The organism is Bacillota bacterium, from assembly GCA_024653485.1.
Taxonomy (GTDB): domain Bacteria; phylum Bacillota; class SHA-98; order UBA4971; family UBA4971; genus UBA6256.
This window is the reverse complement of record JANLFY010000007.1, coordinates 1-57,671: the sequence shown is the minus strand read 5'-3', so window position 1 is coordinate 57,671 and position 57,671 is coordinate 1. Positions and strand designations below refer to the sequence as shown.

Sequence of the window (57,671 nt, the reverse complement as noted above, 5' to 3'; positions counted from 1 at the left end):
AGCTTGAGGGCCAGGGCTGTCGCGCCGCGGCCCTCTCGCTCGAGCTTTGCAGCGCCCGCCTCAAGGTCCGCGGGACCGACTCCGTACATCGTGAGCTCCTTGAGGGCGCCTGCGAGACATTCTGCCAATCCGTACCGGCGAGCCCCTGCCGCAAGAATGGAGAGCTCGTTCGATCTCTCCAGCACGAGCGAACGCAGAACCATCAGCTTGCCGAGCTCGCCGATCTCACGGCGCGCCCCGCCGCCGAGCTCTTGGAGCAGCCTCCCGGCAAGTCTCTTGAAGCTCAGTACGTGGACTCTCATGAAACCCGGGAGGTCGGGGGTGTTCACGAGGGCGCGCTCAACTTGGAAAGTAGCCTGTTCCGGGACGAGGAGAATCATGGGAGGGCCGCACGGCGCCTCGCGAAGGGCCGCGCGGACTTCATCCAAGCACAACGCGGTCTTCCCCGTCCCCGCCCGCCCGATGACGAACCTGAGGCTCACAACGCCGCACCTCTCTCCACCCTCGTAATCCCGACCGGCTGGCTATGCACTCGCGAACCCCGCGTTGCTGCATTTCGTCTCGCCATTCGGTCAAGTAACCAAGCCGTTGCGCTCGACCCCGCGCCGAATCCGCACGGCCCCAAGATGTTTCCTGGCAGAGTCGCCTGAGATTGGCGTCTTAGATTATGTTTTCCTTGTGGCTCCACAAAATCCTTCACCTTGGGATATCGCGGTCTCGTGAGGCGATGGCGGAGGACGAGGGCGATTTGCCCTTGACTCGCGGCGCCAATTGCGTCATTCTGATCCAGAAAGGAGGGAGTCGGTTGGCTGGAAGACTCCGCCGATTTTCCAGGGCGCCCGGGATGTTCCACATAACGATTGACCCGGAGGGGCCGGGCGTGATCCGCCTCCATCTCAGGCGCGCGGGCGGGCCGGTGGTGCCGGCCTTCGCAAGACGACCCAGAAACCTCTTGTGGATAAACGGCAGCCAGCTCCTGCTCCTGGACGAGAGCAACGCCGACATAGTGCAAGCTCTGATGGAGGTCGCGCAGGAGGGCACCAGACCGGGAGCGGAGGTGTCCAGGCAAGCCTGGGACGAGGTCAAACGCGAGACGGCTGGGCGAGTTCGCACGTTGTATCCGAGGGTGCCCCTTGCCGAGGTGGAAGAGGACATCGATTACTTATACGGGCTGATCGTCGAGCTTGCGCGAGGCGCGTGTCCGAAAGACCGCGGCGTTCCCGGTCGCGTGATGACGGAGATGGAGTGGCGGGCGCCCGCGCGCATGGATCTGATGATCTCGTCCATGGGCGTCTCAGGATGCCAGAACGCGTGCGCCTGGTGCTACGCTGCAGACATGCCGGCAGTTCGAGAACTCGATGCTGAGTCGTGGAAGCGCGTGCTCGATAGGTTGTGGAACGCTGGGGTCCCCATGGTGAACTTCACCGGGGGCGAGCCCACGATGAGGCCCGACCTTGTGGAGCTCGTGCGCTACGCCGAGAAGTTCGTGACGGGCCTCATCACCAACGGCAGGGCGCTGGCCAGGCTCGCATCGAAGCTCAAAGCGGCCAGCTTGGATTACGTGCAGGTCAGCATAGAATCCGCCGATCCCGCGGTGCACGAGTCCATCGTCGGCTCGCAAGGCGCATGGAAGGAAACGGTAGCAGGTATCGAGGCGGCCCTGGGCGAGGGCATGTACGTCTCAACCAACACGACGCTGACGAGATCCAACGCCGAGGGGTTTCCCGATCTCCTCAGATTCCTTGCGTCCAGAGGCGTGAGGTACGTCGGGTGCAACACGCTCATCCCTGCCGGACGTGGCGTAGGACATCCCGAAGCCCTGAAGACGCGCGACCTTGCGTCGGTGCTTGCAAACGCCGCAGCGATCGCGGAAGGGCTCGGTCTGGAGTTCAATTGGTTCACACCGACGTGCTACAATGACCTCAACCCCGTAGCGATGGGCCTCGGAGCGAAATCGTGCTCGGCGTGCCACACTAACATGGCCGTGAGGCCCGACGGGGTCGTCGTGCCATGCCAGTCGTGGCTCCACGACGAAGGTCTCGGGAACATTCTCACCATGCCGTGGAAGCGCATATTCGACCACCCGCTCGCCCGAAGGATCAGAGCGCACGGCTTCGCCCCGTCCGAGTGCAAGCAATGCCAGCACTTCTCGGTGTGCGGCGGCGGGTGTCCCTTGGAAAGGCTCGGCGCGAACAAGTCGCCGCAAAGGCCAGCCGCAGTGGCGCGCATCATCCCTGAAGGTCGCTCGAACGAGGGCCGCTCCGGGGATACAAGCACAAGTGACGCCACGCGAGACCCCGCCAGAGGCGGCGCAAGGAACGGCGCAAAGAGCTGCGCGCGACGCGGCGCACGGCGCACAGAGGAAGCCGGAGACGGGAGGCGGTCGAGATGACGAAGACGCCACTCTGGGCGATCGCTGTGATGGTGCTGGTGTGCGTCGCCGGCGCCGCGGCCGGTCCCGGCGGTCTTCCAGGCGCCGTGGCGAGTCGTGCGTTCGCGGCCGAGGATACCGGCACATACCGGATACTCAACTACATCGTGACCATATCCCCGCAACCGGACGGAAGCTGGATAGCCGACTACTCCCAGGAATGGCGGGTGACCGGTGGCCGTATTCCGTGGGTCACCGTAGGACTTCCAGGTCACGGTTACACGATCCTTTCAGGGGAAGGAGCAGCAGCACGAGTATCTCGAGCGGACTTCGGCTCTTGGAGTGGGGTAAGGGTTGATCTAGACCGCGAGTACTCGGCGGGCGAGACCTTCAGGTTCACCTTCCGGGTGCGACAGGAGGGGATGGGCTACCGCAAGGGCGACGCCGTCACTTTCGTGTTCATTCCTGGCTGGTATGACCGCGCCGTGACGGAGCGACTGGAAGTGCGTCTCGACAACCCTGGCGATGATGCGGATCTCCTCTATGCCTCGCCGGAGCCCTCTCAGAAGACCGGTGGCGAAGTGGTCTGGACCGCTCGGCTTCAACCGGGCGAACGTCTCAAGCTGACTTTCGCTTTCTCTTCCGACCTCTTTCCAGACATGCAAGCAAGGCGCGGTCCACACGCAGGGGGAGCAGGGACGGCAGATGAGAGAGCCGATCGGGCAGCATCCGCTGCGTCGGCCGCGGTATTCGTCTTGATCGTCATCGCTGTGGTCCTGGTCCTCACCATGATCATCCTTGGCGCGGCCTCTCGCGGAGGATATACAGGTAGACGTGGGATATACTACGGCACCTACCTACCCATTCCTCCTGTGGGCCGGTCAGCGTGGGGGTCGAGGTCGGGATCCTCGCCGACGAGTGGAAGGCAGGCCTCCTCGGGACCTCGCAAGTCCGGCGGCGGTGGCGGGTTCGGGGGGCGCTCCATCGGATGTGCGTGCGTGTCATGCGCGTGCGCGTGCGTCTCTTGCGCGTGTGCGTGCGCGTGCGCGGGTGGAGGAGGGGCCGGCTGCGCCCGCAAGTTCGACGGCGCAGCCCCTTCGTCGCGGGGGGCGGCGGAACGCCTCCGGGGCGTGTCGGAGCCCTCGAGCTCGGGCGAGATCCCACGGACGGACGGCCTTTGCGCGAGCGGCGGAAGGGTGCGGATCCTGCAGTTCAGCTCCATGGTGCGCGTGCTCCTGACGGCCGCCATGTGCGTCTGGCTCCTTTCAGCCGCAGCGGGATGCCGCGGCGGGGGCTTGAGCACGGGTCCGGATGCGCGCGCGACCGTGGGCTCTGGTGCGGGCGCGAGGTCTCCAGCTGCGTCCTCAGGCGCGAGGCCGTACGATGAAAACGTCGACGTTCCTGCGGGCGATCCACCGTTTCCGGCCCTGGACCGATACTGGGTGGTCGACCCCGATGGCCTCGTGGGGCAGGAGGCGGTCAAGGCCGCTGACCAAACGCTTGAATCCCTGAGATCCGACGGCCTCGCGGAAACCGTGATAGTCGTGCAGCGCGGCGTGAGGCACCCCGCGGAATGGTCCACTCATTACGGGCGCTGGCTCATGCTGGGAGCACGTGAAGGTCCCCGACAAAACAACGGCCTCGTGTTTCTGATCATACCTGACGCCCGTCCCGAGGGGGGACGGGTTTGGTACAGCGTTGGGCGAGGACTGCCGCGCCTCACGTCTTCCGACCTCGGGCCGGTCGTGGAGGAAGCAGCCTCCTACGCGAACGCCGACGACATCGACGGGGCCGTGGTGTCCATCGCAAGAAACATCGACGACATAGTTCGGAAGGTCTACGGGGAGGGAGAGCATTGAGAAGAGGATGCCTTTTCGGGATCGCGGGCTTGGTCGCCATCGGCTTTGTGGTGATTGCGGGATTCTCTTGGATCATGAAGACTCAGCGCGGCTTGGTCGGGTTACAGCAGGGCGTGTTGGCGCAGGAAGGACGATACGGCGCCGCACTCGAGACGTTGAGCGAGAAGATCAAAGGACTGTGGGCGATAGAGAAGGACTTCCTGGAACATGAGAAAGACACGCTCACTGACGTCATAAGGGCGCGCGCCGAGGCAGTGGATAGAGCTGCCCAAGAGTTCGCAGCGGCGACGACAGAGGGGGACCCTCAGAAGACGGTGCAGGCGGCGACGCAGTTCCGCGAAGCTGCGGAGGGCCTCGCTCTCTCGGTCAACGTGAACGCCCTGCGCGAGGCGTACCCTCAGCTTTTCTCGCCGCCCATAGTGCAGCAAACCATGAGAGGTCTGGAGGAAGCCGTCAACGAGATACGCACTGCCCTCGACGATTGGCAGGTAGCCATAAGGAACTACAACACCTTCAGGTCTCAGTGGCCGCAAAGCTTCGTGGGCGGGATGCTGGGCTTCCCTGCCTCGTACGACTACTACGAGGCGGAGAAGGCGAGGCTTGACATGGATTCCCTCGCGCCCGAAGACTGACCAGGCGACGCGAGGGCGAGCCCCGCTCCCACATCGTTCAGAATGCACCGAGCCACGCCGCGCCGATGGCGCCGGCAAGCACGATCCCCAGGAGGATCAACCCTGCCACCGCCACCACCGGAATCATTGCGCCAAACACGCACACGCCGACGGCGGCGCCGGTCGACAACCCGTGGGTCTCCCGCAAAGAGACTACACACAGAGCCGCCACCCAGATAGCGATCCCGATGAACCCCACGGTCGACAGGCCCGCCGCCACCGGCCCGTCGACGCGCGCGAGCGCCATGAAAGGCAGCCACAGCAAAGAGGGAAACTGGGCGAATCCCATGGCAGAGAGAAGCCCTGGGAAGCTCCCTCGACCCCCGAAGAGGCGAGCGACGAGATGGAGAAGCCCGACGATGACGAAACAGCCCGCGACTGAAAGGATGACGGCGACGGTAAGCTCGATGCGCGCTAACTCGTCGAACGTCGCCCCCGTCAATGCGGCGAAGTTGGTCTGGGAGACCCCCGCCGCGGCTAGGAGCGTCGCGGTCCCGACGATGACCGCGAGCGCCCAGCCGACGGGTTTTCTCGCTGCCACCGCTCGAAGCGCCTCCGACGGTTCCGCGAGGACCCCGTACAGCCAGTCGAAGACTCCGTCAGACATGTCCATCCTCCCCTCGCTCCCACCTAGTAACGCAGTTCCGGCAAGGGATCATCTCGCAGCCGCAAGAGGAGGCGTTCCTCCGGGCTCATGATGAGACTGTCCATGAGAGCGCCCACATCGCCGAGCAAGCTCCAGAGATCTACGACGAAGATGGGCGGAGGGACCTCGTACACCGTCGGAGACTTCACGCCCGCCAGCTCCGCAGCCGCAGCCACCGCGTCGTCAAGATCGCCCACAGCGTCCACTAGCCCGAGCTCCACCGCCCTGCTCCCCAAGAACAGCTCGCCCGTGGCAAGCTCCCGGACTCTCTCCACCGTCAGGCCGCGATGAACGGCAACGTAGGTCACGAACTGCTCGTACGCGTCGTCCAGCAGACCCTGAATGAGATCACGTTCCTCCGGTGTGAGTGTACGCTGGTACATGTCCTTGTGACGGCCGGACTTGATTATCTGGTCCTTTATGCCCAGCTTCTCGTACAGTCCGTGGAGATCCATCACGCTCGTTATCACGCCGATGGATCCGGTCATGGTGCCGGGCATGGCGAAGATGCGGTCCGCCGGAGCAGATATGTAGTAACCGCCCGAGGCAGCGATATCCCCCATGGACACGACGATCGGTTTGGAGAACTCCTCGATCATTCCGGCTATCGCCTGGGACGCGGCCACGGAGCCGCCCGGGCTGTCTATTCTGATCACGGCCGCCCTCACCGAAGGGTCTGCTTCGAGCTTCTCAAGGTACCTAGCCACAAGCCTCGGCGTTACCGTACCGGTGGTGGACATGTAGGAGCGCCCTTCGGCGATGGGCCCCTGCAGGTAAGCGATGGCGATCCTGTTGCCGGTAGCTCCTTGGCGGACGCTCGCGGCGTCGCCCTCTCCGGACGGCGGCCCCATGCGAAGGAGCACTGCCAGGGAGATGACGGCCAGCCCGACGACGCCGAGGACCACGACCTTCTTTCGCACCGCGTCCCCACCCCCTTGGCGTCAGCCCAACCCTGGGGCGATTGCCCGACTCTGCGGCTTGCTTCCCCGGCCTACCCGCCTTTCGCTCCCCAACCGAAGCCGCAGGCCGGCTGCACACCGTGCGCCCCTTCTCACGATATTCTCAAGACCTCAGCGCTATGTTTCGACGGCGCCACACGCGCTCCTTCAGGCTCGGCACGCGAAACGGCCCTCGGCGCGGGGCGGCGCCATCCCCGGCCTCCTCGATGGGCCTCCAGCTACACCCTGGGCCCAGCGGCCCTCACAGCTTCGGGGATGTCCGAAAACCGCGAGAAATGCTCCGCGAACATCTTGGCAAGTGCCGCGGCCGCTGCCCCGGTGCCGTCCACACGCCCTCAAGCCACCAGCCGCGCGACCAGCTCTTTGAGGAACCACTCCACGTCGCTCACTATTCCCACGGCCTGAAGACTCCCCCTATCTGCCAGCTTGGTGACGGTGGCGGGGTTTATGTCCACGCACACGGTCTTGACCCGGCTCGGGAGCAGGTTCCCGGTGGCGATGGAATGGAGCATGGTGGCCAGCATGAGCGCCAGCTCGACGTCTTTCAGCCTGAGGCGCATCTCGTCCTGGGCCTTCACAGTATCGGTGATCACATCTGGGAGCGGCCCGTCATCCCGGATAGAGCCCGCGAGCACGTAGTCCACCCCATGAGTGATGCACGAGTGCATGACGCCCTTCTTGAGCACCCCGGCCTCCACTGCAGCGCGAAGCCCGCCCAACCTGCGTATGGTATTGATCGTGCGGAGGTGATGGGCGTGACCTTCCGCGGCCGCCGCGCCGTTCTCGAGGTACACGCCGAGGGAAGTGCCGTGGAGCGCGGATTCGACGTCGTGGACCGCTACGGCGTTTCCCGCGAAAAGCACGTTCACGTAGCCGGCCTGGATCAAGGCGGAAAGATGTTTGCCTGCGCCCGTGTGAATGACCGCGGGGCCCGCAACGGCGAGAACCTTCTTGCCGCGAGTCCTGACGTCTTTCATGGCCCTGGCGATCTCCTCGACGACCAGGGCCTTCGGCCGTTCACTCGACACGGCGCTCCCCATGAAGCTGAATATCTCGCGATGCCTCGCCCTCTCGAGCGGCACGACCTTTACGCCCCTGGATCCCACGACAAAGAGGTCGCCAGCTCTGGCACGGTGGAGCGGCACGCAGCGCGCTACCGGCGGCGCGCAGGTGGCGTCGACCACAATACCGCAGTCCATCTCGATGTCGCGTACTGGCACCCACGACCCCGCCACCCTCACGAAAGTGTCGAGATTCGTCGTGGAATAGAAACCTTCCGGGAATACTCCGTCCTTCGTCGCCGCCTCCAAGACCACTTCCTCCTGGTCCGCGACGGTCGCGCCGAGGCTCTGCACCTTTTCGACGATGTCCTCCAGAGCCTGAGGCGTCGACGCCTTGATCTCGATTCTCGCGTAGCTCGTGTCCTGCTTCGTTCGACCGACCCTGATCTCCTCGATGTGGAAGTCTCCGCCCATGTCCATGATTGCGTCCATCACCCTCGGGAGGATCCGAGAGTCGATGATGTGGCCCGAGAGTTCGATCGTTGCGCTGACCATCGCCGATGCCCCCAATGTGGTTTGCAACCAGATTACCGTGGGGGAAAGCGGATGTCAATAGCACCCTCGCCCCGCGAGACGCGAGCCTCAATGAGGCCACACGTCCCTCCCCTGATTCCGGGGGTCGGCGAGTCGCAGGAGTCGTCAAGATCGCTGGTGGCCACCACGTTGGCGCCCGTTCCCATGACATCGCGGACAAGGACATCGCCGGCCTTCACCGGCGGGCTGACGCATTCGTCTGCGAGCTGCCTCGCGACCCTCAAGAGGAGGTGTCCGGGAATCGGTCGGTCCGTTTTCCTGCGCAATCGGCCTACCTGGCTAGCCGGCCAACAACAGGACGACCGTTTCAACGTGGGAAGTCTGCGGAAACATGTCCACCGGCTGCACGCTTGCCACCTCGTAACCACTGTCTGCCAGAATCCTCAAGTCGCGGGCGAGGGTCTCCGGATCGCACGACACGTACACTATACGACCGGGGCCGAGCAGGGACAGCGCATGAAGGGCCCTGGGGTCGCATCCCGCGCGCGGGGGATCCAGCACCACCGTGTGCACGTGGCGTGGAAGAATCTTCGCCGTGAGCACGTCCTCCACCCGTCCCGCCACGAAAGAGCAATTCGTTACGCGATTGTGTGTCGCGTTCACTCTAGCGTCGGCAACCGCCGACGGCGACTCCTCTACGCCGTACACGTGCCTGCATTGGCGCGCGAGAGCAAGGGTAATGGTCCCAACGCCGCAGTATGCGTCGAGGGCCACCTCACCCCCGGAGAGGTCCGCGGCTTGCAACACCTCTTCGTAGAGCACCTCCATGCCTTCCGCGTTGACCTGGAAGAACGAGGCCGCGTTCACGGTGAACTCGAGGCCGAGCACGCGATCACGGAAAAAGCCCACGCCCCTCACCACCCTGGGAGCGTCGTCGCGCAGGGGCCTTGCTCCGGAGCCTTGGACCCCCTCTCCGTCGTCTCTGTGGCCACCGCACGCGCTCTCCTCGTCCCTCCCCCCGCTGCCACGGCCTTTCGCCGGCTCGACCTCCTCAACCACCCCTGCCAGCTTGGGAACGGCAAGCATGAGTTCATCGGCAACTCGCTCGATCCCGCGAAGACGTCCTTCGGCGGTCACCAGCACCGCTATGGCCTGCGCGCCTTCGCGGCCGCACCTAGCCACGAGGTGCTTGATCGCCCCGCCAGCGGCCGCCCTTCCACCCGCTCCAGCGCATTTCGCCGCCCCGCCTTGCCACACGCGTACGCCCCCGCGCGCGATTATGGCGTTCAGCGCCTGGAACACCTCGTTGTTCGTGTCGCTTTGGATCAAGCACTCGTTGAGGTCGACCACGTCGTGGGTCCGACGGCCGTAGAACCCGGACACAAAGTCCGGCACGTCCGCGCCGCCGCCGCGGGAGGAATACGAGAACTTGGCCTTGTTGCGGTAATGGAAGGTCGAAGGCGCGGCGAGACAATCCTTGACGAGAACGCCGTCGAACTTGCCTATACGCCTCAAGGCCTGCTCCACACGGCGCTTCTTGTAGGCCAGCTGCGCGTCGTACGAGATGTGCTGGAGCTGGCATCCGCCGCACTGGAGGTACACGGGACACGGCGGCAGCACCCTGTTGGGGGACTCCCTTTCGAGCGAGAGGAGCTCCGCCCTGGCGAATCCCCGCCGCTCCTCAACTATCCTGACGAGGGCCTCATCGCTAGGCGCCGCGTACGGCACGAAGACCACGCGCCCGTCCTTCCTGCCGACGCCCTCCCCCGAGTGGTTCAGATCCGTGATGCTGATGCGAAGAACCTGGTCTTGCTCCATTGCCTTGCTACGCCTTCCGGACGGATCTGCATGGCTCATGCAAACACGCGTCAATCCTTGTTCCCTTTCCTTTCCAATGACTTCTCCGTGGCCGGCGCTGCACTCGCCCCCTTTGGCCATCCGCTTCGGTAGACCGCGCTCCTCTCACAAGTCACAAGTCCTAAGCGCTCCCGCACTGTAGCGCTCCCGCACTGTGACTCGGGGCCTTGGTGCTCGCTTGCTACGCCACTCGCCGATCGCTCTCGACTCGTCCATCTCGAAGGAGCACAAGCCTCTTTGCATGGGTCGCAACGCCTTCGTCATGCGTCACCATCACTATCGTGACGCCCCGTGAATTGAGGTCATCGAATATGGCAAGGATCTCCCTGCCTTGCTGAGTAGCGAGGTTCCCTGTGGGCTCATCCGCCAGGATGACATCGGGGTCGTTGGCAAGCGCCCTCGCGATGGCAACGCGCTGTTGCTCGCCTCCGGAGAGCTGGCTCGGATAGTGCCGCATCCTCGGGCCCATGCCGAGCGACTCGAGCAATCCCGCCGCTCGCCTTCTCCGTTCAGCGGCGCCAATGTTCGCATACATCATGGGCACCATCACGTTCTCGAGAGCGTTGAACTCGGGGAAGAGGTTGTAGCTCTGGAATACGAACCCGAAGTGGCGACAACGGATTCTGGCGAGCTCCCTGTCTGGCAGTCTCGATATGTCCACTGACTCAAGCAAGTACCTGCCTGAAGTCGGCACGTCAAGCCCTCCTAGTATGTTCAGGAGTGTGGACTTACCCGAGCCGGATGGGCCCATCACCGCCACGTATTCTCCGCGCTCCACATCGAGCGTCACTCTGAACAGAGCGGCTACATCCACCCTGCCCATGGCGTATACCTTGGCAACATCTCGAAGCTGGATGAAAGGCCATTTCCCGGTGTTCTCGCCGTGTCCGCTCACTGCGCCCTTCCCCCCTCAGGCAGCACCTTGATCTCACGCCTGTGTTTGAATTCCTCGTATGAGGACGTGATTACCTTCTCGCCCGCGGAAAGCCCGTCCAAGACCTCTACGGCGTTGTCGTAGGCCTTGCCGAACCGCACGTCCCGCTGATACGCCCGATTGCCTTCTACCACATAGACGAACATCTCCTGCCCGCTAGCCAGGTATGCCCCGCGCGGAAGGTACGACACTCCGCGGCGCTCTCTCACCTGGATCTCGACGTACGCCGCGCTATTGGGCAGCACGTCCTTGGACGGAGAGTCAAGCTCGACAACGACCTCCACTGTGGTACCCTCCCCGCTCTCATCGGCCTTGGGCGCCACGGTATGCACTCGCCCGCCAAGGCTCGCCCCGCCGATGATGACCGTGGCCCGCTGGCCGACGGTGACGTGCTGCACGTCGAACGATCTGACCTTCGCCTTTACCACAAGACGCTTGAGGTCCGCCACCTGAGCGACTACGGTACCTTGGCCTACCATCGCACCTGGCACCACGGGAACGTCAAGCACCGTCCCCTGGATGGGCGACCGCAGCACGAGACCGGCGATGGCGTCCTCTATGCTTTTCAGGCTCGATCGCGCCGCCTCGAGCTGCCGCGCGCAGGTATCGATCTGGAGCGCACCCACCGACTTCGCCGCGGATAACTCCAACTCCCTTGTCTCGACCTGCGACTGCGCCCGGTCCACCTCGGTTTGGGCCTCATCCACCTGCCTTCTCGGGATGGCACCCGCCTCGTAAAGCTGCCGCGCATCCGCGTGCTTCGCCTGCGCCGCGGCGAGCGTCTTCCTTGCCTCAGCGAGCTCGCGCTCGAGGCGCTTCTCGGTCAGGGACGCGTCCAGCCGCGCCTTCGCAAGGCTGTCCTCGGCCGAAAGCACCTGGTGACGAGCGTCCTCTCGCTTCGTGACGAGCTCCGGGGAGTGGAGCTGACAGACGGGAGCGCCCAAGTCTACCCGTTCGCCCGGTGCCACCATGATCTCCTGAACTATGCCTCCGGAACCTGCTCTCACCTCCACAGTGCGGGCAGGCACAACCGTGCCCGGAGCGCCGACCTCGTCATGGAATTCCCCGAGCCTAACCTCGGCATACGTGTAGTTCGCAAGCACATATGGCCTCTCCCGAGGGATGAGGAGATACGCGGGCACCGCCACCACGACGCCGAGCACGACCACGACAAACGCGATGAGCCCGGCGTCCCTCCGAAACCGCCCGCCACGCACCGCCGGCGGCCGTCTCACTATGGGATCGAACCGCTTGGCACTGGCGTCGGTCTGCCGCTCGTCATGTCCCATGGTTCGCCCTCCCACGTCGGTGTTGAGCTTCTTACAACTCCCTCAGGATCTCGGCCGGCTCCACCCTTGCGGCTTGGAGCGCCGGCACGAACCCGAATACCGCTCCGAACACGATAGCAAGACCGAGACCCGCGAGCACCGCCACGGGAGACAGGCCGCCGCCCACTCGGGCGTCTGAAAAGATGCTCATCCTCGTGAACACCGTGGTATCCAGGAAGGGATAAAGCCACAGGGATGCGAGGACGCCCAGGACTCCTCCGGCCAGAGACATCGCAACGGAGTCGAACGTGAACTGCAGGACGATGGACCCGCGCGATGCCCCGAACGCTCGCCGTAGGCCCACCTCCCTCGACCTCTCGACCACGCCGACCATCATTATGCTGAGTATGCCGATGGCGCTTACCACGAGGGCGATGAAGACCGCGCCCCCCAGAAGCAGCGTAAGATCTGACATCGACCGGGTGAGCATCCGCGCCGTCTCCGCGGAGGACTCGAACATGACCGACGCCTCGGAGGCATCGTCGTCTCCGTTGCCGTTGTCGAGCGTCGCCGAGCCCGCCCACGGGTCCCGAGGCCCGCCGCGACCGGACACCATAGCCCTCACGTGCTCTCTCACGGCCGCTCCCCGGCCGGCCTTCGCCCTGATCACCAGAGTCGTGTAGGGGTATGCATTTCCTGGGGATGACACGGCACTGCGAAACGAGATGCCCATTGGGCTCAGCGGATCCACCGTGGCCGGCCACAGGATCTGCGGAGCCTCCCAGTACGACACGAGGAAGGGAGTCCCCGCATGAATGCGGTTCTCTCGGAACACGCCGATCACCCGGTAGGTCGGCATAGCCGCGGAACGCCCACCCCCCGCCTTAGGTGACGCTCCGCGTTGCGCGGAAACAACCTCGATGGTTCTGCCAACGTACGGTGCCGTGCCGAACAGGATCTTCGCTAGGTTCTCCGATATGACGACCACACTCGACCCGCTCTCCACGTCCGATTGGGTGATGAACGCGCCCTCTACCGTCTCGAGCCCGCAGACCCGGGCATAGTCGGGCCCGACCGATGCCCCACCGTTCACGAGGTAACGGGTGTTGGCGGCGTCTACCGTCAACAACGGTCTCGGCGTGAACGGCGATACTCCCTCAACGTCAGGCAAAGAGGCGATCTCGGAGACGTCCTCGTTCGAGAACAGTGCATAGATTTCGCGGGTCCATCCACCGTACTCGTTTCGTCCCTCTCTGCCTCCGGTGGCGACCACCATGTCTTCTCCCTCGCGCATCATGCGGCCTATCCACGCCGAGACGTTCATCCTGTAGCTCAAGACCGACACCACGCACGCGATCCCGACGCCGATCTGCAGAATAGTGAGGACGGCCCGAAGCGGGCGACGCCTGACGTTGTGATACGCGGACGTGAGGGCTATCGAGAGCATGGCCTTAGTCCCCCCGAAGCGCGTCCGCCGCAACCGTCCTGGCGGCGAGGTGAGCCGGATACAGCCCAAACACCACGCTCGCCGCGAGAGACGCTCCGGCCCCCGCAAGGATGCCCCATGGGCCGACAGTCACCGTCAGTCCCCGAGTCACCTTGGAGACGAGCCCCACCGCAACGCACGCAAGTCCAATCCCTGTGACGCCCCCGACGATCCCGAGAGCCAACGACTCGGCGAGGAGTTGCGCGAACACGTCCCGACGGCTCGCGCCGAGCGCGAGGGATAGCCCGATGGCCTTCGTACGCCGGAGAACGCGGGCCATCATCAGGTTGAGGATGTTGATGGAGGCGATCACGATCCCGGCTGAGGCGATGACCAGGACACCTGCTGCGAGACTGCGCATCTGGCGCATGGCGCATCTCATGTCGTCGATTTCCGATCGGATCGTGAGACTCCCGTGATACTCCCGCTCGATGAACCGCCTCAACTCATCAAGGGTGGTCGCTACCGCATCTGCCGATGCTGGCATGACCCGGATCTCCTGCAGTTCCTCATCTTCGCCTCCATAGCCCGGCGCGGAGGTCACTGGGATGAACCCAAACGTGTCGAGTTGGCTGAGGGGCCCCGGCAGGGCCGAACCTCCGCTTCGCTCCCCATCGATCGGCGTCGAAACGGGCTCGAGCATTCCTATCACCGTATACCTAGGTGTGCTCTGCTCACCACCACCGCCCCGCGATCCCGTTATCAGCACCAGCTCTTGCCCGAGCGGAGACGCGTCGCCTGCAAGGTGCCTCGCAAGCCTATCCCCGACGACCATTACCCTAGCCCCTGACGCGACATCTTCGTCAACGAAGAACGAGCCTTCGCGCAACTTCAGGCCATACGCCTGGAAGTACTCGGGAACCGTGGCCACGAGTTCCACGAATCCTCTCCATGGAGGCCGAGCCATCTCTCCCTGCGGGTCCTGCGTGTTCTCCGGAGAGGGAAGCGCGGGCCGCAGCGGCAAGCCGATGTGCTCGCACACGTACACCCATTTCGCGGAAGCCACGGCGTCCCTGAACCGCTCGAGGTCGCGCATGGTGAGGCGGGCAGGCGGCGTGCCTGCAGGACCTACCGGCACGGCAGGTACCCGTCCGGTGCCCCCTTCCCAGAGTGCCGAGTACGCCTCTTCCCGCGGAATTACCGCTATTTCCCAAGCCACAGGGCTTTCGGCGAACATACGGGTCTGCACCCCAACGCTCCCAATCAGGCCGCCGAACGCCGCTACGACGGCGACCCCCAGGGCTATGCCGAGGACTATGAGGAACGACTCTGCAAGCCGCACGTGCGAGTTGCGCAACGCCACGAACAGCAGATCCCGGACTCTCATGGCATCACCCCCCTGGTAGACGCATGAGGTTGGCACGTGGGGTCCCTGGTCACTTTGACTAAGCTCTCGGATGAGGATGCACTCAGGCGGTCTCAGCCTGCGCCCTGGCCGCCTTGTACATCCTTCGCAGGTCCTCCACCACTCCAAGGAGGTTCATGGCAAGGCCCAGGTCTCCGGAGAATGCGATCTTGCCCGACATGGCCGCGCCCATCGGGTCCACCTCGCCGCTGAACACACCATCGAAAGTCTCGCTATCCATGGTTAGCTTGATCTGGGCGGACGTGATGTCCGCACCAGCTTCGCCGCGTATCTCGCCACCCTGGAAGGTGAGAAGGAAGGTCTCGTCCAGGTCCGTGATGGCGAAGCCGACCGTGAGGCTCAGCCCCTGGCTCGCCCCAAGGACTCTTGGGTCTGACCTCATGAGATCCACCATCAGACGGAACACGCTCCGAAACTGTCCCGCAGACTCGTAACCGGCCACCAGTATCACCGCCTATCTAGTCGTTCTACTGGGCTCGTCCCACTGGGCATCGGGTCGCCCGGCTCTCTGTGTCGCTGCGCTCCTCAAACCACGCGCAACAAAGGTCGCAACGCTTTCTCGCCAGGAATTCCGCTCGTGCCTTCCGCTCTGGGCGTTGGGCCTTGCCCGCCCCTGGAACGGAATTCGTCGACCCTTCGGAAGCCAATTCTTCGGAACATTCCGGTATCATTATACCACGCATGGATGAACATACCATCACGACGATAACGAGACCAATGCGAGCCTAGCCCAGCTTCGGGCGTTCTCACGCCCGCGTCAAACGAATCTCGGGATGGAGGCCGGACTGCAGGCGCAGAACGACGGCCGCAGCCCGGTGTACCCTCGGCGGGACAAACGTTGACACTCGCGAACCTGAAAACTAAGATGTAATCGAGCGCACAGCCGTCCGTGGATCGGAAAACTCTCAGCCCTTACGAACGCGCCCGTGGAAAAGGTGGACGCGGAACCAGTGCGCGAGATCACGGGTTTCTCAATTGGCGGCGTTCCTCCCGTCGGACTCAAGTCGGCCCTGGAGATCTTCCTAGACCGCGATCTGCTCCGGTATGACAAGATATGGGCAGCGGCAGGCACGCCCAAAAGCCTGTTTTCGATCGCTCCCACGAATCTGGTCCGCATAACCGGTGCCGTCGTTGCGGATGTCGCGGAGGCGCCGCGCGGGCAAGTATGATTGACATGACTCCACGCGGGGACACCGCCCGGCCGGGCTGCCCTGACGTCCGTCACAGCGCGACGGACGGGAGATCTCATGACGGGGGATCTCATGAGGAGGCCTCCAACTTCCAATAGGTGACGGGACAACGGTCGGGGTCCCAATCATCTGAATCCGAGGTGAAAGGGTTGGTCTTGCGAAACCCAGCGCTTCTCGCACCGCTTCTGGCTTGGGTCATGTCACAGGTGCTGAAGTTCGCCGTGGACTATGCGATTAATCGCAGACCGGATTTCACGCGCCTGGTGAACCCCGGGGGCATGCCGAGCTCACACTCGAGCCTGGTCTCGGGCATGTCAATCATGGTCGGGCGCATATCCGGCTGGAACTCGCCCATATTCGCCGTGGCTTCGGTGCTTTCATTGATAGTGCTGTATGACGCGGCCGGAATCAGGCGCGCCGCCGGGAGGCAGGCGCGGGTCATCAACAGAATAGTCAATGACCTCTACAAGACACACCGTGTCCGTGAGGAGCGCCTCCGCGAGCTCCTCGGCCACACTCCCCTAGAGGTGCTCGCGGGAGTCGGGCTTGGCGCGGCGGTGGCGTTCGGTTGGCCCCTCGGCTGAAGGCGCGCCCTCGGTTGAAGGCGCGTCCTCAGCCGAGGGCGGTGTGTCGCGTGCGCGCGAAGCACGTACACTGAAGCGCATGCACTGAAGCGAATACACCGTGCCGTCCGGGAGTTCATCGCATAAGACAGCGGCGCGAGGCGCACGGCAGACAACCCGACGTGCAGCCGCCCTATCATGCGGCCGAGGCCGAGCGTGTGCGCGCGCGTGTGGGGGTTTACGGACGCGCCAGGGGGCGCGATAAGACGGCAAGTGCGCGAAGCGCCTCCAGCTCGGCGTGGCCCACCGCAATGAACGCCCCGGGGCGAAGCTCCGGCCGGCCCCTAGGCGCGGCAAAGAAGGAGAAACGTGAGGGAAACACGGGAGCGGTAGAAAGAGGCCGTCGGATCATGGCGATTGGAGTTGAGTGTCATGACAGTGAGCACCTTAGGCATCAGAACGAAAGCCCAGGATGAGTTGGTTGACATAACCGCGGACGTGCGGAGGCTCGTTCGCGAGTCGGGAGTCGAACGCGGCGTGTGCCTGGTATATGTGCCGCATACCACGGCGGGCGTGACCGTCAACGAGAGCGCCGATCCCGACGTGGCGCGCGACATCCTCGAAGCGCTGACGAGGATGGTACCGAGGCACGGGGCTTACCGCCACGCGGAGGGGAACGCCGCCGCTCACATCAGGGCGACGCTGGTGGGATCTTCCGCAACCATTCCGGTCGAAGGCGGCGATCTCGCGCTCGGCACCTGGCAGGGGGTGTTCTTCTGCGAGTTCGACGGCCCGCGCTCGCGAAGGGTCAATGTTCGGGTGTTGCGGTGTGAGTAGCGCACGCGACACTCCCAGCACTCCATCGAATCTCTCTACATCACGGGCCGCGCGCCGCGCGTGTGACCCGCCCGGACACCCCCGTGGACTTCGCTCCCAGGGCCACATGAACCTCACCGGCGGGTCATCGTCTCAAGACGCCTTCGGCGGCATGCCGGAGCACCTCTTGAGAATGCTCCGCAACTGCCGCTTGTGCCCGCGGCTGTGCGGGAAAGACCGCCTTGCCGGGGAGACGGGTTTCTGCGGCGCCGGCGCCTTGCCAAGGGTGGCCCTAGCGTCGCTTCACCATTGGGAGGAGCCTTGTGTGAGCGGGACCAACGGCTCGGGTGCCGTGTTCTTCTCCCACTGCAACCTCCGCTGCGTCTTCTGCCAAAACCACACCATAAGCCACGGAGGATTCGGCAAAGACATCACCGTGCCGGAGCTCGCCGAGGTCTTCTCGAGACTCGCCCGCAAAGGAGCGCACAACATCAATCTCGTGACGCCATCGCACTTTCTGCCGCAGGTGGCGTGGGCCGTTCGCATGGCACGCGACCAGGGTCTCGCGATCCCCGTCGTATACAACACCAATGCGTACGAGCTCCCAGAGTCTCTTGCGCTGCTCGAGGGCATTGTGGACGTTTACCTGCCCGACCTAAAGTACTCCGGCGAGGCGCCGGCGAGTCACTACTCGGCGGCGCGCGACTACTTCGCCCGCGCGACGAGCGCGATCCTCGAGATGCAGAGACAGGTCGGCTCCGCAATGTTTTCGTCGGAAGGGATCATGGCCCGCGGCCTTCTGGTCAGGCACCTCGTCCTACCGGGCCTTGCCGAGGACAGCAAGAAGGTGCTCGACTGGATCGGAGCGAACCTCCCTAGGGACACCTACGTCAGTGTGATGTCTCAGTACGTGCCGGCGCACCTCTCGCCACGGCACGTGGAGCTCAACCGCCGTCTTACTCCTGAAGAGTATGATGAGGTTCTGGACCACTTCGATGAGATCGGGCTGGAGAACGGCTTCATGCAGGATTTCGCGTCTCAAGACTCGTCGTTCACGCCGGAGTTCGACCTTACCGGGCTGGAGGGGCTGGGAAGCCTCGCTGATGATGGGTCTGGCGCCGTCACGCGACGATCCGCATACTGTAATTGTGCAGCATCTGCACGGCCACGATAGTCGCGATCCACAGGGAGGGGATGACCGTGTCTCGATTCCGGCGCATCGCCCTTGGAGCCCTCCTAGGTCCCATATTCCCCGCTTTCATGTGGGGGCCTTTTACACACGTCCACATCAATAGAACCGCCCTCCAAAGGGCGAAGGAACTCGACGCCGACCGTGGCGGCGACGCCGAACTCAGCGGAAACGCGTGCGGCGATGAGGCTCACCCCGAGCGCGGCGAGCGCACTATCAACCAGGAACTCCTCGCCCTCCTCACCTCGTCGCCTGAGGTGGAGAACGCGTACATACTCGCCGCCAACAGCGCCGACGCCATCTCGAGCTACCACACGCTCAACAACTTCACAGCGTACGACTATACCCACAACTCCATCCCCGACCACGCGCAGGGCATCCCGAACTTCGGGTACACGCTCATCGACACCTGGCGCCGTCTTCCCGAGGATGCTTGGCACAGCAAGGAAGATCGGCTGCGTGACCTCGCCGTGGCGTGCGGGTGGCTGTCGCACCAGCTTGCTGACTGGCACGCCCACTACGCTTGCACCGACGGCCGAGGGCGTCTCTGTGACCCGCCCGACGCCATAGCCGACGAGCTTACAACGTTCTCGGGGTATTCCGACTCCCACCGTGTCCTCGGTCACGACTACCCGGCGCTGTTTCTCAGGCGCTACAACTTGGCCGACCACGGGCTCACGGAGTTTCTCGTGGACAGCCTTCTCGTCTTCGGGCCGGACGGCCACAGTCTAGAGAACATCTCGCTCCCTCGCCTGTCAACCCTCAAGAACGGCAACACGAACATCATCACACTGGCGTCTGAGGATTTCGACGGCGCGGTGCGCCTGCCGGAGGACCACATCCCCGTCCTGTGGAGTAACATGAACCTCATCCTCCTGGGCATGCACGTGATGCAACATCTCGTGCGGCTCCGCCAGCCCCAGATCCGGCGGGAGGCCGCCAAGGTCGTGCAGTCGGACTACATCGACTTGTCCGTGGAACGGGTGCTGAGCGGGCTCTTCTACAAGAGCTTCGAAGAGATAGCCCACCTCGCGCGCATGGGACGGCGGCCCCGTCCATCGGACCGGCCCATCGGCCCGCTCGATACCACGGGGGTGAAGTATCCCGGAACCGTGATATTCAAGATCGCATACTCCCTGGCGTCATCGCTGTCCTCGCCGGACGGCAGCATCGGCACGAAGACGGTGGAACGCACCGTGGACATCATCGAGAATCCCCTTCGGGCACTGGATGGCGCTCCCGTGATAGGACCCCTGCTGAGATCCGATCTCATCGCTGACGCACTTTGGAACAAGGTCGCAAAGCCGTCGGTGGACGCCTTCATCACGAACAGCTTCGACAGCATCGGCGCGACGGCCAAAGACGGTCGCGCGCCCGTGCAAGAAGCCATCCTCGCCTTCGCCAACGCCGTGCTCCTCAAGAAGCGGTCGGTCGAGGCGGCGCGCAAGGACTTCGCGGCTTCGATGAAGCCGGTCATAACGGTCGTCAACCGCGATGGAAGCGACCTTCCGGGAGGTCGCGAGATGCCCACGCAAGAAGAGCTGACCCACATGGTGTTCGGCCATCGCGAGCTCGTCTTCAAGGTCTGGCCCGCCATTCCGCGCGGGGGGCGCGAACTCGCGGCTCTCAAGTCTTTGGACATCAACTCAGTTCGGGTGAACGTCAACGGCTACCCTGTCCGCGAGCACCCCGAATTCGCCGAACTCGCCATAGGTTTCGAGTCCAACGCCACTACGTCGCCGCTTCTGGTAAGGCTCAAGTTCGGGCGGGCGTTCCGCCCAGGGAGATACGACATCTTCGTTGACGCGAGCGACGCTTCCGGGGCGAAGGCGGAGTACTTGTACTGGCCGGTGGACCTTCGCCCGCCGGCGTAGGTCCGAAGGTTTGCACGCTGGACGAAGACATGCGCGTGAACGAAGATGAACAACAGATGAAGGACGACCGAACCCGCGGTCGCCGGGACGGCGCAGATCGCGTGCGGGCGAGAGACGTGACGTCCGTCACCTGCTGGCACACCTCCGTGAGGGCGCCTGATGTGTGGCACCTATCGCGACGCACCCGTTCCGTACATCACGCGCAGGCTTTCGCACACCCTGGCAACCGGGTACCAGGGAAAACAGGGAACGACCGCCGGCCTGACCGCCTACCGCGTCAGCGCGGGGAGGAATCCGTCGTTTTTCGCTGAATCTTCAGTATGGCACTGCGCACAACGAAAGACTCCACAGAAGGGGCGGGTGGCAGAAGCAGGTCCAGTAACCCTCCGGGGACCCGAGCGAATGGCGCTGCCGCCGTTAGCCGGGCGATCGACAGCGGGTCGACGCTAGACCACGCGAACTGCCCACGCACCACGGGGGTGTTGACATGTCCGAAGCCTTCGCCTGGAGAGGTGTGGTGGAGGGGTTTTACGGTAAGCCGTGGACCCACGACGAGCGAAAGGACATGCTCTCTTTCATGCCGGAAATCGGGATGAACGCATACATCTACGCGCCCAAGGACGATCCCTACCACAGGCACAGGTGGCGCGCGCCGTATCCCGGGGACATCCTCGTTCGACTTTCCGAGCTTGCCTCGCACGCGCGCAAGCGCGGTATCACCTTCATCTTCGCGGTGAGCCCGGGGCTATCGCTGCGCTACTCTGAGAAGCGCGACCTCGATGCCCTTGTGGAGAAGTTGAAGGCAATGCACGACGCGGGAGTGCGGGCATTCGCCCTGTTCTTCGATGACATCCCGGCTGAGCTGCGCCATGACGAGGACCGGAAGGCCTTCGGCGATCTCGCTGCCGCCCAGGTCTCGTTCACGAACGCCGTGTACGCCCGTCTCAAGGAGCTTTCGGCCGAAGCCTCGCTCATGGTGTGCCCGACGCAGTACTGCGGCGACCCGGCCACCGAATACGTCCGCGAGATAGGAGAGGGTTTGGATCCCGCCATCGACGTCATGTGGACCGGGCCGGTGGTGTGTTCGAAGGAGCTCACGCTGGAACACACGAAGGCCGTGGCCGAGTCTCTGAAGAGGCCGGTGACGTACTGGGACAACTATCCCGTGAACGACGGTCCCATGAAGTCCGAGCTCCACATCGGGCCGTATACAGGCCGAAGCCCTTACCTTCCCGAGGCGGCCAAAGGAGTCTTCCTGAACCCAATGAACCAGGCCGAGGCCTCCAAGATCCCGCTCGCCGCCGCCGCGCGCTACCTAGATGACCCCGTGCGATATGACCCGCAGTCGGCCTGGGAGGACGCCGTGGCCCGCGTCCTTGGCCGCGACGCCCTCGGTGCGTGCGCCCTCTTTGCCGATGCGTGCGCCATGAGCCCGCTTCACCAGGACGATCCGCCGGGGATCGCGTCCGTCCTCGAAAGGGCGCGAAAGCGAGCGCAAAGCGGCGAGCTGGGCGAAGCTGCGGGCATTCTGTCCTCGTACATGCTGGAGATGAAGGCTGCCGCCGCCATGCTGACAGGCAATCCCAACCGTAAGTTCGTAGAGGAAGTGAAGCCCTGGCTCGACGAGTTTTCGTCGTGGGCGGAAGTGGGCCTCGACGCGTCGAAACTCATAGAGATGGCGCGGGCCTACATCGGAACGGCGGGAGGAAGCTCGCGCGTGGCACGGTTTCTGCGCGCTCTGCCAATCATAAGGACGAGGTCGCGCCTTGTCCGACGGCTCTCGCGAAGCCTGCGGTTCAAGACGCGTACATGCGGGAACATCGTTCTTGACTTCGCCGTGGACGTCCTCAGGCGGGTGAGTTGAGCCGTGCACGCAACGACACCTCCACGGCAACGCGCCGCCAGACGGCTGGACGGCTAGGCCTTCCGGATGACCCTTAGCCTAAACGCGGCACAAAAGGACGCGCGGCGAGGGCAAGGGTGACTACCTGTTTGGGCTTCACGCGAAGCCCGAGCTCGTAAGGGCCGCGCAGGACACAAGGGTCGCACAGGTAGCGCGCGCAGCTCGGATCGTCTGGGTCACACGCGCTGCCGAGTCCCTGTTGGCTCTGCTGACCTTGCTGGCCCTGCCGGTCTTGCTGGCCTTGCTGACTTGGCCGGCCCTGCCGGCCTTGTTGGCCCTGCCGGCCTAGCTGGCTCTGGTGGCCGAGGTCTAGGTCGCCCGGGTTGCCCGGGTCACCAGGACTGCCCGAAGAGCTGAAGGGGCCGAGAGCGCGCTCGTCGCCTCCGTGAGCGAGCTCCGAAGCCACAGGTTCAACCGGTGTCTCGTCGAGCCTTACGAGGCGCGCTTCGTCCAGGCGCACGCCGGTTGTCAGCCGCGCGCTGATCTCCCGCTCACTAGGATTATGAAGCCTCACGATGAGGTCGCCGCCATCCTCCGCCTTCTTGACGGCACTCACCACCAAGACGCTCGCCTTGCACCAGCCGCCTCCATCTCCATCTCCATCTCCGCACTCAGCCGCACACCCATCTCCACACCTGTCTCCGTCCTCGCCCCTACAGTCGTCTCTCAGCCCGAGGAGGCTCAGTTCCGCTCGGGAAAGATCGAATTCCGCCGGCAAAGCCCACGCATGACAAGTGCTCAAGTAAGCCGCGCAGGGGTACATGTATCGCTGCACGATCGATCCGACGTCGCCCGTCGACCAGCAACCAGCGTGAGGCACCACAACGTACTCAAATACGTGCCTGCCGAGGCACTGTGCCCCTGGCGTGAATACTGGCGGACCTGCGTGGCCCTTCCTCGTGGCCAGGTCATCCCGCGAGATCCTTTCAACGCAGCGCAAGAGGGTCACCGCGATGGTGGCCGTCCCGTCGCGCTCCACGAGGCATTCGTACTCGGGGAGTCCGCGCGTGGCCACAGCCAAACCACGAACTCCATCGTTCGCGTCCACGAACCCCTGGTGCGGAGCGACCGTGGCTGCCGGCTGGAACCACCCGGCCCCTGCGGCCCCTCCGGCTCCTTCCTGGTCGTGACGCGGCCTCGGGTCGCGTTCCACCACGTCGAACTGTCCCCGGGCATACACCCGGTCGACCCTCGCTCCCGTCGGAAAGAGCGCCCGCAGCCGGTGGTCGCGAGCGGTGTTTTCGATCTCCGTGCTTATCTCCACGTAGGACGCGCCTGCCGCGAGCGTGACACGCGTCACGATGACGAGCGGCGCAGTCTTGGCGGCACGCCGTTTCCGCCCAGGGTCAATGGAAGCAGGGATCTCCCAGGGCATCTCGACCCGCAACGTCCCGAGGTAAGGCCCCTGGTGCTCGATCGTGACTTCGCAGGCCGCAACGCCTCTTGTCACCGTTGGCTCGTCGGCAACAGGGGAGTAATCGTATTCATCACCTGCATCCCCCGAATCCTCGAACACATTGAGCCCTCTGTACACGAACCCCGTGCGCTTGTCGCATACGTCGAGCGCCCCGCACTGAGAGACCTGCACTCTCAAGAACTCGTTTTCGAGATACCTGTCGCCCGCCATGACGCGCCCGACCAGCTCATCGGCGTGGTCAGACGGCGGCTGAACGGCGGCTGAGGCGAGGCCGTACACGCGATACCCGGTAGCCGGCAAGTCCCTCACCGGGAAAGCTATGTCGATGGCGGGCTCGCCTCGGCGCACCGCGTCGCTCAGCGCGGCCGACGGATCGAAACCGTATCCCAGCCCTGTCGCGCCAGCAGCTCGGGTCAGGCCAAGCGTCTGAGCGCCCACAGCTCTTCCACTTCCGTCGGTCACGGCGAAACGCGTGCTGGCGGTGCCCTCCTCCGTGCCAGGTTCTGACCCCAATCGTCCGTGGGATGCCTCGCCCGGCTCCCCGCCCGGCTCTCCACGTGACTCCCTGCCCGCTTCGTCGTGTGCGCCATCGCACGCGATCTCTCTCAACGGGACGTGTGCGATCACAACGCCGCTCACAGGCCACGGATTGGGGTTGTAAACTAGCAGCGGCAGGGCTGCGCTTCCCGCGGCCGCTGTCTTTCTCAGGGCGCTCGGGGTCGCCGCCGCCCCGGTTACAGCAGTCGAGGCTTCCGCGACGGTCCCGGCGGCGGAGTGGTCTGTGTTCACCCTGTCGGCCCTATCAGCCCTATCGGCCCTGTCTGTCCTGTCGGCCGTGCCGGCCGCGTCGGCCTCGCGGGCTGTCTCGGCCTCGCGGGCGGTGTCGGCCATGGGGGCGGTGTCGCCTGTGCCATCTGTGTCGCTCGCGGCTACCGGACCAACATGCCGCACGAGGTTTGCGAGGCTCGCGAGACTCTCGGCGGCAACCGCGGCGGCGATCTCGCGCGCCTGAGTGTACCTGGCCGTCATCTCCACCGCGACCTCGTCTGTGGAACACCCGCAGATGCTGTCATGGGCCTGGTTTTGAAGGTAGAGTCTCCACGCCAGCTTCAGCATCTCGGTGGGGTACCTACGCCCCGCGAATAACCACGCAGCACACGCCAGCGGCTCCGCGTAGTGAGTGAGCCAGGCGTCGACCTCGTAGTTGAGCTGCTTGAGCGGGATCCGCGACGACAGCACGCTGTAGAGCATGTTTTGGTAGCGACTGCCCCTGAATTCCCCCTCGTGCACGGGGAGCTCATCGTGCGCAGAGAGCGCTTGACCCGCAGGAAGTGCTTCGTGGCCAGCGGCCTCGCTCTCTCCAGCCGCACGGCCTGAGTGTCCAATTCGCTCGCGCACCTTCTGCACGTAGTCCTCGAGGCTTCCCTGCACTAGCCGAACACCCAGGACATCTGCCGGGGCGCGTTCGACCTCCCTCAGCGCTGCCTGTAGCCGTTCGATGATCTCGGGAAGATCCTGCCTCGGAGCGAGGTGGTCCGAGCCGGTGTCTAGAAGCACGACTCCCGTTCTCGAGCGTGCCGCGAGATGCTCAACGAGGTTGCGCGTGAACCGCACCGCCTCATCTAGCGGCAAGGCTGCATGTCCACCCACCGCGAACCTCGCGTCGGACTCCCAAGGGTTGAAGCTTCCGACAGGGGTGAGACACCCGTAATGAGCCGGCAGCCAGATTCCCAGCACCTCGCTGCCGTCAGGCGAGCGCCACCTGAACTCCGCGCCCAGAGCCTCCCCCTCATCCCCCATCCCACGCGAGAAAACCGCCGAGGAGATCCCGAAACCCCGAAGAATCTGCGGCAGCTGGCCGATGTGGCCGAACGGATCCGGGACATACCCGACTCCCATGACCGCGCCAAACCGCCTCGCCACCCTGCCCCCGACGAGGAGGTTTCGTACCAATGCTTCCTCTGTTGAAAGGAACTCATCAGGAAGCACGTACCACGGACCCACGAGGAGCCTTCGCTCGCGAATGAGGCGCCCTAGACGCTCCTCGTTTTCGGGACGAATCTCGAGGTAGTCGTCGAGCACTATCGCCTGGCCGTCCAGGGTGAAACACCTGAAGGACTCCTTTCGCTCCAGCAGGTCTATCACGTAATCAACCAGGGCGACGAGCCTCGCTCTGAACTGCTGGAACGGCAAGTACCATTCGCGGTCCCAGTGTGTGTGGGATACGACCACGGCCTCAATGTGCTTCACTCGAAATCACCTCGACGAATATGGGGTTCGTGAGAGCGATGAAATGAGGACCCGGGAGCCTGGACTTGCCGTCCACGAGGATCTCGCACCGATACCAAGCGTCGCCGACCGTCGTGTCCTCGAACTCGATGGGCTCAGCGCTGCCGTCGCAGTCGCGGGCGCCGTCGCAGTCGCCCCTGCCGCCGCGATCGCCGCGGTCGCCACTACAGCGAACCTGCGAGGTGAACACCGCATGTGCCCCGTGCTCCCTCGTGCCCTTGACGACGCGGGCCAGGAGGTCGCCCCATCGTGCGCTCTTCCTAAGCTCGCCCGCTGGGTCTGCAAGCTCAACCCGCAGTGCTAATCTCGCGCCGCTCGGGATCCGAGCGCGATCGCCCGGGAGAAAGCGCCCGCCATCGCCGGAAACGGTCAATGAGAAGTTCAGGCGCGGACCGGAACTAATGTACACTCGGCCGCTCCTCAAACCTTCGAGCACGTCGCGCACCGTAAGTGACCGGGCCCACACGTATGTGTCTGCGGTCTCCCTTTCGAAGAGCTGCTCCCGCTTGTGGGCGTCGCGCGCCGCCACGCCCGTCACGCGATAGCCTTTGCACAGGAGATCGTCCCACCAGCGCATCGCCGGGACATTCCACATGACGTGGCTCGTCCAAGGGCCCGACCACACTTCCATGAGATCCACGAGTCCCGGGTCGGTGTCCTCGTACTCCCACTCACACCCCGCGCACACCGGATAGCCCACGCTGAAGGGATGGGCGACCGAAAAGAGCCCCCCGAGCCTGCGGACTTCTCTCGCCTGCCGATTCAGGCCGTCGCCCTTAGACGCATCGTGCCACGGTATGAACTCGCACACACCGAGGGCGACCGCGTGACCGTAGAAAGTGGTGAGCTCCATGCCGGGGATGACGATCGGCTTGGCAGCCGAATCGCTTGCCGAACCGAGCTCCGCCAACCCGCTCACCGTATTGTGGTCGGTGATCGCGATGAAATCAAGCCCGGCTTCGCGCGCAGCCTCAACCAGCCCTGCCGGGGTGAGCGCGCCGTCGCTGTGGTTCGTGTGGGCGTGGAGCTCCCCGCGGAGCCAGAGTCCGTCGGAGACCGCGCACCTCACGCCTATCTCGAAAGAACACACGTCTGTCACGACAGCGTGACATTCCAGAACGATGGTCCACCGGCCTGGCGGAACGTCGCCCGCCACGAAGCCCCGTGTGGCGCTCACCTCGCCGATCCTCACCCATTCCCCGAAGTGCTGAGGGGAGTCCCACCGTCCGCGGAAATGGTCTTGTGAGTCGAAGATCGCGAGGTTGAGGAGGTTTTGAAGGGGCTGGACGCGCGTGCACGCCCCGTCAACGAATCGCTCGAAGAAGGCAAGGAGGTCTTGATCGCCCACACGCTCGAGTTTCCCACGGTAGCGATCGATTTCCGCCGCCCATCGCCGTCTGAAGTCCCGCGGCCCCAAAGCACCCCGCTCGTCCTCGCGACGCGGGCTGTACACGAGCATGACGAAGACGTCCGTGGCGCCGGGCGGGACGAAGAAGTCAAACCTCCTGAGGCTGCGCGAGTCGTCCCTGGTCAGGACCCCGGAATAGACTTGTGAATACCCTGTACCGACGTTCATCGTGCTAGATCACCATCCTACGAGTAGGCCGTAGAGAGCACGGCTCGGAGGCTTTCAAGCGCCGAAACGCGGATTGCCTGAGTCGCGCGCCCCCGTCTCACGCCTCAGCATGGAATTCGCTCGCCTCTGGCGTCGAACAGGCGCATTCTTCGCGCATTGGGGGTAAGCCGCACCCGGCGCCCAGGGAGGACGTCGAGGTCTTCGAACCTCTTGACCTTCACTGTGCCTGCGCGTGTCCTAACGCTCACGAGTGTCTCGTAGCCGAGAGGCTCCACCACGAACACTTCGCCCGCGATCCCCTGACGCAGCTGACGGGGCTCCCCGTCCGGCTCGCTCTCTTCCGCTTCGAGGTCGATGGCGAGGTCCTCAGGCCGGATCCCGAGGATGACCTCGCTTCCGGGCACGAGGCGATCCAGGGCGGGCTGAGCGTCCGCTAGCGGCACGCTGGAGCCGTCCACTACGACGGCCGGCTTTCCGTCTACCAGCTGGTACGTGCCCCGGATGAGGTTCATCGGTGGGTTTCCAAGAAACTCGGCCACGAACGTGTTGGCGGGATGTCTGTACACTTCGAGGGGCGGTCCGACCTGGACGACCTTCCCCCTGTCCATGACGGCGATCCGATCGGACATCGCCATTGCTTCGGACTGATCATGGGTAACGTACACCGTGGTTATTCCCAGGGTTTCCCGGAGGTGCTTCAGGAACGTCCTTGCGTCGGTCCTGAGCTTCGCATCGAGATTAGACAGGGGCTCGTCGAAGAGGAACACGTTCGGTTCGTGCACTATCGCTCTTGCGAGCGCGGCCCTTTGCTGCTGGCCACCGCTTATCTCAGCAGGCCTTCGCTGCACTAGGTCCGCGATCGCCAGGCTGCGGGCGACCTCCATCGTGCGCTCTTCGATCTCCTTGCGGGGTTTGTTGCGGATTCGCAAGGGGTAGCCGATGTTCTCCGCCACCGTCATGTGCGGGTACAGAGCGTAGTTCTGGAAAACCATCGCCACGTTGCGCGCCTTGGGGGGAAGGTCAGTCACATCCCGATCACCGATGAAAACCTTTCCTGACGTCGGCCTTTCGAGGCCGGCGATCATTCTGAGCGTGGTGGTCTTCCCGCACCCGGACGGCCCGAGGAGGGTGAAGAACTCACCGTCCTCAATAGCGATCGTGACGTCGCTCACGGCGTCGACCCTGTCGAACGTCTTCGATACGTTGACGAGGCGAACCTCGGCCATAGAGACTCCCCCTAGCTCTTGATGCCCCCGTAGAATCTGAACCCGAACTTCCGGTTCACTATGATGTACAGAGTCACCACGGGGATCGTGTAAATGAATGAGTAAGCCGCGATGAGCCCGAGAATCGGAATTCCGACCTCGTTGAAGAAAGAGTATATCGCAACCGACGCGGGGGCCTTGGACGGTGACCGCAGAAGGATGAACGGAACCAAGAAGTTGCTCCAGGTATTCACGAAGATCAGCACTGCGATGACGGCCATACCCGGCCTGCACAGGGGGAAGGCTATGTTCGCGAGCACCTGGGCCGGCGTGCTCCCGTCTACGAGGGCCGCTTCCTCGTACGAACGCGGAATCGAGTCCACGAAGTCCTTCATGATGAACATGTTGGTTGGAAGAAGGCCCCCCACATACACGAGTATGACTCCGAGGTGTGTGTCGAGAAGGCCAAGCGACTGCATGAGCACGTAGAGAGGCACCATGGCTGACACGCCCGAGACCACGCTCGAAAGAAGGATCAGGATGTAGAGTATGGTCTCTCGGCCCCGGAAACACGCCCGTGAGAAGGCGTAAGCCGCCATCGTCGCCGCGATGGTGGCGACGAGCATCGTGGATGTGGACAGAACCAGGCTGTTCTTGAGGCCGGTGACTGCCGCGGGGTTCTTGAACACGCCGTAGAAGTTCTCCAACGTCGGCTTGGTGAGCGAAAGCGCCAGGGAAGGCTTGGCGTTGAAGGGCGCCGTGACGAGCCACATGATTGGCAAAGCGAACGCCGCGGCCAGTGCCATGAGAGCGACTGCGGAAAGCACTCTCCTCACGGTCACGCCCTCCTTGCCCGCGCCAGCCTCATGTACACCGTGGCGAGGGCGAAATTGATGAGCAATATCAAGGTGGAAATGGCGCTGCCGTACCCGAGCTTGAAATACTTGAACGCGTTGCGATAGGTGTATATGGACACGAGCTCGGTCTTGAACGCGGGCCCGCCCCCGGTCAGAAGGAACGGAGTGAACACGTTGAAGGTCCAAATGGTGACCAGGACTGCCCCGGTTACGATGTGAGGGCGTATGAGCGGCAAGATGATGTCCCGGAACTTCCTCCAACCTGAAGCGCCGATCACGTCGGCCGTCTCTATATAGGACGGTGGGATGGTCTGGAGAGCCGCCCCGAAAAGAAGCATTGAGAACGCCGTTCCCCTCCAGGCATTGAAGAGGACTATCGACAGCACCGGATGCTCGAAGAACCAGTTGACCGGCCTGAGACCTACGGCACTCCGTATCGAGTTGAGGAGGCCGAAGTCACTATCGAGGAAAGCGACCCAGAGGTAGGCTACCACGACCTCAGGGATGATCCAGGCCAGGATCACGACGCTCGAGGCGATGTCTCTGAGGATGCCCCTTCTGCCGTGCAAGAGGAGCGCCAGGGCGAGCCCCAGACCCATCTGTCCTACGATGGCGGATCCTAACACGAACTGCAGCGTTATCCACAGCGAGCTTCGAAAGAGGGGATCGCGCAGGATGGCTGCGAAGTTCGCGAGCCAGACGACCTTCGGCTCTATGGCCGCCCGCCCTGTGAGAGTGAGGTTCGTGAGGCCGATGTATATCGCCCAGAAGGCCGGGAACGCGAGAAACACTCCAACGAAGACCAAGGCCGGAGACATGAACGCCATCGCGGTCCGGCGCGATATGATGGGGTTGTCATGCTGCACTCTAGGGCTCCCCTTTCGGTTCAACGCAGTGCCAAGCGCACAGGCGCGCGAGACGAAGGCGCGAGAGACGGGACGGCTCGCATCGTTGTGAGACATCCCGACCCCACCCGACCCGGCCGGACTGACTGAGCGGACCTGACGGACCGAGTCGACCGAACCGACCGGTTCGGCGCGCCCGCCGGGCGGTGGCCGGCCCGTAAGCAGCGGCGACCGCCCGGCGTCGCGTCGCGTGCGCGGACGCTACTTCTTGATCTCGACGTTCGCTTCGCCCACGATCTCCGTCATGGCCTTCGCGTAGGCGTCGAGAGCTTGCTCGGGAGTCATCTGCCCCGTCACCACCCGCTCCGTCAGGAGCTGCACCTGATAGGACACCTGAGGATAGGCGGGCTGTCCGGGACGGTACGTCGTGTAGGGAACGAGCTTCTTCGTGGTCTCCGAGATGAACTCATTGGCCTTGACCTCGGGCATGTCGGCAAGATCCTTCCTGGCCGGTATGCCCGGTTTCAGCTTCCAGTAGGCCACCCGCGCCTGGGCGGAGTTCAGCTTCGCCAGGAGCTTGAATGCAAGGTCGGGGTGCTTCGTGTTGGGATTCACCACCCAGCCCGTCCCGCCTGACACGGACGCGAAAGCGGGAGCCCCGGGCTTGCCACTGCCGGGGAATGCGGCCCACCCGATCCTGGTGTCGCGGTCCGGGATGGCCCACGCGCCGTTTGGCGCGATGACCGACGACCACATCCAAGTGCCCTCGACGTACATCGCTATCTTCTCGGTGGAGTACAGCGCGAACGACTTGTCGCGAGCCTTCGGCGATACCTGCAGCATGGCATCGCCGAGTTTTTCGTCTACATAGATGGTCTTGTAGAGCTTGAGAGCGTCCAGCAGCTCAGGGCTCTTCACGATCCACTTTCCGGTGTCCCAGTTGTATATCCATCCGCCCGCCGAGCAGAGGGCCATGTAGAAGCCTTGCATGCTCGTGGCCTCGCCCATCTCCACCCCCGCGTTAAGCTGGATGGGAGTCACGCCCGGCAGCTTCTGCTTAATGGTTCGGCAAGCCTGGAGGAGCTCCTCCCAGTTCTTGGGCTGCCACGGAACCGGGATACCGGCTTTCTTGAATAGCTCCTTGTTGTAATAGATCATCCGCACGTCGGTCCCGGCCATGACCAGGTAAGTCTTGCCCTGGTACGAGCCCATCGCCTTCATGGTGTCGAAGTACTGGCTCCAGTCGGGCCACGTCTTGAGGTAGGAGTCCAAGGGCAGGAGGAACTTGGCCTCGGCGAACTCCGGCACCCAGAAATGGTCGAACGCGATGACGTCAGGACCGCCTCCGCCCTTGATGTCCAAAGCGAGCCTGGCTTTGTAATCTTCGTCGTTGATTCCAGACGGCACGAACTCCACGCGCACATCCTGGCCTTGGGCCTTCATCTCGCTCTCAAACTCGGGGATCATCTTCTCGATCCACTCGGCATCCTGAGTGTTCTTGCCGCCTTTCACGGCGTTCGCCATGATCCGCAGGGTCACCGGCGCGGCTTCGGCTGCCGACAGGCAGAGGAGGAGCACTAAGACACAGGCCAAGGAGACTCTCCGAATCCATGAGGCTTTCATTGGGTTTCCTCCTTCCGTATCGGGTCAATCGGATTGTGTCCCGCACATGGGATCTGGCCAGGTCAATCCCAAAACCGCCTTGACGCATACAGACCACACCACTACTCCGCGTGAGCGCTCTGGAACGGAACACAACAGAAGCCAGGCACCGAGCGCCCCGCGCCTCAAAGCCTGCGCTCCCCTCGCACATTCGGTACCGCTTCACCTTGTCAGGAGAAATACCCCCTCCACTTTGTGAACTGCGCGCTCTCCCCTCCCTTCACCCGAGGAGCCCTGCTTTCAGCGTCCGCGGTCATCCCACGGGCCGTCCGCGGAACGGCGTGCCTCCGCGCTGCGGCACGTGCGCGCCCCTTCGCCAAGGCGAGCCGAGGCCGGGGACTCACGCGTCGACGGCCGCACCCCGTTCGTCGACGACCGTGCACGTTGGTCAGCCGCCGTGCCCCCTTCTCGTCGGCGGCCGCGGCCCTACTCATCGGCCACTGCGCTTGCAACGCCTCGACCCCTCAACCCTCTGAGGTGGCGCGAGACCTGGGCCCATTCGCGAGCTCCGGCACGTATCTCTGGGGATTTTGGAAGAAGCTCTCGATCACTAGCACGGCCGCTCCCCTTGCCACGGCGTCCTCAGAGTGGTGGGACAGGACCACCTTCGTCTTGTCCGCGAACAGCGGGTGGGCCCGCGCGACTAGAGCATTCATGAGAGGCTCCTTCAGCGAGTCGCCCAGCTTGGCTATGGTCCCACCGATCACCACCGCCTCCGGGTTGAAAGTGTTCACGAGGTTGGTGATGCCTATGGCAAGATACTCCGACATTTCGTGGATCTTCTCCGCAACGACAGAGTCGCCGCGCACCGCACGCTTGCATATCTCATCCAGTGTGGGTAGCCCGTCGCCGGCACGGCCCGTCTTCACGTCTTCCTCCAACACCTGTGACGCGAGGCGGGGCACCGACACCAAGGTCTCGAGGCAGCCCCGGCTCCCGCAGAGGCATCTCGGGCCGTTCGGATCGATGCTCATGTGACCGATCTCTCCGGCGATTCCGTGGGTCCCCCGGTAGATGCTCCCGCCGATCATGATGCCGCAGCCGACTCCGTTGCCTACCAAAACGAACAAGAAATCCTTGAAGTCCGTCGCCTCGCCGTACCACTTCTCGTAGAGCGCGGCGACGTTAGCGTCGTTCTCCAGGTACACGGGGACATTGAACTCGCTCTGAATCAGTTCCTTCAGCCTGACCGTTTTCCAGCCAACGACCTGGCCGTCGGACACGATCATGCGCTGCGCGTGGCTGAGAGGAAGGGGGTAGCCGATGCCGATCCCCGCTATGCGAGACTGATCAACGCCGGAGTCGCGGATGATGTCGGTGACGTACTTGACGACCCGCTCCGGGTAGCCGGAGTCCTCGTCCTCGAACGACACTCGCCGGGACATCTTGCGCTGTGGCTTTCCAAGGAGATCCGTAATGAGCAGGTCTACATGGTTGCGGGAGAGGTCGATGCCCATGACCCAGAGGGCCTCACGGTTGATGTCAAGGAGGATCGGCTTGCGCCCAAGGACAGCCTCGCCCTTGGTCGTCTCCCTGACGAGCTGGCAGTGCAACAAGCCGTCGACGATGTCAGTCACGACGGGTTTGCTCAGCCTGCTCAACCGCGCGAGCTCCGCCCTGGAAGTCGGGCCGGCGTCACGGATGAGACGGAGTATGAGCGCCCTGTTGTGATCCCTTGCAGCCTGCGGGCTATGACCTCGCTCCACCAGTGTGCTGTCCCCTTTCACTAGCGCTCGTCCCTTCGCGCTCGAGTTGCATTCAACGTTCAACCATGAGCAACCACGCGCGCTTTGCCGGCTCGCTTCACAGTGTCATTCAGGGTGGCTCGGCGCTCGTCGCTCGGCGAAGCTTGTCGGCACATCTCGATATGGTTAGTTAGTCTACCTAACTAATGTCATACTACGACGCCCCTCGCGTGATTCCTTCCTCTCAACCACAAGTGAACAACAAAAAGATCCCGTGGACCGAAAACCTTGGTCCGGCCGACAAACCGTCGCTTCAGGCGTTTCCTCCCTACCTCTAGTGCCCTCCCCCGCCCTCCCGGGGTTGCAGGAAACCTGACGGCGCCGGCGTATTGCATAGGAAGAGGCTGCCCCGGAAGTGACCTGCAAAGAAGCAGGCTGTGGCGCAGAAGTCGGTCGTGGCCTACGGGTAACGGTCAAGGTAGGGCCACAGCCAAGGCGGAGTCAAGGTGAGAATCGAGGAGGAGTGCGGCTTTGCCCGGCATCACTGACGTGCGAGGAATTCTAGTAGGACATGCGCAGGACGATTCGGCGCTGACAGGATGCACGGCGGTGCTGGCGATGGGCGGCGCCGTGGCGGGCGTGGACGTGCGAGGGTCAGCGCCGGGGACTCGCGAAACCGACCTCATGCGCCCGTGCAACCTGGTCGAGCGGATCCACGCCGTCATGCTGGCCGGGGGCAGCGCCTTCGGCCTCGACGCCGCATGCGGCGCCATGCAGTTCCTCGAGGAGCGCGCTGTCGGATTCGACACAGGCTACGGCGTCGTGCCCATCGTGGGCGCCGCGGTGATATTCGATCTCGACATCGGCGACCCTAAGGTGCGGCCGGACAAGCGCATGGGATACGCGGCGTGCGCAGCGGCGTCCGCGGGTCCGCCGGCCGAGGGGAACTCCGGGGCGGGTCTCGGCGCCACCGTCGGCAAGACACGGGGGGCTCGATGCTCAATGAAGGGGGGCACCGGAACGTGGTCAGTGAGACTGCCGAGGCCCGGCGGTGCTCTTGAGCCCGTCGTGGTCGGCGCGATTGTGGTGGTGAACGCCTTGGGCGACGTGGTGGATCCGGATTCCGCGCGGGTCATAGCGGGTGCGTACGATAGGGACACCCGGCGTTTCCTGCAGCCGGACATTTCGTCGGCTGCCGCGGGTGCCGTAGCCGACGTGTTCCCATCCGGCAACACAACCCTTGCTGTCGTAGCGACGGACGCGCGCCTCGACAAGGAAGGGGCCAACAAGCTGGCCCAGATGGCCCACGACGGCCTCGCGCGCGTGATTCGTCCCATACACACGATGTACGACGGAGACGTGGTATTCGCGTTGTCCACAGGTGACAAACCACTTACGGGTGACAAGGCGACGGATGTCACCGTGCTCGGGGCCGCGGCGGCTGAAGTGGTGGCAGTGTCGGTGCTGCGTGCCGTAGGAGCCGCCACCACCGCAGCCGGAGTGCCCGCAGCTCGAGACGTGGCCTCCGGAGGGCGAGGCTAGGCGCCGCACCTCGCGTCTTCCCGCGGCTTGGAGGAACGTGAGGGCTTGCGCTCCCCCTTCCCCTCCCCCTGTCCCGTCCTCCACCGTGCCCGATTAACACGGCTGCCGTCTGCGACTTGCGGGCACCACATTCGGCCGCGCGGTGCGGCATAGTCATAGTAGTGAGAGCGATGGAAACGGCGATGGCGCTGACGCGATGAAGCGCTCCGACAAAACACAGCGGTTCATGCAGGGTTTTCCCCTGCGTTACGCGAAACCTCAGATCAAGCTTGTTGATAGGTTAGAGACCAGGATCCCATCGGACCTGGAACTCGCGACCGACACATGCTGGGCACATGCCCGACGCGTGCCTCACACCTCGCTGGCACGTGCCCGGCCCGCGCAGGACAGGTGCCCGACAAGCGACCAGACTGCCGGCAGGCGGAGGGCCGGCCCCCCAAAATCGTCCGGCACCCGAGAAGGGGCTGGAACGGAGGTGTCGTATCGTGAAACTTGATACCAGGCAGGTCGTTGTCTCAGGGCTTCTCGTGGCCCTGACCCTCGTCTTGGGCATGACTGGGATGGGCTTCATCCCCGTGCCCACCCCCGCTGGCGCCGCAACTCTGATGCACCTTCCGGTCGAACTCGCGGGAATCCTGGAAGGCCCCATAGTGGGATCGCTCGTGGGTCTCATATTCGGTTTGTTCACCTTGAGATTCTTGGGCGACCCTCGCGTCGTCATTCCCGCCAGACTCCTCATCGGAGTCGTGGCGTACCTCGTGTATCGCGCCTGCGGGAGGAAGGCCTGGGGCATACCCGTGGCTGCCGCAGCTGGTAGCGCCACGAATACCGTGGGCACACTTGGGCTTGCGGTGGCGTTCGGGTACATCCCGCTCTCCGGCAAGCAGGGGGCGCTTGCCATCGCGCTCCTGCAGGGCGTACCCGAGGCCGTGTTCGCCGCGGTCGTCCTCACGCCGATTGTGCTCGCCGTGAACAAGGTCGAACACCGCTGGCCTGCAACAAAGCAGCCGGGCGGCGGGCCGAAGGCCGGCAGCGCCCGGTAGCGCATAGACTCGCACGGGCTAAGCAGCGCAGGCCAAGTACGGAGGCGTCTCAAGGCTCCGCTCAAGGCTCGGACCTCGTGAGCTTATAATCCCTTATCTTCTTGCGAAGCGTGTTGCGGTGCACGCCGAGCACCCAAGCAGCTTTGGATTGATTCCACGAGCACTGTCTCAGCACGCGCAGGATGTGCTCGCGCTCCACCGCTTCAAGCGGCTCACTTGAGGGATGACCGGCGGGGACTTGGGGCGAACCGCCGGTGGCAGACGCTCTCGGGCCGGACTCAAGGCCGTGAGAGGTTCCGCCCGTTCTCCACGGAGCCGGCTGGGTCGGCTGAGCCAGCCGGCTCGACCCAGCTGACCCCTGCGCCGCAGCTGTCGCCCCTCCCCGCGCAGCCTGCCCATGTTCCCCCCTGGTGTCAGAGCCACTGTCGGCAACTTCCTCGGGCAGGTGCTCGGGCATGATGAACGGTCCCTCACCAAGGAGCATCGCCGCTTCGATGGCGTTCTTGAGCTCGCGCACGTTGCCGGGCCAGTCGTATCTCGTGAGGCAGTTCATGGCCTGAGGCGAGACGCCAGCGAACTCCTTCCCGAGTGACACGTTGAACTCCTTGATGAAGTGCTGGACAAGCAGGGGGATGTCCTCTTTCCGCTCGCGCAGGGGCGGCACGTGGATCTGAACCACGTTCAGCCGGTAGTACAGGTCTTCCCGGAAGGCGCCTCTCGCCACTTCAGACTTGAGATTCGCGTTGGTCGCCGCCAGTATCCTCACATCCACCTTGACCGCGCTCTTGCCGCCCACGCGCTCGAATTCCCTTTCTTGGAGCACGCGCAGGAGCTTGACCTGCATCGACGGGCTCATATTACCGATCTCGTCCAAGAAGAGCGTCCCGCCGTCGGCGAGCTCGAAACGACCTGGCTTGCGCGTCTGGGCTCCGGTGAACGCGCCTTTCTCGTAGCCGAAGAGCTCGCTTTCGAGAAGAGGGTCGGGCAGCGCGGCGCAGTTCACCTTCAGGAACGGCCCCGCGCGGCGGGGGCTGTTGCAGTGGATCGCTTTCGCGACGAGCTCCTTCCCGGTCCCGCTCTCCCCGACGATCAGCACGGTCACGTCATGGTTCATGACCCTCCTGATGAGCTCGAATACCGCCCGCATCTTGCCGCTCCTGCCGACGATCTCCTGGAACGCGAGCTCGTCTTCGAGCATGGTCCGGAGGCGCTCGTTTTCCATCTTGAGGCGTTCGTGCGCAAGGGCCTTCTCTATGGTGATGCGCATCTCATCGAGGTCGAAAGGTTTCGAGACGAAATCGTAAGCCCCCTGCTTCACCGCCTCCACAGCGGTCTTGATCGTTCCGTAAGCCGTCATGATGATGACCGGCGTTCGTGGAAGCTCGCTCCGCAGCCGCGGAAGTATCTCGAGCCCACTCATGTCAGGCATTCGGAGATCGAGGAGGACAAGGTGAAACTCGCGCCCTCGCGCGAGCTCCAGCGCGTCCCTGCCGGTGCCCGCCGCGGCCACTTCGTAACCTTCCTCCGAGAGCACGGCCTCGAGCGTCTCCCTAATGCCTTCGTCATCGTCCACGATCAGGACGGAAGTCGCTTTCTTCGCGTCTCCCTTGTCTCTCAAACCCGCCGTCTCCGGAGCCAAAGCCTCACATGCACCTGCCCTTCCCTGCGTCGAACCGGGTCGCTTGAGCGCGTCCCCCGCCCGCGTCTTGGCCGCGCGCACGCGCGCCACACGCGTATGCGCCGCCCACATGGTTCGAACGCACGCGCCTCACCGGCTTCCCAGAGTGTCCGTGGTCACCACCCCGACTCCCACCGCGATGTGGGGCTTCACCGGCAGCCCGTTGAGGTGATCGCGGATCGTCTGAATGGCCAACACTCCTATTTGCCTAGGGTACTGGACCACATCTCCATAGATCTTCGACGCTCGGATGGCCGCCACGGCTTCGGGGGTGCCGTCGTAACCCACCACCACGATGCGCCGCTTCACGCGCGCCGCTTCGATGGCCTGGAGAGCTCCGAGCGCGGAGTCATCGTTTATAGCAAAGACCCCGTCGATGTACGGCATCATCATGAGGACGTCCTCCATGATGGCAGTCGCCCGGCTCCTCTGGCCCCACGCAGGAATGTCCGCCACGATCTGAATTGCCGGGTACTGCTCGAGATAGTCGCGAAACCCGCTGACCCGGTCCATCACCGACGTAATGCTGGGATGGTTTATGATGATGACCTTGCCCGTTCCGCCCAGGGCTCTTGCCATGAGCTGACCGGCGAGCCGGCCTCCTTCGAAATTGTCCGACGCGATATGCGAGACCACGCTCCCGTATCCCGATCGGTTCGCGATGTCCACGGTGAACACCGGGATCGAGGCTCTGTTGGCCTTCACGATACTCTCACCTACAGCAGTCGAGTCGCAAGGGGAGATGATCAGCGCGTCCGGCTTCCTGGAGATTAGCTCCTCGATTTGTCGGGCCTGTTTTGCGGCATCGAACTCGGCGTAAGTGATGTCCAGTTCGAAACCGCACTTGCGCCCCTCCGTGAGGAGACCGTCCTCGAGCTCCTGGTAGAACCCATGCTTGTTCGTCAGAAGCGACGCCGCTATGCGGCGCTTCGCAGGGGCGGGCCCCGCCGCCAAGACATCAGAGCCAGTGACAAGGACGGCCATGACCGCAAGACCGGACATGAGAACCAGAATGCGACTCAATCCGTGCCTTCTGCGCACCACAGCATCCCCTCCCTCGCACCGGCACCCCTGAAGTGCCGGACATCGTTCGAGGATCGCGCTTCAGCCCAACCGTTATCGCGCCACGCGTCGGGTTATGTCATCATGTCATCCGGAGCGGCGCCGCCCACTGCTTGGCCTATTTCGACGGTCGCGCCTTGGGCAGCGGGCAGGAAGACGGAAAAAGCCGTCCCGACCCCGGGCATGCTCTCAACGGTTATCTCTCCACCATGCTCGGATACGACCCGCCTCGCGATGGCAAGGCCTAGACCCGTCCCCCGCTCCCTCGTCGTGAAGAACGGGGTGAAGACCTTGTCGAGCTGGTCCGGCGGGATGCCAACTCCCGTATCACGAAAATCGACCCTCACCCTTCCGTTGGCAACCTGCTCCGAGTCCCCGCAGATGGACGTGGCCACGGCGAGGACCCCGCCGCAAGGCATGGCGTCTATCGCGTTGAGCATTATGTTAAGGAACGCCTGTTGGAGCTTCTCGGGATCAGCGAACACCCTAGGCAGGTTGGGCTGGTAGCGCCGCACGACATCCACTTTCGCCTGTTTCGCCTTCAGACCGACGAGCGACACCATCCGGTCAAGGATCTCGTGGACGTCCACGTACTGCATGTCGCTCTCCCTCGGTTTCGCGAAGCTGAGAAGCCTTTCCACCAGACGGTCCAGCCTGTCAACCTCGCGGACGAGTATTCTCGTGAACTTCCCGAGCGACTCATCCTCCGGAACGCGGTCCTCCAGAAACTGCGAACACGCCTTTATCGCTCCCAGCGGATTACGCACCTCGTGAGCGAGCCCGGCAGAAAGCTCACCCACCGCTGCGAGTTTGGCGGCTTCGTGCACCTGTCGCTGCAACGCCCTCAACTCCGTCACGTCCTCGAAAGTGACGGCCACGCCGAGGGGTTGCTGGCTCCTATCCGACAGCACGCTGGTGCTCGCCACTAGGGTCACTGAAACGCCGCTGATTGGCACCGTGGTCTCGCAGCCGCGCATCGTGCGGCCCTGGGAGAGCGCATCATCGATGAGAGCCACAATCGCAGGAGTCGCTGAAAAGGCCTGGCGGTAGTGCGTGCCGATTACGCTGGTCGCGGCAGGCTCGCGGCCTGCCTGGCCGGGATCGATGCCGGGCTGCGCCGCTGCAGGTGCAGCCTTTGAGCTTCCCGCAGTCGCCCCCGCCAGGAGCTTTCTGGCCGCCGCGTTTGCGACCGTCACCTTGCCGTCCAGGTCAACGGTGATCACACCCGCGGGGATATTCGCGAGGATGTCTTCGGTGTAACTCATCAGCTTCTGGATGGTCTCTGCGCGCGCCTCGATCTCGGCGTTCGCCCTCCGCAGGTTCCCCGTGTACTCCTTGAGACTCCGTGCCATCCGGTTGAACGAGAACGCGAGTCTCCCGATCTCGTCCCCAGAGTCGAGCGCCACCTCCTGGTCGAGGTCCCCCCGGGCGATCATGTCTGCCGCGTGGGCAAGGCGGCCTATGGGCCGCGTGACGGCTCGCGCGAAGAACCAAGCATAAAGGGCGCCGAACACCAAGCCCACCGCGGCGACGGCGAGGGCCTGGCGTGCGGACTGGCTGAGGGCTTCAAACACCCCGGTCGTATCGAGCCCAAGATCGAGCGCGCCGACCACCGAGTCCAGCACGACGAGGGGCACCACCACCCTGAAGACCTGGTCCCCGCCCACATCGCCCTCGGCCCGGCTCATCCCGGATATAGGCCTGCTTCCCACCTGTACGGCGGTGATGGGGCCTGTGAGAGCCTCCTCGACCCACGAGTCAACATCGCGCTTTCCGATGGCCGAGACGTCGGTATGGGCGATGACCACGCCCTTGTCGTCCACTATCTTTAGATACCGGACCCCGCTCGACCGCGAAGATTCCCCCGTAACGCGCCCGAGACCTGAACCTAGGATGATCGCGTTTTCAGCGCTCAGGGCGTAAGAGCGCGCGAGGGCGACCCCGTCGAGCTGCATCTGTTCGATGATGCCCCGCCTGATCATGCCCATGCCGAGCACTGTCACGGCGCAAATGAGCACCGCAAGAAGCGGGATGAGATAGAGGATGATCCTCGTCTGCAGGCTCGTGGCACCGGAGAGCGCCTTCGCGCGGAGCGGCTTCACCACACCGACCGAAGCCCCCCTTGCTTGCTCGCAACTCATTGTTCAGAGTCAAGACCCAGCGTCTATCAGCCGCCGCAGTCCTCGGGGCAAGTCCCCAGCCCAGTAACGCAGAGCGGTCCCCGCTGCGGTTCTTCGACGCCATCGGGGACATTCCTGCCCCGTTGCCGGACGCCAGCGCCCGCCCCCGTCCCCCTGCCGCACACCCCGCAGCACCCCTCTACGATTCACGTTTCGCTGTCCGGGCGCAACCTTGCCAGCGCTCGGCCTTCCTCAGCCGGCCTTCCGCAGCTTATCTATGAGCACTGCGCCCAGGATGACCGCTCCGAGGATGACGTTCTGGCTGTACGACTCCACTCCAGCCAAGTTTAGGCCGTTGTTCAGAACTCCCATGATGAGTGCGCCTATTGCCGTGCCGATCATGGTGCCTTTCCCACCTGACATGGACGTGCCACCCAACACTGTCGCGGCGATCGCGTAAAGCTCGTACGATTCCCCCGCCCCCGGCTGCCCGGAAGCCAGGCGGGAGATGAGGATGATGCCACCCAGAGCTGCGGTCACGCCGCTCAAGCTGTATGTGAACATCTTTACCCGCCCGACGTTTATCCCCGACAGCCTAGCCGCTTCCTCGTTGCCTCCCACCGCGTATACGTAGCGACCGATCTGCGTATGGGCGAGGATGACGTGGGCAATGCCCATGACCACGACCATGATGACGACCGGCATCGGGATCCACGGCCCGAACACTTTGTCGAGGACGTACCCCCTCCCGATGAAGTTGAACTGAACCGGAAGGTTCCAGACCGGGCGGCCATCGGAAAGCAGAAAGGCGACCCCTCGGGCGGCCGTCATCATCGCGAGGGTAGACACGAACGGTGGGACGCGAAACCGCGCGATGGTAAAACCGCTGACCGCCCCCATGACCCCGCCCATCACCAGCCCCACGAAGCACGATAGGATGATCGCGGGCAGAACCGGAATGAACCCCGGCAGTCTCGTGAGGAGTTTCGCGATGACTATGCCGACGACAGCGAGGACTGATCCCACTGACAGGTCCACGCCCCCGGTGATTATCACGAATGTCATGCCCGTCGCGATGCACGCGTTGATGGAGATCTGCCTCAGCACGTTCACGATGTTGTCGGGTCTGATGAAGAGGCCCTTCGTCCAGATGGTGAAGAGGACACATATCCCGGCAAAGACGATGGCCATCCCGTAGTCCTCGAATAGGCGGCCGACCCTCACGCCCAAGCCGCCGCTGCGCCGGGCGGCGGCCGCGCTCACACCCGCGCCACCGCCACCACCGACGCCGCCACCCGCCGCAACCGCCTCCGTGGGTGCGAACCGAGTCAGGTCCTCACGCAAGTCCGACATGCGCAGTCCCCCCTTGAATCCCTTCCGCTCACCGCCTCCGGCCCGCCCGTTGCATAACTCATTATCTTCTCCTGGGTGGCCTCGTCCTGGGTCAGCTCGGCCCGCACCCTGCCTTCGTGGATCACGAGGATGCGGTCGCTCATCCCGAGGACCTCCGGGAGCTCTGACGAGATCATGATTATCCCGACACCCTGTTCCGCAAGGTCGTTCATGAGCCGATATATCTCTTGCTTCGCCCCGACATCTATTCCCCGCGTGGGCTCATCGAATATGACAACCCTTGAGTTGGTGAAGAGCCACTTGGCCAGGACCACTTTCTGTTGGTTTCCGCCGCTCAGGTTCTGCACCTTCTGCTCGAGACCGGATGTCTTGATGGCAAGCGAGTGGACGAGCCGCGACGCCTCGGCGCTTTCCCGCCTCCTGCTCACGAATCCGCGCCGCACAAGGGCACGAAGGTTCGCAAGGGTCACGTTCTCCCGGACGCTCATCATGAGAACCAACCCCTGCTCTTTGCGGTCTTCCGTCGCAAGGCTGATCCCAGCGCGGATGGCCGCACGCGGATCCTTTATGTAGAGCCGCTCACCCGCAAGGCGCACCTCGCCGGCATCCGCCGGGTCCGCCCCGAAGATCGCGCGGGCGATCTCGGTCCGGCCGGACCCGACAAGCCCCGTGATGCCCAGTACTTCCCCCTCACGTAGCGAGAAACTCACATCGTGGATGACCCCTCGCCTAGAAAGCCCTCGCACGCTGAGAATCTCTCTCCCCGGACGGCGAGTCCTCCTCGGATAGTCACCGGTCAGTTCCCGCCCCACCATGTGTTTCACGAGTTGTTCCCTGGTGACCTCTTTGACCGGGGCCGTCATGACCCACTTGCCGTCCCGAAGCACCGTCACGCGATCGGCTATCTCGAAGAGCTCCTCGAGCCGGTGAGAAATGTAGATGATGGCGACCCCCTGCTTCTTGAGCGTTCGCACGAGGTCGAAGAGATGTGCCTGCTCCCGAAGGGTGAGCGTGGCAGTGGGTTCGTCCATTACTATGATTCGGGCGTCAGTGGACACCGCCTTCGCGATCTCCGTCATCTGCTTTTGGGCGACGCTCAGACTGTTCACGACAGCCCGGAGGTCGAGGTCTATACCGAGCCTCCGGATGGCATCGCCGGCCTGCGAATGAAGAGCAGGCCAATCGATGAACGCACCCTTGCGCGGCTCACGCCCCAGGAGGATGTTCTCCGCGACCGAGAGGAAAGGTATGAGGTCGAATTCCTGGTAGATCACGCTTATGCCGAGCTTCTTCGCCTGGAGGGGGCCGGTGATGTCCACTTTGCCGCCGCCGATGAGTATCTCCCCGGAGGTCATCCGCTCCGCGCCGGCGAGTATCTTGATGAGCGTGGACTTCCCTGCGCCGTTCTCCCCCGCGAGAGCATGAACCTCTCCCGGAGCCAGTGTCAAGCTTACGTTGTCGAGCGCCCTGACCCCCGGAAAGTCCTTGGTGATGTTGCGCATTTCAAGAAGATACGGCGCTTCCTCCGCCGTGCCGACGGCCGGAGCCGCGCGCTCGTCCCCCCGCTCTACCTCGCCTGGCATTCGAGGCCCCCCTTCCCGCAATCGCTCGTTCACAAGCACAAGCGGGCGGAGTGGCCCACCTGGCCGGAGCGGGTGCGGGCACCGGTATCGCTTCACCGCGCTCCGCACTTCCGTCACTGCCGGTGAGCCACCCGCTGGCTGCAGCCTTACGCCTCACGCCCGCCACCTGGCTGCTGCCTACTACTTACTGTCCTTCGTCCACACACCGACCTCCACGTTGATCTTCGCGGGCACTTTCTTGCCGGCGAAGTAGTCCGCTATTGCCTGGATGGCCTTCTCGCCTATCAGCGTAGGATGCTGGATCGCGTCACCGTAGATCTTGCCCGCCTTGATGGCATCTTTCGCCTCGGGCGTCGCGTCGTAGCCCACAACCACGATCTTGCCCAGCTTGCCAGCGGCCTCAATGGCCGCGACCGCGCCCAGCGCCGAGTCATCGTTTATGCCGAACACGCCAGCAACGTCGGGCACCCTAAGGAGAATGTCCTCCATCGCGGCCATCGCCCTGTCACGCTGGCCCCACGCCGGCACGTCCGCGATTATCTTGATCTCCGGATGCTGGGCGATGATCTCGCGGAAGCCTTCCACCCTGTCGAGCACCGACGTCACACCCGGGTGGTTGATTATGACCACCTTGCCGCCCTTGCCCTTGAGCGCCTGCGCCATGAGCCTGCCCGCCTGCCGGCCGCCTTCGACGTTGTCGGACTGCACCGCGCAGACGACCTTGCCCTGGGGAGACAGGTTCATGATGTCGACGGTGAAGACCGGTATGCCTGCCTTGTTCGCCTCTGCGATTGAGCCACCGACAGCGAGCGAGTCACACGGGGCTATGATGAGCGCGTCAACTTTCTTGGAGATGAAATCGTCGATCTGCGCAGCTTGCTTCCCGAAGTCGAACTCACCCGCCACCACCTGCAGCTCAAACCCGTGCTTCGCTGCCTCGCTGCGAAGCCCGGCCTCGAGATCCCTGTAGAACTGGTGCTCCCGCGTGAGCAGCGTCACCCCGATCAACTTCGTGGCCGCGAAGGCCTCCTGCATGCCCATGAGCGCGAGAACCATGACCGCCAGGATAATCGCCGATAGCCATCGCTTCATCTCTGATGGACCTCCTTCATGCCATCGATATTGATTGCGTAACTACCTCGTCGCCTCCTCGTTTCCCGACCGGCGTACAAGACTCGCTACTTGCTGTCTCCAGCCTGGCACCTCGAGCTCAGCTTCGAACTCAGTGCTTCCGGCTGGACGCTCCCAGCGTCGCACTTGGTCTCCCCTTCCCTCTCATCACGCCGTTGCGCAACGGTCTTTCCGGCTCAGAAACGACGCAAGTCCTGTGCCAGATCACCGTTCAGGGGCAGGAGGCAGCCCTTCAGGGGCAAGAGGCGGCCCGTGGAGTGCTCATAGACCTGGGATCTTTAGGAGAAGAGCCATGAAATCCAGGCGAAGCGCCGGCTTCGCGCCGGCTTCGTGTGCACACTTCTTGTGCGCGCGTCGGGTGTGCAGGTGCACAGGAAGTGTGCACCTTCCTACAGAGGACCGAACTACCAAGGCTGGAGCATGTGGAGGGCAACGCGTGGTAACGGATCATGGCGCCGCGGGGAGGCATGAACGCGCCGAGGGACCACAAGCAAGTCAGCTCATGTAGTGCGCAGTCCACTCAACGCACGACATGGTGCGCCCTACTCAGCGCACGATATAATACAGGGACTCAACCTCCTCATCGCTAGCTTTCTCAAGGCCGTCGCGTAGTTCGCGCAGCGACTCGCTGCCGACCTCCATGTCGTAGCGCCCGAGTATGCGCCCGCATATGGCCCGCGCGGCCTGGGACTCCTTGTGCTCCGCAACGAAGCGCATGATCTCGTCTATCTGTTCGTCTCTGGCATTCATGAGCATCAACCCCAGATGAGTGTCATCCACCCCCGAGTGGGGGTGCGCTTCACCTAACCTATGATGCCCACTCTGCGGTGGGAAATGCCTATGGAGTGACTGCCTCAGTCGCTCGCGCTCTCCCGTCGACGCTACTGATTCGGGAGGCTCCACTTCCGGAGGCTCCACCGTGATGTCTTCACAGACGTCGGGACACCTGCATGAGCGCCCCACGGGTTGGCGGACGCGCCTGGCCCCATCGTGATCGCCCTGGAGACGTCGGGAGGTCACTCTCACTCTATAGGCGTCGGGACAGGGCATCGCCGCCCCATACGGCAGCGAGGCCCAGCAGGACATGGAGCGCGACATTGACAAGAGCCACCGGAACCTGCCCGTCGCGCAGGAAGCTCATCGTCTCGTAGCTGAAAGTGGAGAACGTGGTGAACGCACCGATCAAGCCGACAAAAACGAACACGCGGAGCTCAGGCGTAAACGCCCCGCGCGCGTCAGCCACGCCGGCTAGAAACCCTATGGCCAGGCAACCCAACAGATTCACCGTGAATGTGCCATATGGAAACCGCGCTGCGTCGAGGTATCTGTGCACGAACCCACCAAGGGCGTACCGCAACACAGCTCCTACAAAACCGCCGAGCCCGATCAGCAACATTCTCGCTATGTCCACTACGCTGATGACCCTCCCTGTGACTTACTCTTGACTTACTCTTGGCAGGAGTCATCAGCCCTGTCGGGCGGTTACGGCGGACTCCTTCACCCGCTTGCGCGGCCCTCGGAATCGCCCGCTTTCGCGGTGCTCAGGTGAGTTCGACGAGGCAGCACGACGCCGAGCAGTCTTTTGTTCGACGTGATGCGACGAGAATCCTGCAACACGTCCTTGGATCCGACTGCAAAGCCCACGCGAGCTCGCGGACCCGCCCTCCCCTTGCCTCCTTCCTCTCCCTAAAGAACAACGGGCACCTCCTGGTGCAAGCAAACCCTGTCCAGTGCCACCCTGCACGTGTATGCATGCACCTCGACCCCCGTCCGCGCCGCCTCGCGAAGGGCCGCCCCAAAGGCCGGGTCGGTCTCGTCGTTCGGTGATAGCGAGTCCGCGTCCTCCCGCTGGATGACGAACAGCACCGTAGCCCTGAGCCCTTGGGCGACGGCGCCGGCAAGCTCGCGCACGTGGCGCGTCCCCCTCGTAGTCGGAGCGTCGGGAAACAGCGCCCGCCCGCCTCTCACGAGTGTCACAGATTTGACCTCCAAAAGGCACTCGGCTGCGGTGGCTGCCCCTGAAAGCCGGAAGTCGATGCGACTCTTACCGTGACCGCACTCCCGCCGGACCTTCGGATACATCGCAAGGTCAGGAAAGAAGCCCGCCTGCAGCCCGGCAAAGACGAGGCCGTTGGCAACCCTCGAGTTCACCGACACGAGAAGCCCATCGTGGTTAGCAAGCGCGAGGTCGTACGCGGTCTTGCGGCGAGAGCCGCAATGTTCCCGCTGGCCGCGGCGCCCTGCCGCCGACCGAGACGCAGGGGGGTCGGATGCGGGAGGTTCGAAGCCGCCGCGTGATTTTGTGCGCGCCCTGGCGAGATAGACCGAGCGGCCGGGCACCAAGAGTTCCTCCAGGCGTCCGGGATCAGCCACGTGGGCACGGACGATCCGCGACGCGCGGCCTGTGCCTCCTTGTTCTGTACTTCCCCGCATCCGGGCTTCCGGGTGCTCTGGCAACGGATCTGATCGCGAGGATCCATCCGCCTTTTCGCCCACGCCTGCTAGCGCCACCTCTGCGAGAAAGCGGTTCGGCCTAGATAAGAACATGCCCGCGATAAGGGCTTCATCACGTTTGACACAAGGTGTCATGCGCTGCATCATAGATAGAGAATCTCTGCGAGGATTAGTCTCATCCGTTTTTCGGCGAGGGTCTCCTCGTGACTATGAAGAACACTACGACCACCCACGGCAATGATCCGATGATCCCGACTGGCATCGGCCCGAGCAGCGGGTTCGGCGTGCCTTTCACGAAAAGCATCCCGATTTGCGCTATCCCGTTTATCGCGCCGTGGCCGATGACGGCTGGCCACACGCTCCCGGCGCGGAGCGTGGTCCACCCTAGGAAAGTCCCCACCATGAGAGTGAACCATACCATCGCCAGCATCCCCAGCCAGGGCGCCCCGCGGTAGCTCAAGCCGTAGTTGTGCCCCATCGCTATCACGGGCCAATGCCAGACACCCCAAATCAGGCCCGTCAGAAAGAGGGCTTTCCTCGCGCCGAGCGGCATCAGCTTCGGTTGGAGGTACGCGCGCCAGCCGAACTCCTCACCGAACGTGAAGAGGCCGTTGATGACGGGCGCGATGAGGATCGCCTGAATCGTCTGCACCACTATGAAGGCCCAGGGGTTCAGGGGCAGAGGACGCCCGGACATGCTCTCGGCTTGTTGAAGGATAGCCTTGACTGCGCTGAGGGACTTGTCAAAGTACCCCGGAAACAGCGCGAAGAAGACGGCAGCCCCCAGAACTGTGAGGATGCCCGGACCCACCCACGCCGCCACCCAATAACGCCAGGACCGCCCGAAGTCCGGCACAAGAAGCGTGCGGTTCCATCCTTCGCGTGTGAGCACACGGGTCAGTATGTGCGCGAGTGCAGGCGCCCACATATAGCCGGTCGAGAGGAGCACCAGTGCAAGCGTAAAGGGTGTCCCCTTTATGAGCGGGGGACTATTGTAGAGACCGCCCGTCAGGTAGATCGCGAGCGCGACGGCCCAGGCTATGCCGAACGAAAACGCCAGGTAAATCGTTATTCGCCTTGTGTCGAGCCTCTCCACATCGCATATAGAACCGTTCATCTCCCGCCCGCGTCCCCTTTCATGCCAGAATGGCTCATTCCACCACAGAGCTCTCGCCGTTTCGGGTCACGGCGTTCAAGCGTCCGACCGTTCGTTCCCTCGACCGTCTGCGCGCAAATGCGCCCTCGCATCAATGCGTCCGCGCGTCCGCTCATCTGGCCGTGGGAGCCCGGCCTGCCCGGCCCTCGTGTCAGTTCTTTCTTCCCTTCATTTCTCGCTTCCTTCTTTCTCTCCTCGTTCGTTCCTTCCGGCCCGGAGCGAGAGGCAACCCTGCGTGCGTCAGCCTGGGCGCAGCTTCTTTGCAGAAAAGGACACATCGTATGAAAGGCACCAAGTCGTTGCGGCATGAACTCCAGATATTCCCGTTCGAGGTCGATCCTTGGAGGAGTTCCTAGTTTCAAAGCGAATCTCCTTCAGTGCCGTGGATGATGATACGGACCCAGGCATTGGGAGGTAGCATCCATGGACTACTATGCCCATTCACTCGAAACTGCGGACAAGGCCTGCTGGCAACCCCTCAAGGATCACTTAATTGCAGTAGCAGATCAAGCACGGTCCTTCGCTTCATCTTTCGGTGCTGGTGAACTCGGCTGGGCTGCAGGTATCTTACATGACGTGGGCAAGGCCTCCAAAGACTTCCAGTTGCGCTTGGAGGACCCGCGCCTGAGGGTGGATCATTCTTCGGCAGGCGCGCGTATCGCTGCTGAGGAGTACGGTCCACTCGGTCTAGTCATCGCGTACGCGGTAGCTGGGCATCATGGTGGGATTCCAGACGGAGGAAACAAGGCAGCTGAAGGAAGTCTAATTCACAGGCTCACGACCAAGGACGTCCCTGATTGCTCCGACTATGCGCGCAAGCTCGGAGTGCCGCCACCGCCTCCGAGGCTCACTATAAGGCCGCAACCGGGCCATCCGGGCTTCGGCGTAGCTTTCTTCATAAGGATGCTCTTCTCATGTCTTGTGGACGCCGATTTCCTTGATACTGAGCGCTTCATGGACCCGGTGAGGCACAAGATGCGTCCCAGATCCCCGAAGGTGACCGAGCTTCATTGCCGGCTTGAGCGCTACCTGCGCCAGAAGACCGCCGGAGCCCCCGACACTCGTGTAAACAGGATACGCGCTGAGGTCCTTCAGGCTTGCATCGCGGCGGCACAAAGCGAGCCTGGTCTGTTCACTTTGACCGTGCCCACAGGCGGGGGGAAAACCCTTTCGTCACTTGCCTTTGCGCTCAGACATGCGGTGATGCACGGGCTCGACCGGGTCATCTACGTAATTCCCTTTACGAGCATCATAGAGCAAAACGCCGCGGTGTTCCGGGAGGCCGTGGGCGCGGATGCGGTCCTCGAGCATCATTCGAACGTGGTTCGTCATCAGGAAGGCGAAGACTCTGGGCTGGTAAGAAGGCTGGAGCTTGCTGAGGAGAACTGGGACATGCCCCTAGTAGTGACAACGAACGTGCAGTTCTTTGAGTCTCTATTCTCCAACAGGAGCTCCCGATGCCGCAAGCTACACAACGTCGCGAAGAGCGTCGTCATCCTCGACGAGGCGCAGATGCTCCCGGTGGAGCTCCTGCAACCATGCGTCGCCGCCTTGGCCGAGCTCGTAACCAATTACCGCGCGACAGTCTTGCTATGCTCGGCAACCCAGCCGGCGCTCGGAGGCCTGCTCCCGGCCGACATAAAGGTAAAGGAGATCGTCCCTGACCCGAGCTCTCTCTATAATGCGCTGAAGCGGGTGGTGGTTTCAAACGGGGGCAAGCTCGAAAACGATGAAGTCGCCGCGGAGATCTTGAGTCGCAAGCAGGCTCTCTGTATAGTCAACACACGCGCTCATGCGAGGAGGCTTTTCGAGCGACTGGGTGAGAATGACGGACACTATCACCTCAGCGCCGCCATGTGTCCAGTCCACCGCGCTCAGCGGCTCGGCGAGATCCGGGAGCGACTTCGCAGCGCTATGCCCTGTCGCGTGATCTCTACGCAGCTGGTTGAGGCGGGTGTGGATTTGGACTTTCCTGTGGTCATGCGCGCGATGGCGGGGATAGACTCGATTGCCCAGGCGGCAGGAAGATGCAACCGCGAGGGGCTTCGTGATCGCGGGGAAGTGATCGTCTTCTGGCCTGCGGGCGGGGAAGGTATGAGACATGTATGGTTCAAACGCACGGCAGCTATCGCCGCTCGCATCGTTGAAGCGTCGAACGACCCTCTTGCCCTCGAAGCAGTCGAACGATATTTCCAGGACCTCTATTTCTACGAAGGAGCGCGACTGGACGAGCGAGAGATCATGCAAAGGCTGGAGGCGGGTGCCAAGAGCCTCAACTTCCCGTTCGACGAAATTGCGCGCCTGTTCAGGGTGATAGCGGAAGACACTTTCAGCATCTCGATTCCTTTCGATGATGAGTGCAAGCGTGCGATCGCTCAAGCGAGAGCTGAGGGGATTGATCGTGCACTCGCCCGGCGGATACAGCCGTATACGGTGTCGATCCAGGTATGGGAATACAAGCAGCTTTGGGATTCAGGAGCGCTCGAGAACATAGGTGGCGTCGATGTCTTGCGTGACATGAGCTTCTATGATTCCCGATACGGCCTCCACGTACCGGCACCTAAGGAGAGAGGTGATGCATGCTGGATAGTATAGCGGCCAGCCGTCTCTGAATATCAGGACCGAGAAGGGAGGGCCAGCATGGGATACGGGATCAAGCTATTGGTCTGGGGTGACTATGCTTGTTTTACACGGCCGGAGATGAAGGCGGAACGAGTGAGTTACGAAGTTATGACTCCGTCCGCAGCCCGAGGCATATTGGAGGCCATTCACTGGAAGCCCGCGATTCGATGGGTGATAGACAGGATTCATGTACTTAATGAGATCCGCTTCGACAACATTCGACGGAACGAAGTGGCAGGGAAAATCCCCACTAGGACCATTGTGGAGGCCATGCGCGGTAAGGAGGTTGACCTGCACCAGTACGCTGCCGACGACAGGCAGCAGCGTGCTGCCATGCTTCTTCGGGACGTTGCCTACGTCATAGAGGCGCACTTTGAGCTCACTGACAAAGCCGGGCCGGGAGACACTGCAGACAAACACTACAACATGGCAGTGAGGCGTATGCGCGAGGGCCAGTGTTTCCATCGGCCGTATTTCGGTTGTCGTGAGTTCCCAGTGGCCTTTCGGCTCATTGAGGGACAAGAGACGCCATCATCTTGCCACAAGGGAGAACGAGACCTGGGCTGGATGCTGTGGGACATCGATTTCGACAACGACATGACTCCTCGCTTTTTCAGAGCAGTCATGCGTGATGGAGTGATTGACGTGCCGGACCTCCGGAAAGGGGGTGGGCGTCCTGATTCTGAATGCACTGGTCGAGCTGTATGATCGGTTGGTCGCAGACCCTAAGGCCGACGTCGCACAGCCCGGCTACTGTGCGGCCAACGCCTCCGTCGTTCTTGTGATCACACGTGGCGGACGGATAACAAGCGCCGTACCTCTGGGATCTCAGCAGGGAAGCCGTGACATACCACTCAAGCTGAAGGTGCCCGACCGGGTGAAAAGGACCTCAGGAGACGCCGCCAATTTCCTTTGTGATAACGCTGAGTACTTTCTTGGCGTTCAAGGAGGCGAGATCAGCGAGAGGTCAAAGAGGCGGTTTGACCTCGCCAGGGAGCTTCATCGTCGCGTACTCGGACCCGTAGCAGACGAAGGCGCACAGGCAGTGCTAACGTTCTTTGACAGTTGGAAGCCAGAGGATTATCGCGGCAACGAGAAGCTCGAGCAAGTGAGCGACGTTCTCTCTTCCGGCGGCAACATCGTCTTCCGTGTCGAGGGCGATAGCATGTTCGTCCATGAACGATCAGCAATTAGGCGGGCTTGGGAGTTGTACAAGGCTTCCACGGGACCCGAGGTAAAGGTCGGTCAGTGTCTCATAACGGGCGACTGGGGCCCAATAGCACGCCTCCACAAGAGTATCTCAGGAATTGCAGGTTCCAAAACCGCGCAACCAACCCTGGTTTCGTTCAACTTCGCGGCCGCCGAATCCTATGGGAAGTCCCAGGGGAACAATTCGCCCGTAGGGGAAAGGGCTGCGTTTGCGTACGCCACTGCCCTAAACTGGCTCACGACCAATGAACGGCACCGTATGGTCATGGGAGATACCACAGTTGTGTTCTGGGCCGAGCGCACGGGGCCAGAGGAGGATCTACTCCTCGATGTGCTCGCCTGCGCCGTGGGGAGCTATGCGCAGAATGAACCTGAAGGAGGAGCAGAGGGAGTAGACGCGACCAAGGATTCTGCGCACAACGACGAAGAGTCGGCACTGCGTGTTAGGAGCGTCCTCGAACGCATAACACGAGGCCAAGCCGTAACGGAAGACATGATCGGGTTTGATCAAGACCTACGTTTCTTCGTCCTTGGGCTGGCTCCGAATGTGGCTCGTGTCACGGTTCGCTCTTGGAATGCGAATACGTTCGGTGCGTTGCTTGAGCACGTGCGGCAACATTTCAGTGACGTGGCGCTGGTAGCGCCGGAGGTCGAGCGCCCGGTCAGCGCGGGCCGCCTGCTATGGGAAACTGTTCCTGCAGCGAGCAGGAGAAAGCGCGAAAACGTGCCATCGGGGTTCGTGGGTCCCCTAATGCGTGCGATCCTCGAGGGCTCGATGTACCCGCATTCGCTGTACGCCGCGGTACTTGAGCGCGTCAGGTCTGACTCGAACGATCCGGAGGTCCCCCGGGTAGAGCGCAAGGTGACCTACCCGAGGGCGGCCTACATAAAGGCGTATCTGAAGAGAAAGGCAAGGGTGACAGGCAATAAGACCTTGGAGGAGGCTCTTACAGCCATGCTTAACGCCGAGAACAAGAACAGAGGGTATCTTCTTGGACGGCTCTTCGCCTTGCTCGAAAAGGCTCAGCAGGATGCCAACCCCGGTATCAACACAACGATAAAGGATCGTTACTACGCGTCCGCCTCTGCGACGCCGGGGACCGTATTTCCAGTCCTGTTGAGGTTGGCACAGCACCACATCGCTAAGTCTGAGTATGGAGGTTACGTAGATCGACTCATCGAGGACGTTCTGCGCGACCTCGATTGTTTCCCTGCCCATTTGAATCTTGACGATCAGGGGCTATTCGCTCTCGGGTACTACCATCAGAAAGATGCGCTATATAGGAAAGCTGAACACCTCAGCTAGATCAGCGGTCGTCCGACCACAAAGCGGGCTGTTGGATCTCCTTGTTACCAATGACCGAAGCGAGGCGACGTGAGGCGCACGCACCTGTTACCGAAATGCGAGACCGAAATTAGGCGGAAAGGTGGAGTATGAGATGATGACCCCAATTGACCGACGTTACGAGTTCGTTCTCTTATTCGATGTTGAGAACGGTAATCCCAACGGAGATCCCGATGCCGGCAACATGCCGCGCATAGACGCTGAAACCAACTTCGGCATCGTTACCGACGTGTGTCTCAAGCGGAAGGTGCGAAACTATGTGGAGCTGGTCAAAGACGGCGAGGAGGGATACGACATCTATGTCCACGAAGGCGTGGTGTTGAACTCGCAGAATAAGCGGGCCTATGACACGCTCGGAATTGACCCGAAGAACGAGAAGGACGCGAGAGTTAGAGCCAGGGAACTGACCAAGTTCATGTGCGATAACTTCTACGACGTCCGCACGTTCGGTGCGGTCATGACCACTGAGGTAAACTGCGGACAGGTGCGCGGGCCAGTCCAGTTCACTTTCGCCCGCAGTGTAGATCCTATCGTGCCACAGGAAATCAGCATAACGAGGTTGGCCGTTACCAACGAACGCGATGTTGGGAAAGAACGAACCATGGGTCGCAAACACATCGTGCCATACGCGCTCTACAGGGCGGAGGGCTACGTTTCAGCTCATCTTGCTGCTCAAACCGGCTTCTCAAAGCAAGATCTGGAACTCTTGTGGCAAGCTCTTGAAAACATGTTCGAGCACGATCGATCCGCCGCCCGGGGCAAGATGTCCACTCGCAAACTCGTTGTCTTCGAACACTCGACAGCTCTAGGCAACGCGCACGCACACGAGCTCTTTGACTGCATCAAAGTGCGCAGAGCGGATCCGAGCCGGCCCGCGCGCGCGTTCGCCGACTATGTCGTGGACATCGCTCGTCAAGCACTTCCATCGCAAGTCACGTTAATCGAGAGAGTGTGAGTGAAAGCGTGAGTCACATGTACCTGGAGGAAGAATGCCTGCCGCTCTCCGGTATACAGCACATCGCGTTCTGTCCGCGACAATTCGCACTGATTCACATTGAGTGTCAGTGGCTCGAGAACGCTCTGACATTCGATGGACGGACCATGCACGACAGCACCGATGACCCGTTTTCCTATGAGGCCAGGGGGACAGTGCTCATAACGCGGGCTGTCCCCCTCGTCTCCACCAAGCTAGGAATCTATGGTGTAGCCGACGTTGTCGAGTTCCGTAAATGCGACTTCGGGGGCGTTTCTCTTGAGGGGAGAGAGGGGCTATGGAGACCTTACCCCGTCGAGTATAAGCGCGGAAGGCCCAAGCAGGACGACCGCGACGCTGTGCAAGTATGCGCTCAGGCCATGTGCCTCGAGGAAATGCTGGGTGTCAGGGTGGATGAGGGAGCTCTATTCTACGGCAAGACTCGAAGGAGACAGGTTGTCAAGATAGGCGCCGAATTGCGCGCCCGGGTAGAGTATCTCGCTGGTGAAATGCATCGACTGTATGACGGGGGAGTCACCCCGCCTCCTCACAAGACAGCGGCGTGTGAATCTTGCTCCCTTGCCGAGGTGTGTTTACCGGGAATAGCGTCTAGGAGGAGTAGCAAGGGGTATCTTGGGGTTAGTACACTCGAGGAACCAAGGAAGTGACGGCATGCGGAAACTCCTGAACACCCTTTACGTGACCACGCCTCATGCCTATCTGTCGCGCGACGGAGAGAACTTGGTCGCAACAGTTGACGACCAAGAGAGGTTTCGTGTGCCCATCCATAATCTAGAAGGAATAGTGTGTTTCAACTACGCAGGGACGAGCCCGTCACTCATGTCTCTCTGCTGTGAGAGAGGCGTATCTCTCTGCTATTTAAGCGAAAGCGGCCGATTTCTGGCTCGTGTGAGCGGGAGGGTTTCAGGCAATGTGCTCCTGCGCAGAAAGCAGTACCGATTAGCAGACGCAGATGCGGAGACGGCCGGCTTGGCGAAGGCGTTCGTCTCCGGGAAGGTTCTGAACTGCCGGAGCGTCTTGATGCGTTTTGCGCGCGACCACGATGAGAAGGAAGGCTCGCAGGAGGTCGCTGAAGCCGCGGAACGCCTTCTTGTGTACTTCAGGGCCCTTGACAGGTCTCTCTCTGCCGACGCGATCAGGGGGATTGAAGGAGATGCCGCGCGAGCATACTATGAGGTTTTTCGCCACTTGATAACAGAACAGAAGGAGTCCTTCGCGTTCCGCGGTCGAAGCCGCCGTCCTCCGCTTGATCCCATGAACGCACTTCTCTCGTTCTTGTACACACTGCTCATGATGGACTGTGCCTCGGCCCTCGAGACCGTGGGGCTCGATCCTCAGGTCGGATTCCTTCACCGCGACAGGCCCGGACGACTGAGCCTGGCACTGGACCTCATGGAGGAGCTACGGCCGTATCTAGTGGACCGGCTCGCACTCACGCTGGTGAACAACAAGCAGGTGAGCCCCAATGGTTTCGTTAAGAAGGAATCTGGCGGTGTCTTGATGGACGCTGACACGAGAAAGCTTGTCCTGACCGAATGGCAAAAGAGGAAACAGGAAGAAATCACTCATCCATTCCTGGAGGAGAAGATCAGCATCGGCTTGATTCCGTATGTGCAATCTCTCCTACTCGCCCGTCATTTGCGTGGTGACCTCGACGGGTATCCTCCCTTTCTCGTGAGGTGAGAAGGATGATGGTGTTGATAACGTACGACGTCAATACGGAAACGGATGCAGGAAAGAAGAGGCTCCGTCAAGTCGCAAAACAGTGCCTCAACTTCGGGCAGAGGGTGCAGCACTCGGTATTTGAGTGCCTTATAGACCCCGTTCAGTTTGCAGAGTTGAGGCTGAGGCTCGAAAACATCATTGACCCCGAGAGGGACAGCCTCAGGTATTACAACTTGGGGAACAACTGGAAAAGCAGGATCGAGCATGTCGGAGCAAAGCCATCCTATGACCTGGAGGGCGTCATGCTCGTGTAGCGCGAGGGTGAAGCTCACATGAGAATCCCGGGAGGTTCGCGCTCTATGCTCTACCAGGTATGTCGCATAAATGGGCCTGTGCCAGCGAGACTGAACACATCTCGGTACATCAGGTTCGCGCATGAGGGACTTGAAACCCTTGCGCGACAAGGTCTCGACACCCGATGAGTCGCCTCCCGCGCGGAGGCGTGGGTTGAAACCTCAGGGGAGCCGTCAGGTGGAGAAGCTACGCATGTCGCCTCCCGCGCGGAGGCGTGGGTTGAAACCTAGGTAGACATTTCGGCAAGACGGAGACCTACGGTCGCCTCCCGCGCGGAGGCGTGGGTTGAAACAAGGTTACCGAGGTTTGTTATGAGATGAGCGACGGTCGCCTCCCG

At 62.7% G+C, this 57,671-nt stretch carries 46 protein-coding genes, 1 pseudogene, 1 CRISPR repeat array and 1 riboswitch (1 of these 49 running past the window's edge); of the genes and pseudogenes, 18 read left to right on the top strand and 29 right to left on the bottom strand.

The features are described from left to right. Nucleotides 1-482, bottom strand: partial view of an exodeoxyribonuclease V subunit gamma gene (locus tag NUW12_07130; protein MCR4402543.1) — the beginning only. Its footprint begins 3,322 nt before the window's first position; only the first 482 of its 3,804 coding nucleotides appear in the window; it begins with the start codon at nt 480-482; its stop codon lies beyond the left edge, outside the window. 323 nt (nt 483-805) lie between these two features. Here NUW12_07130 and NUW12_07125 point away from each other — a divergent pair, with 323 nt between their 5' ends. Genes NUW12_07125 through NUW12_07115 form a run of 3 tightly spaced genes read left to right on the top strand, consistent with a single transcriptional unit; the run spans nt 806 to nt 4,862 of the window. Then, nucleotides 806-2,392: a radical SAM protein gene (locus tag NUW12_07125; protein ID MCR4402542.1), complete on the top strand. Its 1,587-nt coding sequence runs from the start codon at nt 806-808 to the stop codon at nt 2,390-2,392. Then, complete coding sequence (locus NUW12_07120) at nt 2,389-4,230, top strand: TPM domain-containing protein (GenBank protein ID MCR4402541.1); 1,842 nt, start codon at nt 2,389-2,391, stop codon at nt 4,228-4,230. Before NUW12_07125 ends, NUW12_07120 begins: the two co-directional genes overlap by 4 nt. Continuing rightward, complete coding sequence (locus NUW12_07115; GenBank protein ID MCR4402540.1) at nt 4,227-4,862, top strand: LemA family protein; 636 nt, start codon at nt 4,227-4,229, stop codon at nt 4,860-4,862. The genes NUW12_07120 and NUW12_07115 overlap by 4 nt, the downstream gene beginning before the upstream one ends. Before the next feature lie 37 nt (nt 4,863-4,899). Here NUW12_07115 and NUW12_07110 read toward each other — a convergent pair whose 3' ends face one another. From NUW12_07110 to NUW12_07065, 10 genes are all read right to left on the bottom strand, one after another. Further along, nucleotides 4,900-5,508, bottom strand: coding sequence for a YIP1 family protein (locus tag NUW12_07110; protein MCR4402539.1), 609 nt, complete (start codon nt 5,506-5,508; stop codon nt 4,900-4,902). 23 nt (nt 5,509-5,531) lie between these two features. Beyond that, nucleotides 5,532-6,467, bottom strand: a complete 936-nt coding sequence (sppA, locus tag NUW12_07105; protein MCR4402538.1) for a signal peptide peptidase SppA — start codon at nt 6,465-6,467, stop codon at nt 5,532-5,534. 374 nt (nt 6,468-6,841) lie between these two features. Then, the gene (locus NUW12_07100) at nt 6,842-8,062 is read right to left on the bottom strand and encodes a TIGR00300 family protein (GenBank protein ID MCR4402537.1); all 1,221 of its coding nucleotides are present in this window, start codon (nt 8,060-8,062) and stop codon (nt 6,842-6,844) included. Nucleotides 8,063-8,094: 32 nt separating this feature from the next. Next, nucleotides 8,095-8,469, bottom strand: coding sequence for a DUF1667 domain-containing protein (locus NUW12_07095; protein ID MCR4402536.1), 375 nt, complete (start codon nt 8,467-8,469; stop codon nt 8,095-8,097). Continuing rightward, entirely contained in the window at nt 8,381-9,859 is a 1,479-nt protein-coding gene (rlmD, locus tag NUW12_07090; protein ID MCR4402535.1) for a 23S rRNA (uracil(1939)-C(5))-methyltransferase RlmD, read from the bottom strand. The genes NUW12_07095 and rlmD overlap by 89 nt, the downstream gene beginning before the upstream one ends. A 220-nt stretch (nt 9,860-10,079) precedes the next feature. After that, nucleotides 10,080-10,721 carry an ABC transporter ATP-binding protein gene (locus NUW12_07085; protein ID MCR4402534.1) on the bottom strand — a complete coding sequence of 214 codons (642 nt, stop codon included), beginning with the start codon at nt 10,719-10,721 and terminating at the stop codon, nt 10,080-10,082. A gap of 68 nt (nt 10,722-10,789) precedes the next feature. Then, entirely contained in the window at nt 10,790-12,121 is a 1,332-nt protein-coding gene (locus tag NUW12_07080; GenBank protein ID MCR4402533.1) for an efflux RND transporter periplasmic adaptor subunit, read from the bottom strand. A gap of 31 nt (nt 12,122-12,152) precedes the next feature. After that, complete coding sequence (locus tag NUW12_07075; protein ID MCR4402532.1) at nt 12,153-13,547, bottom strand: ABC transporter permease; 1,395 nt, start codon at nt 13,545-13,547, stop codon at nt 12,153-12,155. 4 nt (nt 13,548-13,551) lie between these two features. Then, the gene (locus NUW12_07070; protein ID MCR4402531.1) at nt 13,552-14,913 is read right to left on the bottom strand and encodes an ABC transporter permease; all 1,362 of its coding nucleotides are present in this window, start codon (nt 14,911-14,913) and stop codon (nt 13,552-13,554) included. Between the two features lie 82 nt (nt 14,914-14,995). Further along, nucleotides 14,996-15,394, bottom strand: a complete 399-nt coding sequence (locus NUW12_07065) for an SCP2 sterol-binding domain-containing protein (GenBank protein MCR4402530.1) — start codon at nt 15,392-15,394, stop codon at nt 14,996-14,998. Nucleotides 15,395-15,845: 451 nt separating this feature from the next. On the opposite strand from NUW12_07065, the gene NUW12_07060 reads away from it, so the two are divergent. The 6 genes from NUW12_07060 (at nt 15,846) to NUW12_07035 (ending at nt 22,448) form a co-directional block, all read left to right on the top strand. Next, nucleotides 15,846-16,121 carry a hypothetical protein gene (locus tag NUW12_07060; protein ID MCR4402529.1) on the top strand — a complete coding sequence of 92 codons (276 nt, stop codon included), beginning with the start codon at nt 15,846-15,848 and terminating at the stop codon, nt 16,119-16,121. A 176-nt stretch (nt 16,122-16,297) separates the two neighbouring features. Beyond that, nucleotides 16,298-16,726 carry a divergent PAP2 family protein gene (locus NUW12_07055; protein MCR4402528.1) on the top strand — a complete coding sequence of 143 codons (429 nt, stop codon included), beginning with the start codon at nt 16,298-16,300 and terminating at the stop codon, nt 16,724-16,726. Nucleotides 16,727-17,137: 411 nt separating this feature from the next. Beyond that, nucleotides 17,138-17,542: a secondary thiamine-phosphate synthase enzyme YjbQ gene (locus NUW12_07050; protein MCR4402527.1), complete on the top strand. Its 405-nt coding sequence runs from the start codon at nt 17,138-17,140 to the stop codon at nt 17,540-17,542. Between the two features lie 172 nt (nt 17,543-17,714). Then, nucleotides 17,715-18,695, top strand: coding sequence for a radical SAM protein (locus NUW12_07045; protein ID MCR4402526.1), 981 nt, complete (start codon nt 17,715-17,717; stop codon nt 18,693-18,695). Between the two features lie 26 nt (nt 18,696-18,721). Further along, nucleotides 18,722-20,584, top strand: a complete 1,863-nt coding sequence (locus tag NUW12_07040; protein ID MCR4402525.1) for a zinc dependent phospholipase C family protein — start codon at nt 18,722-18,724, stop codon at nt 20,582-20,584. A 487-nt stretch (nt 20,585-21,071) separates the two neighbouring features. Further along, nucleotides 21,072-22,448 (top strand): protein O-GlcNAcase, encoded by a 1,377-nt coding sequence (locus tag NUW12_07035; GenBank protein MCR4402524.1) that lies wholly within the window; start codon nt 21,072-21,074, stop codon nt 22,446-22,448. A gap of 73 nt (nt 22,449-22,521) precedes the next feature. Here the strand turns inward: NUW12_07035 and NUW12_07030 are convergent, their stop codons facing one another. The 8 genes and pseudogenes from NUW12_07030 to NUW12_06995 form a co-directional block, all read right to left on the bottom strand. Further along, nucleotides 22,522-24,114, bottom strand: a complete 1,593-nt coding sequence (locus tag NUW12_07030; GenBank protein MCR4402523.1) for a glycosyl hydrolase-related protein — start codon at nt 24,112-24,114, stop codon at nt 22,522-22,524. Nucleotides 24,115-24,876: 762 nt separating this feature from the next. Next, nucleotides 24,877-26,136: pseudogene (locus NUW12_07025) on the bottom strand (hypothetical protein). A gap of 4 nt (nt 26,137-26,140) precedes the next feature. Further along, the gene (locus NUW12_07020; protein ID MCR4402522.1) at nt 26,141-27,769 is read right to left on the bottom strand and encodes a CehA/McbA family metallohydrolase; all 1,629 of its coding nucleotides are present in this window, start codon (nt 27,767-27,769) and stop codon (nt 26,141-26,143) included. Nucleotides 27,770-27,873: 104 nt separating this feature from the next. Continuing rightward, nucleotides 27,874-28,995: an ABC transporter ATP-binding protein gene (locus NUW12_07015; GenBank protein ID MCR4402521.1), complete on the bottom strand. Its 1,122-nt coding sequence runs from the start codon at nt 28,993-28,995 to the stop codon at nt 27,874-27,876. An 11-nt stretch (nt 28,996-29,006) separates the two neighbouring features. After that, entirely contained in the window at nt 29,007-29,810 is an 804-nt protein-coding gene (locus NUW12_07010; protein MCR4402520.1) for a carbohydrate ABC transporter permease, read from the bottom strand. A 2-nt stretch (nt 29,811-29,812) separates the two neighbouring features. Then, a complete protein-coding gene (locus NUW12_07005) occupies nt 29,813-30,697 on the bottom strand; it encodes a sugar ABC transporter permease (GenBank protein MCR4402519.1) in 885 nt (294 codons plus the stop codon). 240 nt (nt 30,698-30,937) lie between these two features. Beyond that, nucleotides 30,938-32,299 carry an extracellular solute-binding protein gene (locus NUW12_07000; GenBank protein ID MCR4402518.1) on the bottom strand — a complete coding sequence of 454 codons (1,362 nt, stop codon included), beginning with the start codon at nt 32,297-32,299 and terminating at the stop codon, nt 30,938-30,940. 503 nt (nt 32,300-32,802) lie between these two features. Continuing rightward, nucleotides 32,803-34,107 carry an ROK family protein gene (locus tag NUW12_06995; protein ID MCR4402517.1) on the bottom strand — a complete coding sequence of 435 codons (1,305 nt, stop codon included), beginning with the start codon at nt 34,105-34,107 and terminating at the stop codon, nt 32,803-32,805. 447 nt (nt 34,108-34,554) lie between these two features. Here NUW12_06995 and NUW12_06990 point away from each other — a divergent pair, with 447 nt between their 5' ends. Together NUW12_06990 and NUW12_06985 are read left to right on the top strand one after the other, a co-directional pair. Next, entirely contained in the window at nt 34,555-35,565 is a 1,011-nt protein-coding gene (locus NUW12_06990; protein ID MCR4402516.1) for a P1 family peptidase, read from the top strand. A gap of 485 nt (nt 35,566-36,050) precedes the next feature. After that, nucleotides 36,051-36,608 (top strand): ECF transporter S component, encoded by a 558-nt coding sequence (locus NUW12_06985; GenBank protein MCR4402515.1) that lies wholly within the window; start codon nt 36,051-36,053, stop codon nt 36,606-36,608. Nucleotides 36,609-36,669: 61 nt separating this feature from the next. On the opposite strand, the gene NUW12_06980 is transcribed toward NUW12_06985, so the two are convergent. The 10 genes from NUW12_06980 to NUW12_06935 form a co-directional block, all read right to left on the bottom strand. Continuing rightward, on the bottom strand, nt 36,670-38,226 hold the full coding sequence (locus tag NUW12_06980; GenBank protein ID MCR4402514.1) for a sigma-54 dependent transcriptional regulator: 1,557 nt from the start codon (nt 38,224-38,226) through the stop codon (nt 36,670-36,672). Between the two features lie 150 nt (nt 38,227-38,376). Next, nucleotides 38,377-39,330 carry a substrate-binding domain-containing protein gene (locus tag NUW12_06975; protein MCR4402513.1) on the bottom strand — a complete coding sequence of 318 codons (954 nt, stop codon included), beginning with the start codon at nt 39,328-39,330 and terminating at the stop codon, nt 38,377-38,379. A 92-nt stretch (nt 39,331-39,422) separates the two neighbouring features. Continuing rightward, on the bottom strand, nt 39,423-41,453 hold the full coding sequence (locus tag NUW12_06970) for an ATP-binding protein (GenBank protein MCR4402512.1): 2,031 nt from the start codon (nt 41,451-41,453) through the stop codon (nt 39,423-39,425). 267 nt (nt 41,454-41,720) lie between these two features. Beyond that, entirely contained in the window at nt 41,721-42,821 is a 1,101-nt protein-coding gene (locus NUW12_06965) for a ribose ABC transporter permease (protein ID MCR4402511.1), read from the bottom strand. Next, entirely contained in the window at nt 42,797-44,404 is a 1,608-nt protein-coding gene (gguA, locus tag NUW12_06960; GenBank protein ID MCR4402510.1) for a sugar ABC transporter ATP-binding protein, read from the bottom strand. The genes NUW12_06965 and gguA overlap by 25 nt, the downstream gene beginning before the upstream one ends. A 180-nt stretch (nt 44,405-44,584) precedes the next feature. Further along, complete coding sequence (locus NUW12_06955; protein MCR4402509.1) at nt 44,585-45,496, bottom strand: substrate-binding domain-containing protein; 912 nt, start codon at nt 45,494-45,496, stop codon at nt 44,585-44,587. 585 nt (nt 45,497-46,081) lie between these two features. Then, a complete protein-coding gene (locus NUW12_06950) occupies nt 46,082-46,285 on the bottom strand; it encodes a hypothetical protein (GenBank protein MCR4402508.1) in 204 nt (67 codons plus the stop codon). Between the two features lie 277 nt (nt 46,286-46,562). Further along, on the bottom strand, nt 46,563-46,946 hold the full coding sequence (gene crcB / locus NUW12_06945; protein MCR4402507.1) for a fluoride efflux transporter CrcB: 384 nt from the start codon (nt 46,944-46,946) through the stop codon (nt 46,563-46,565). A 38-nt stretch (nt 46,947-46,984) separates the two neighbouring features. After that, a riboswitch (Fluoride riboswitch) is annotated at nt 46,985-47,046 on the bottom strand. Between the two features lie 175 nt (nt 47,047-47,221). Further along, nucleotides 47,222-47,968: a DNA/RNA nuclease SfsA gene (sfsA, locus tag NUW12_06940; GenBank protein MCR4402506.1), complete on the bottom strand. Its 747-nt coding sequence runs from the start codon at nt 47,966-47,968 to the stop codon at nt 47,222-47,224. A 196-nt stretch (nt 47,969-48,164) separates the two neighbouring features. Continuing rightward, nucleotides 48,165-49,106 carry a CPBP family intramembrane metalloprotease gene (locus NUW12_06935; GenBank protein MCR4402505.1) on the bottom strand — a complete coding sequence of 314 codons (942 nt, stop codon included), beginning with the start codon at nt 49,104-49,106 and terminating at the stop codon, nt 48,165-48,167. Nucleotides 49,107-49,568: 462 nt separating this feature from the next. On the opposite strand from NUW12_06935, the gene cas3 reads away from it, so the two are divergent. From cas3 to cas2, 7 genes are all read left to right on the top strand, one after another. Continuing rightward, entirely contained in the window at nt 49,569-51,740 is a 2,172-nt protein-coding gene (gene cas3 / locus NUW12_06930) for a CRISPR-associated helicase Cas3' (GenBank protein MCR4402504.1), read from the top strand. Nucleotides 51,741-51,785: 45 nt separating this feature from the next. Then, nucleotides 51,786-52,475, top strand: coding sequence for a type I-C CRISPR-associated protein Cas5c (cas5c, locus tag NUW12_06925; GenBank protein MCR4402503.1), 690 nt, complete (start codon nt 51,786-51,788; stop codon nt 52,473-52,475). After that, a complete protein-coding gene (cas8c, locus tag NUW12_06920) occupies nt 52,435-54,282 on the top strand; it encodes a type I-C CRISPR-associated protein Cas8c/Csd1 (protein MCR4402502.1) in 1,848 nt (615 codons plus the stop codon). Before cas5c ends, cas8c begins: the two co-directional genes overlap by 41 nt. Nucleotides 54,283-54,418: 136 nt before the next feature. After that, complete coding sequence (gene cas7c / locus NUW12_06915) at nt 54,419-55,276, top strand: type I-C CRISPR-associated protein Cas7/Csd2 (GenBank protein MCR4402501.1); 858 nt, start codon at nt 54,419-54,421, stop codon at nt 55,274-55,276. A gap of 17 nt (nt 55,277-55,293) precedes the next feature. Beyond that, complete coding sequence (cas4, locus tag NUW12_06910; GenBank protein MCR4402500.1) at nt 55,294-55,962, top strand: CRISPR-associated protein Cas4; 669 nt, start codon at nt 55,294-55,296, stop codon at nt 55,960-55,962. A gap of 4 nt (nt 55,963-55,966) precedes the next feature. Beyond that, on the top strand, nt 55,967-56,998 hold the full coding sequence (gene cas1c / locus NUW12_06905; protein ID MCR4402499.1) for a type I-C CRISPR-associated endonuclease Cas1c: 1,032 nt from the start codon (nt 55,967-55,969) through the stop codon (nt 56,996-56,998). Nucleotides 56,999-57,003: 5 nt separating this feature from the next. Further along, nucleotides 57,004-57,294 (top strand): CRISPR-associated endonuclease Cas2, encoded by a 291-nt coding sequence (gene cas2, locus NUW12_06900; protein ID MCR4402498.1) that lies wholly within the window; start codon nt 57,004-57,006, stop codon nt 57,292-57,294. Nucleotides 57,295-57,462: 168 nt separating this feature from the next. Next, nucleotides 57,463-57,626: a CRISPR direct-repeat array (repeat unit 32 nt; unit sequence GTCGCCTCCCGCGCGGAGGCGTGGGTTGAAAC). Nucleotides 57,627-57,671: the final 45 nt, after the last annotated feature.

Coding starts and splice junctions, on each gene's coding strand:
- NUW12_07120 (MCR4402541.1), top strand. CDS start 2,389: ATGACGAAGACGCCACTCTGGGCGATCGCTGTGATGGTGCTGGTGTGC.
- NUW12_07050 (MCR4402527.1), top strand. CDS start 17,138: ATGACAGTGAGCACCTTAGGCATCAGAACGAAAGCCCAGGATGAGTTG.
- NUW12_07075 (MCR4402532.1), bottom strand. CDS start 13,547: ATGCTCTCGATAGCCCTCACGTCCGCGTATCACAACGTCAGGCGTCGC.
- cas3 (MCR4402504.1), top strand. CDS start 49,569: ATGGACTACTATGCCCATTCACTCGAAACTGCGGACAAGGCCTGCTGG.
- NUW12_06955 (MCR4402509.1), bottom strand. CDS start 45,496: ATGAAGCGATGGCTATCGGCGATTATCCTGGCGGTCATGGTTCTCGCG.
- gguA (MCR4402510.1), bottom strand. CDS start 44,404: ATGCCAGGCGAGGTAGAGCGGGGGGACGAGCGCGCGGCTCCGGCCGTC.
- NUW12_07100 (MCR4402537.1), bottom strand. CDS start 8,062: ATGGTCAGCGCAACGATCGAACTCTCGGGCCACATCATCGACTCTCGG.
- rlmD (MCR4402535.1), bottom strand. CDS start 9,859: ATGGAGCAAGACCAGGTTCTTCGCATCAGCATCACGGATCTGAACCAC.
- NUW12_07035 (MCR4402524.1), top strand. CDS start 21,072: ATGTCCGAAGCCTTCGCCTGGAGAGGTGTGGTGGAGGGGTTTTACGGT.
- sfsA (MCR4402506.1), bottom strand. CDS start 47,968: ATGCGGGGAAGTACAGAACAAGGAGGCACAGGCCGCGCGTCGCGGATC.
- cas5c (MCR4402503.1), top strand. CDS start 51,786: ATGGGATACGGGATCAAGCTATTGGTCTGGGGTGACTATGCTTGTTTT.
- NUW12_06965 (MCR4402511.1), bottom strand. CDS start 42,821: ATGTCGGACTTGCGTGAGGACCTGACTCGGTTCGCACCCACGGAGGCG.
- cas7c (MCR4402501.1), top strand. CDS start 54,419: ATGACCCCAATTGACCGACGTTACGAGTTCGTTCTCTTATTCGATGTT.
- NUW12_07110 (MCR4402539.1), bottom strand. CDS start 5,508: ATGTCTGACGGAGTCTTCGACTGGCTGTACGGGGTCCTCGCGGAACCG.
- NUW12_07030 (MCR4402523.1), bottom strand. CDS start 24,114: ATGGCGGGCGACAGGTATCTCGAAAACGAGTTCTTGAGAGTGCAGGTC.
- cas1c (MCR4402499.1), top strand. CDS start 55,967: ATGCGGAAACTCCTGAACACCCTTTACGTGACCACGCCTCATGCCTAT.
- NUW12_07080 (MCR4402533.1), bottom strand. CDS start 12,121: ATGGGACATGACGAGCGGCAGACCGACGCCAGTGCCAAGCGGTTCGAT.
- NUW12_07070 (MCR4402531.1), bottom strand. CDS start 14,913: ATGAGAGTCCGGGATCTGCTGTTCGTGGCGTTGCGCAACTCGCACGTG.
- NUW12_07015 (MCR4402521.1), bottom strand. CDS start 28,995: ATGGCCGAGGTTCGCCTCGTCAACGTATCGAAGACGTTCGACAGGGTC.
- cas2 (MCR4402498.1), top strand. CDS start 57,004: ATGATGGTGTTGATAACGTACGACGTCAATACGGAAACGGATGCAGGA.
- NUW12_06950 (MCR4402508.1), bottom strand. CDS start 46,285: ATGAATGCCAGAGACGAACAGATAGACGAGATCATGCGCTTCGTTGCG.
- NUW12_06935 (MCR4402505.1), bottom strand. CDS start 49,106: ATGAACGGTTCTATATGCGATGTGGAGAGGCTCGACACAAGGCGAATA.
- NUW12_07020 (MCR4402522.1), bottom strand. CDS start 27,769: ATGAACGTCGGTACAGGGTATTCACAAGTCTATTCCGGGGTCCTGACC.
- cas4 (MCR4402500.1), top strand. CDS start 55,294: ATGTACCTGGAGGAAGAATGCCTGCCGCTCTCCGGTATACAGCACATC.
- NUW12_07085 (MCR4402534.1), bottom strand. CDS start 10,721: ATGGGCAGGGTGGATGTAGCCGCTCTGTTCAGAGTGACGCTCGATGTG.
- NUW12_07045 (MCR4402526.1), top strand. CDS start 17,715: ATGCTCCGCAACTGCCGCTTGTGCCCGCGGCTGTGCGGGAAAGACCGC.
- NUW12_07000 (MCR4402518.1), bottom strand. CDS start 32,299: ATGAAAGCCTCATGGATTCGGAGAGTCTCCTTGGCCTGTGTCTTAGTG.